The organism is uncultured Thermanaerothrix sp., from assembly GCF_938028735.1.
Taxonomy (GTDB): Bacteria; Chloroflexota; Anaerolineae; order Anaerolineales; family Anaerolineaceae; genus Thermanaerothrix.
This window is the reverse complement of record NZ_CALIMF010000015.1, coordinates 1-57,671: the sequence shown is the minus strand read 5'-3', so window position 1 is coordinate 57,671 and position 57,671 is coordinate 1. Positions and strand designations below refer to the sequence as shown.

Below are 57,671 nucleotides of genomic sequence, written 5' to 3'. Positions count from 1 at the left end.
TTGGGGTCCAGGAGGGGATCCTGAGCGTTTACTGAAATCGGGGCATTTAGAGGATGGTCTAACAGTCCAGCAGCAAACTCCTTACGAGTAGCGGGGTCAAATTCAACTTCAATGACTTCAAAAGGGGGGTAATCTGGGTTAAGCCCCGGGCGCACGTTCACCACCACCCCCTGAAGCATCCCCAGCGCCGGGAAGCGCAAAGTTTGGCCGGGTTGGTAGCGATGTTTAGGCTGATAAATTTCCCCTCCTGCCGCTTGCTCCTGCTTTAGGCGCTCGACTTCCCGCCGAATCCGTTCCCGGATCAATACTTCTGCCAGTTCGGCAGCGGTTTGAGGAGTTTCAGTCTCAAGAAGGTGGTTATATAAAAACTGCAGATCCTCCTCGGTGATGGTTAGGTTTGTCCAGTAATTGGGATCCAAGGATAATCCTAATGAGGCCATATTTCCATCCGTTCCTTATGGATTGACACATTGGATTGCACTAAAAAGCACAAAAATTATACATCAAAAGGAAAGAAATCGCCCTTTGTGGTTCGAGAGCGAACCCAACAAGCATCCTGTGTCTATCAAAACCCCACCCTTATGTAACCTCAGCCTTATTTTAGATATGGTTCGGCTTAACCGGGGCGCGCTATAAAACACAGCCCCCATTTTCCTGCGTCCATCGCGCTACGGCGCAAAACCTCCTGGCCTATGGATATTCCTGCTCCAGCCAATCCAGGGGTTCTACCTGGACGCCGTTTACCCACACTTCCCAATGCAGATGCGGACCGGTAACGCGCCCGGTTCCTCCGATCTCGCCGATCAATTGCCCGGCTTCGACGCGATCACCGACATTAACAAGGATCTTGCTCTGATGCCAAAATCCACTATAAACCCCCCACCCGTGATCAATAATGGTAGCATTTCCCCGAACCGTCAACGGACCGGTGTATACGACAACCCCCGCTGCTGGAGCGTAAACATTCAAATTCGCACACACCCCATAATCCACCCCCGTATGGAAATAAGTATAACCGCTGTCATTGTACGAGCGACGGTTACCAAACCAGGATTTGATGCAACTGGGCTCATCTACAGGTTTGCGGAACACCCCCTGCCAGTATTTTACCGGTGTGTTTGCACTTGTTACCGTACGTACAAGTTGATCTTCGGGCTCGGTAATGGATTTATCCAGGGTCTGGGGATCGACAAACAAAGGCGGATCCTGGGGATAATTGCCCGGTTGTAAAAGGATAGGCTGACTAAGCGCAAAAGTTTCTCCATCCTGAGCCACCATAGAGAGTGAGAAATCAATCAATCCCGGCTGCGCCATGGCATGAATACCCTGTAACGCGATGTAGGTGTCGGTACCCAGGGTGTTGAAGTGCAGTGACCAATCTCCAATAGAACCGCTCAGGCTGACTGGCTGATTCACCTTTACCTTGACCACCACCGTCTTTCCCTGTGTGAGCGGTAGCGGATAGAGCTCAAGGCCCCGGACAAATTCGGGCGCCCCCGGAAACGCAGAGACCTCTTCTGTAGCAGATCGATCCACTGCAATCGCCAATGGATCCGAGGGCAAAAGTTGGGTGCTGGTTTCCACTCCATTCTGCAGGAGTAGTTCCCATAAGGTCATCCCCGAAGCCACAGCCAATTCAAGGGGGGATTGCCTAGCCTGAAGGCTTACCAGACGCAGAGACTGAGAGCGAGTTGCATCCTGCTGCACCGGCAGGATCAAAGTGGAGCCCACAAATAATTGCGATGGGCTGGTCAAGCGATTGAGACGAATAAGTTGCTCTTCACTGATTTGATACTGGCGGCTCAAGGTAGCAAGAGAAGCGCCAAGAGGCACCGAGAGCGTGGTCAGCGTCCCACGAACCCCTTCAAAACCGGGGATTTTGAGTGCCATACCCACGCTAATAAGATCTGGGTTGGCAAGCTGATTGACTTGAATGAGATCTTGAGGCGAAACCCCGAAACGACGCGCAATAGAATTGATCGTGTCCTTGGGTTGAACAATGTATACCGGCAAATCCTCACTTTGCGCCTGAACCGCGTCTTTGCTCCCCCAAGGATATAATAGGCTCACCAGAACAAGCACAAGGCTAAAGAAGCGTAATCTCGATATCATCGTCCACTCTGAAGTGCGCAAGATGACTAGGATGAGTTTCTAAAATATACAAAGCCGGTTGCTGGGGCAAATAAATCAACGCCCAAGGATACGCATGGCGCACATCCACTACCCGTTTAGCACGGTTGATCCAAATGACCGCGATGTCAAACTGCATAAAAAGCATGTGAATCGCTGTTTGCAAGCGCCCTTCATCGGGCTCAATAAGCAGGATGCCCTCAAAAGGCGCAAGGCGAGATTGAAACATCAATCCGCGCAATCGTTCCCAATAACTCGTACACAGACGGACACGAACAAGATTTTCAAGCGGTCGGGTAAGATTTTGAATAAGAGCCAGTCGCATAGGGGATAAGCACAACCTTCTGGCACCACCTACACCGATAATTGATTTGAGACATTATTCAGCACATTTTCTATACTGTTTACCAGTTCCTGTGGGTGGAAGGGCTTTGCAATATAGTCATCTACTTTGGCGATGTGCAACCCCAAAACCCGATCTATTGGCTGGGCTTTAGCGGTGATCACAATCACCGGGATATTGCGCGTTTGAGCATGATTTTTTAACTGCTGAAAAACTTCCCAACCATCAACGTCGGGCATCATCAGGTCTAGTAAAATCAAATCCGGGGTTTGTGCGAGGGCAACCTCCAAACCATTACGCCCCCCCTGAGCGCCGATAACCTCATAACCGCGACGGCTCAGGATTAATGTGACTAATTCGATCATCTCCTGGTCGTCCTCAATATATACGATTCGCTTGACTTTTTGATCATCCGTCATAGGTCATCACCCTCACTTTTATAAGTTTACCACACCCTGCAATAAGAGAATCCGAATTGCAAAAGGCAATTATCGAATTGGCCAACGTTGATCCACAAAACGCGCTATAATCATCTTGCCCATTTTGCACCCAAATGACCGAATTATCTTGCCTATTAAATTCCTGCGTAGATAAGGAGGATTATCACATCCATGACCACACGTTATGATATCGCAATTATTGGCGGCGGAATCGTAGGCATGGCCACAGCCATGGCCCTTACCCAGCACAGCCGCGCTTCGTTGATCGTTCTCGAAGCCGAAGATCGTTTAGCCGCACATCAGACCGGCAACAACAGTGGAGTTATCCATTCTGGCATTTACTATAAACCCGGCTCGCTGAAAGCGCGTAATTGCATTCAGGGACGAGAGGCATTGTACCGATTCTGTGAGCAGCACGCTATTCCCCACGAGCGTTGTGGGAAGATCATTGTGGCCACCCTTCCTGATGAACTTCCCCGTCTGGAGGCACTTTATCAGCGTGGCTTGGAAAATGGTCTTACCGAAATTCGCAAACTCGGTCCTGAAGAGATTAAAGAGTACGAGCCCTACACTACGGGGCTAGCCGCAATTTACGTTCCTTACACGGGTATCGTAGATTATGTTCGAGTCACCCAAAAATACGCCGAACTAGCCCAAGCCCAGGGGGCAGTCGTTCAAACCCGTGCTCGTCTAACCGGATTTCAACAAAGGGAAAAGGCTTTAATCCTAGAAACTACGGCAGGTGCTTATGAAACCCGCTATCTCATTAATTGCGCCGGGCTTCATTCCGACCGCGTGGCCCGGATGTGTGGCTTGAGGCCTGACCTACACATTATTCCCTTCCGGGGCGAGTATTATGATATCGTACCGGAACGCCAATACCTAGTTAAGAACCTGATTTACCCCGTCCCTGACCCGCGCTTTCCTTTTCTAGGAGTCCACTTCACGCGCCGCGTCACTGGTGGCGTTGAAGCTGGCCCCAATGCCGTGCTCGCTTTCAAACGCGAAGGTTACCGTATGACAGACATCTCACTGCGCGATATCGGTGAATACTTAATTTTTCCTGGTTTTTGGCGTATGGGCTTGAAATACTGGAAAACCGGCCTGGGCGAATTCTACCGTTCCCTTTCCAAGCGCGCATTTGTGCGCGCCCTTCAGCGTCTCCTCCCCGACCTGCGCGAAGAAGACGTTGAACGTGGTGGGGCCGGTGTGCGTGCACAAGCGTTGAGCCGCAACGGAGCGCTCTTAGATGATTTTGCCATTTTAGAAACCCCAAATATGATCCATGTCCTCAACGCTCCATCACCCGCGGCTACCGCCTCAATCAGTATCGGTCAAACCATTGCCGAGATGGCATTGAAATCCTTTGAAATACCTGTACGCGAGGCAGTCTAATCACCGAGAAAGATAGTCGCTCAGATACTGGCGGAAGACGGGTTCAAGATCGTTTGGAGAATGCGCCACTAGGACATCCAGTAGGTCATGGGAGTTGGCAATTTTTCCGTCATAACGTTGCACATAATCCCCCAGCGCAGTTAGAAACGCTTTATCCCCCATCGTCCGGCGCACATCTTCAAAAAATTGCGCTCCGCGTAAGTAGACAGCGTTCCGATAGGACTGGTAACCCGCATAATCATAAATACTTTTATCTATCCACCCTGCTGGCTGGTAATAGTTGACCCGATAGAACCACCACCATGAAACCAGTTCAGGGTAGTACGTCTCATAGAAAAGACGCTCACTGTAAGTACATAGAGCCTCATCCAGCCACGGGTGCATGGCCTGATCATTCGCTACCCGCACATACCACCATTGATGGGCTGTTTCGTGTGCAGCAATCATCGTCAAGTATCCTTGAGGCGTTCCATCATATAGGTTGTAGAAACCTTTGCTAAGAAAATAAAGTCCATCGTATTCCATCCCATCCAAGAAATCGGCTTCCACCAGACTGAGTTGGGCACGTGAGTAAGGCAAAAACCAACGGGAATATAAATCCAGGGCCCGGGTGGTGGCATCTAAAGCCGCCTGACCCGCCTGCTCACTTTCAGCGAAGACAAACCCCCGCACCTGCACTCCATTGATCGTTTGCTCTTGCAGGCGATAATCAGGGCTTAGAGAAAGTACAAAATTACGGGCACGCGGATAGTCAAAATGGAAACTGCCATCTAGGGCACGCTCGGCCGGGGCACTGGCAGCAACCTGCCATTCACGGTTGGTCCCCTCAAGACGCAAGGTGACCTCGAAATCGGCCAGTGGGTAAACCAAATGCTCACCGAAGTACCCTGGTGGATGGACCAGCCATTTTCCATCTCGAAAAGGGGGAATAAAAGGATACCAATCCACCAGATTCACCTGCCGGCGGGTAAAACCAAAAATCTGGGGCTTGGTCGTGTCGGAAGGCGGAGGAATTTCCGGTAGGTCTAGCCGGAAAGTGATTGTGAACTCGCTCGTGCTCCCCGCTGTCACTGGTGCCATCCCCTGCAATCGCCACATGTTCGCTGTCTCTGGAATTAGAGTTACCAGCTGATCGTTCTGGAACACCTCGAGCAGTGTAAACACATTTGGATAACGAGCCGGTTCAATGATCAAGGGGAGATCGGTTTGGGTTTTTCCGGTATCGTTGAACCAATTGATCGTGGCCCTCACCTCGGCAGTATGGGTTTCAGGATTTAATTGCAGCCTCAGACGGTATCGGGTCAATCCACTTTCGTTTGTGTTGAGAGTTGTGGAAGTTGGTGCAGAGGTTTCCGTCACCTCAGCCGTTGGCGTTGGGATCGGCGTTGAGAGTGGCAACGTCGGGACAACAACATCCTGATCCGTTGGTGATGGCAGGGAAGGCCATGTATCCTTGACAGGCCGGCAGGCCACCAGGCCAAGCCCCAGGCCTATTCCTAGTACACACCTAAGAATTGCTCGCCCAAATTGCTTTTTTATCATGCCTTACCTCCCGCGCCAGAAGCGGAAAAACCCATAACCTTGACGAAGCAGCCAGAGATGCTTAAAATCACACCCTGCAGCCAGTTCAACTGGCGTCAATCATACCTCAAAAAGAGCGAAGGTAACCTCGATTTGACGAGGTGAGAGGCGCTCGAAGGATGGAAAAAATGGAAAAAGTTGTACTAAAAGCCACCCGCCGGAATGTGACCGGAAAAAAGGTGGGCGCTTTACGCCGCGCAGGCCAGCTGCCCGCAATTTTGTATGGGCATCATTTTGCCCCTACCCCCATTGCTCTTGATCTTCACGAAGCCACCAAAGTACTTGCTGGGCTCAAACCCTCATCCCTAGTGACGATCGAATTGGATGGCGCCCAACACGCTGCCCTGATCCGCGAAAAGCAACGTGATTTCATCAAGGGCACGTTGTTACATGTGGATTTTCAGGTCGTCTCCATGACCGAGAAAATCCGCGCTGAGATTTCGCTCGAATTTGTGGGCGAAGCCCCTGCTGTGCGCGACTTCAACGGTGTACTGATCACCAATCTAGAGGAAGTGGAGGTCTCTAGCTTGCCTCAAGACCTGCCCGAAAAAATCGTAGTGGATATTTCCGGCCTAGCCCATATTGGCGATGCCATTTACGTCCGCGATCTAACCTTCCCCCCCAATGTGGAATGCTTGGAAGATCCGAACGAGGTAGTGGCTGTGATCACGGGCGGCGCTGAGGAAGAAGTAACCGAAGGAGAAGAAGTGAGTTTAGCAGAGCCCGAAGTGATAGAACGCGGCAAGAAAGCCGAGGAACCCGAAGAGGAATAATCTCCTCATCAGCCTTAGCATTGTGCGAAAACTGGATGCCTAATGAGATGGCATCCAGTTTCACTTTATGTAGCCAATATGTACTATCGTCCTTACACCACAAGCTTCAGGGCCTGTAACAACAAATAGACAATATATGCTGAAACACCCCAAACACGCTCTCCCTGATAGGGGGTGTAGAAAAGCACCTCGCGGCGAGTACCATCCCCCGCAGGCAAGATCTCTCGCTGCAGGTGAGCTGGCTGTGCCAACCACGCCAGTGGAATGGTAAAAACTCGCTCAACCTCTTCCTTGGACAATCGTAGGGATACCGGCCAGTCCATCTTACCCACCACTGGGTAGATGAGATAATGCGTCACCGACACCAGCGCCGGTAGCCGCCCTAATAGCATGATCCGCGCCGCCTCAACCCCAATCTCCTCCCAGGTCTCCCGCAAAGCAGCACTTTCCACCGAAGGATCCTCCGCTTCAATTGCCCCGCCCGGAAAAGCCACTTGCCCTCTGTGATTCTGGACATGGGAACTGCGGCGGGTGAAAAGCAAATGCCATTCCCCGGCCTCCCAAACCAGCGGCACCAAAACTGCCGCTGGACGTAAGGTAGCTTTGCAGACAGAAGCGAGAGGATCTGAGACCGACCAAACAGCCTGAAATTCGGCGAGTCGTTGCCGGATAATCTCAATTGTGAGATGTTTCGCCGGATCGGCGGGATCACAAGGTAATCTCTCCGTCATTGTCCTCTAATGCCATTTCCGTTTCCGCAAGGTCTTCTCCAGGCAACGCCTCCATCGCCGCCTGAACCGCGCGGGCAAAAATCAGAAAGCCAGTGTGAGCCACCATGCGGTCTACGGGCCGTAAACGTTCTGGCTCCGGTTTATAGTAGCGTAACAATACCTCGCACACCTCAATCAAAGCAAACGCCTGCGCCCTTAACGCCGCCACCAATCGCGTCACTTGGTTAGTGGTCGGCAAAATACTGCCAAAGAATCCCCCCGGTTTAAGCGCTTGGCGGGCCTGCGCCACATAATCTTGCGGATTAGGCACATCCAGAAATACAGCATCCACCTCGCGTTCATCGAATCCGGCGGCGATATCCCGCAGTTTGAGAGTTACCCGCTCAGCCAGCCCTAGGCGTTGCAAATTCTTCAAAGCCAGGTTTTGCACATCCGAACGCACGTCATAACTGGTCACACGTCCGTGAGACCCCACGGCAAAGGCAAACGCACAGGTTAGAGAACCCGATCCGGTACCAGCCTCAAGCACATGCTGTCCCTCGCCAATGCTCATATTTACCAGAATCAAGCCAATATCTTTCGGATACAGAATCTGAGTTGTTCGCGGTAATTCGCGGATGAGATCAGCCAAGGAGGGTTGCAGTATCAAAAAAGTCTCCCCCATGTGACTGGCAATGCGAGTTCCCCACGGTTTTCCAATAATGTCGTCGTGCTTGATGATCCCGCGATGGCTATGGAATTCTCCACCCCGTTCCAAGCGCAAGATAAAAGTTTTACGCCGCGAACTGACTAAATAAACCAGATCACCATCTTGCACAGAGGTTGAACGCAGATTCCAACTCACGCCTACTTTTCTCCTCGAGGGGGTTCCACCTGAGCCAGCCAATAAGCAAGACCGAGAAATAGACCGCTGCCCATCAACGCACCACCCAGGTTAATTGGCCCAATTCGCGCCGCTGTCCAGTCCAGTAAACTAGCGATCCAGTGACCACCCCAAAAACCCAGATTGGCCGCTGTCAAGTAAGTCACCAGTTTCACCCAGCCACCGCCCCGCCACAGGTGAAAAAGTGCCCCCAGCAATGTGGCCGTGCAAAGGCCCAGCAAGATGCTTGGAATGGTCATAGCCGAATCCTCACCCATTTGATGCCGAAACAATGGTACCCCCACCCACAACCACATCCCCTTGGTAAAAAACTGCGCGTTGACCAGGAGTAATATCCCGAACCGGTTGGTCGAACTCAACCCGCACTTGCTGGGGAGTCTCCACAATGACCGTTGCGGAAAGCGGAGTCGCGGTGTAACGGATTTTCACCTCGGCACGGAAGCGCTCTGCCGGAGGTTCACCCAGCACCCAATTTACCGGCGCTGCGTGGAGTGTTGTCTTCCCCAGTTCCTCCAAGGGGCCTACAATCAAGAGATTTTGCCGAAAATCCTTATCAACCACGTATAAAGGTCGCGAAGATGCCACCCCCAACCCCTTCCGTTGCCCGATCGTGTAAAACGCCAACCCCTGGTGCTCGCCCAAGACCTCGCCCCGCCGATTGACAATCTGCCCAGGGCGCATAGCCTCAGGCGCATGCCGTACCAGAAAATCCCGGTAATCCTCACCGGCCAGAAAACACAGATCTTGGCTCTCCGACCGCTCCGCCACTGGCAATCCAAACTTACGTGCCAATTCACGCACTTGGGGCTTAGTATAGTTACCAATGGGTAGCAGAGTATGACGCAAGTCCTGCTGGCCCAGCACACTTAGCACGTAGGATTGGTCTTTGGCGGCATCCAAGGCGCGCAAGAGCAAAAAACGCCCTTGCTCATCACGGGCGATTCGGGCGTAATGCCCGGTCGCCAGCCACTCCGCTCCTAATGAGAGAGCTTGCTGCAACAGCAAGCCCCACCGAATCTGGCGGTTGCAAACCAGACAGGGATTGGGAGTCATTCCAGCAAGATAGCCCTGGATAAAAGCCTCCACCACCCATTCACGAAATTTCTCTTTTACATCAATGACGTAAAAAGGGATCCCTAGTTTCGCCGCCACGCGCCGGGCCAGCATCATCGCATCTGGGGTACAGCAACGGTTAAGATCCTCCTTACCCGCTTCGCTCCACAAGCGAAGCATCATACCAGTTACATCATATCCTTCTTTGGCTAGCAATGCAGCGGCAACCGAGGAGTCAACCCCCCCGCTCATCGCCACTACAACCTTGCGTGTCCGCTCTGGCTCCATGCTGGTCAGCGTACCCTACTGGCGACCCGGCACTTCTCTACCACAGCCGGTAGTATGCTCAAAAACCGCTCAACATGAGCCTGGGTGGTACCCCGTCCCATAGTGACCCGTAACCCCCCCATCGCCCACTGAGGAGTGAAACCAATGGCCTGCAGAACCTCAGAAGGTTCCGGGTTACCTGTTTTGCAGGCCGATCCCGAGGAGCACGCAAAGCCCGCATGGTCCAGGTACATCAGCAACGTATTGGCCTCAACATGCTCAAAAGCAAATGAAGCATGGTTGGGCAGGCGTTCTAAAGGATGCCCGGTAAGGCGTGCACGCGGAATGGCATCCAACACCCCCTCAATCAACCGATCCCGTAGCGCTCTAAGGCGCTGTGTTTCTTGGTCAAGCGTTTCTAGATTCATTTCAAGAGCTTCGGCCATACCAACAATCAACGGGACATTTTCCGTTCCGGCACGCAAACCGCGCTCCTGAGCCCCTCCGGTTTGGACAGGGAGAATGGGAGTTCCCTGACGTACATAAAGCGCCCCAACCCCCTTGGGGCCATAGAACTTGTGGGCACCGATCGAGAGCGCCGAAACTCCTAGGGTCGCCAGGTCCAATCGTAAATGCGCCACCGATTGAACGGCATCCGTGTGAAGGGGTACCCCCTTCTCCTCACATATGGCTGCGATCTCAGCAATTGGATTGAGGGTGCCAATCTCGTTGTTAGCGTGAATAATTGAAACCAGAGCCGTGCTTGAGTCAATCAAGTCGTGCAAGTCATCTGGATCCACACGACCATAAGAATCCACCGGTATATAATCCACGATGAAACCAAACACATCCTGCAACTGGCGAGCGGTTGTGGAAACCGCGTGATGCTCAACAGGCGTAATTAGAATGCGATAAGCACCCCGGCGTTGATGCTCCGCCAGAGCAATCCCGCGCAAGGCCAAGTTATCGCTCTCTGTGCCCCCCGAAGTAAAAAAGATCTCGCGCGGTTGTGCACCCAATGCCCGCGCAACACGCTCACGTGCTTCCTCCAGAGCAGCTTCGGCCTGCTGACCCTCAAAATGCACTGACGATGGATTGCCGAACGCACTTTCAAAGAAAGGTAGCATGACCTTGATCACTCGCTCGGCTACCGGGGTGGTGGCAGCATAATCCAGATAGACACGTTCCTCCCAGGCCATATCTCACTCCAGATAACGGTAAAAACGGCTTTTCACTTTCGACAATTTCTGATTATAGCACGAGATATCTTTACTCCCCGGTATTCGCAAAAGGCATTTGACAAATAATTTACCTTCAAGATAAACTTTCTAAAGGAGGTTACTATGCACTTTGTCCTGCTTCACTACGCAGCGCCCCCCATCATCGGCGGAGTTGAAGCGGTAATAGCGCGTCAGGCCAAATATTTGCTCAAGGCGGGGCATCAGGTCACCATCCTGGCTGGGCGGGGCGGGACCTGGGATGATCGTATCCCGGTGCATGTTCTCCCCCTCCTTGATTCTCGCCATCCGCAAATTCTCGAGGCCAAAGGCGAGCTTGACCAGGGGCACGTACCGCCAAACATGGATGCCCTGGTAGCCACCCTGGAGAGATTGTTGGAACCCTATCTGCTTCAGGCTGATGTGCTCATCGCTCACAACGTAGCCACGCAGCATAAAAACTTACCCCTTACGGTAGCCCTTTATCATCTCACCCACCGCGGCATCCCCCGGCGGGTCATCCTATGGCATCACGACCTGGCCTGGACGGCCGAGCGTTACCAAAAGGAATTGCATCCAGGCTGGCCGTGGGATCTTCTACGCCAAGCCTGGCCCAATACTATTCAAGTCGTTGTATCCGAGGCTCGGTGTCTTGAGTGGAGTCAGTTAAGTGGATTGCCTTGCGAGAAAATTCACGTTATCCCTGCTGGAATTGAACAAGCCGAATTTTTAGGCCTTTCTGAAGTTACTCGGGATCTCTTTGAGCGCCTCAACCTTGCCACTGCAATGCCCATCCTGCTTTGCCCGGTACGCATTACCCGGCGCAAAAATCTGGAGCAAGCTCTCCAGATCATGGCGGAACTGCATGCGCTCCTCCCTGAAGCCAAACTCATCATCACAGGACCACCGGGCGCCCATAATCCTGATAACCTGAACTACTATCAAACCCTCCTCTCCCTACGTGCCCAATTAAAGATTGAGAACTCCGTTCACCTCCTGGCAGAGTTTCATCCAGAAGGCGTAAGTGATATCGTGATTGCAGACCTTTACCGCCTTGCGGATGCTCTTTTGCTTACCAGCCGCGAAGAGGGATTTGGGATTCCACTTTTAGAGGCTGGTCTCAGTCGCCTGCCCATTTTCTGCACCGGAATTCCGCCTTTACGCGCAATCGCCCAGGAAGACGCTTATTATTTCACTCCAGAGACACCACCCACCGCCATTGCCCACGCTATCAAGGAACGCCTCGAAGGAGATCCTCTCTATCGAGTACGTAGTCGTGTGCGCCTCAATTTTTCATGGGAAGTCGTCTACCAGCGCCAGATTGCCCCCTTGCTGGAGGGCCTATGATTACTGAAAAACGTTTCATCCCCTTTCGACGGGTCGCCGTCCCCGTCCTTGGGCAGGCTTTACCTTACCACGCGTTAAGACTGGCCCACGCACTCAATGCCGAGCTTGCCATCTACCAGATTACCTCTCCTTCGTCCGGAGAGAGAGTTCACCCCCACTCTAAAGGTCACAAAATCTCTGCCGCTTTGCGCGAGTCACTTGGTCTTACCAATCGCGTCCAAGTCCTTTCCGAATCGACTGGATGGGTAGACTTACGCCAGCGCCTGGAAAATGATCTGCCCGATTTACTCGTCCTGGAAATCCCTTATCATTTTCAGGGACTGTTCACTCTCCCTGAGGTCCTTTCCTCTGCGCCTTGTAATTTGGCACTAGTTCGTGGCCCATGGCCGGAATACAAAGGCAACATCCTGCTCCCCCTACGCGGTGGCCCCCATGCTGAACTTGGCCTACGCATGGCTTTGGGTTTGCACGATTATCGCATCACAGCACTGCATCTAGTCGGGCCAGAGCGCAGTCAGATTGAAGGTCCATTCCGTGGGCTGGCGCGTATCCTCCCCAGTTTCCGAGAACTTACCTATAAAACCGCTGCTGCCGATCAACCCGCTCACGCGATCCTGGAAGAAGCCCAACGGGCCGATCTGCTAATTATCGGGGCAGCTGCGCGACCGACCCCCGAGACCAGCGGTTTAGGCCTTACCGCCGAAACTCTGCTCAATCAAGCCTCATGTGCGGTTATCGTCGTTAAGAGCGCCCAACCCCTGCCCACAACTTGGAGTGGACCCGAAAGCGAGCGGATCGGTTACAAAGCCATCTCGGTTTTGGTAGATAAATGGTTTGCCGAAAACACCTTTCATGCGGATGAGTTTGCAGACTTAAACGAACTGGTGACTCTAAAAGAGAAACAAAATCTGACCATTAGCCTGGCTCTTCCGGCACTCAATGAAGAAGAGACCGTTGGGCAAGTCATATCCTGTGTCAAATCTGCTTTGATGGATCAGGTCCCCCTGTTGGACGAAATTATTCTGATGGATTCCAATTCCACCGACCGGACGCGAGAAATTGCCGCCGACCTTGGCATTCCCGTGTACATTCACCAGCAAGTTCTGCCTCAATATGGGGCCCGCAAGGGGAAAGGAGAGGCCCTATGGAAAAGCCTATACGTCACCAAAGGAGATATTATCCTCTGGATAGATACGGATATTGTTAACATCCATCCACGGTTCGTCTACGGCATATTGGGCCCCCTACTCCACTTCCCTCAGATCCAGTTTGTCAAAGGTTTCTATCGTCGCCCTATCCGTGAGGGTGAGAAAATCCAAGCCACTGGCGGAGGACGTGTCACCGAATTGACCGCTCGCCCATTAATTAACATGTTCTACCCCGAACTCTCCGGGGTAATCCAACCGCTTTCCGGCGAATACGGAGGCCGTCGCCGGGCCCTCGAGCGTTTGCCCTTCTTCTCTGGTTATGGTGTAGAAACTGGACTGCTCATTGACGTTTTTGAACATTTCGGACTTTCTGCAATCGCCCAGGTAGACCTTCAGGAACGTATTCATCACAATCAACCCCTCGAGGCGTTGAGTCGAATGTCCTTTCTAATTCTCCAGGCTTTTATTCGCAAACTTGAGCAACGCTACCACCTCCCCATTCTGGAAGAGGTCAATAAGTCCATGAAGTTTATCCGCTACGAAGAAGGCCGCTATTCACTCGTAGTTCAGGAAGTGGTGGAGCAAGAGCGCCCACCTATGATCGAAATCCCCGAATATTTAGAAAATCACCCAGATGGTCACCCCTAAACCCTCTTGTCATCCAACCCAATGCGAAATCTGGGCTGTCCGCCATGGCCAAACCGACTGGAATCTGGAAGGCCGCTATCAGGGACAGACAGATGTGCCCCTCAACACCACCGGGATAGAACAGGCCAAGCACGTTGCTGCTTCTCTAGACGGGCATCACTTTGCCGCCATTTACAGCAGCGACTTGAAGCGCGCCCACGACACGGCACTCATCCTTGCTGCCCGTGTTCACTGTCCCGTTATTGTGGATCCGCGCTTGCGCGAGATCCATCAAGGCGAATGGGAGGGAATGCAGTTCTCCGAAGTGGTTGCTCGCTTTCCCCATCACATATCTCAACGTCAAGAGCAGCCTTTACAGGTCCGACCTCCCGGCGGTGAAAGTGTGCTGGAAGTAGCCCAACGGATGGCCGCTGCCGCCAATGATATTGCCTCCCGGCACCCCGGTCAGCGCGTGCTCCTGGTCTCACATGGTCTGGCAATTGCCACATTAATCGTCCAGGCCTCTCATTTCCCATTTGAGCGTGTCTTTTCCCTAATTCCCGATAACGCTTCAATCACGGTAATTTGCTGGCCCCCCTCGGTCGGATGAACATTAACCCCACCCCCCTTCTTGAGCACCTAAAATTCTTGTATGGAAGCGATACCGCCCATCGCCTCCTGCCCACGTTAGTGGCACGTCTTCAGCGCTTCCATCCGCCGACCATTCCAACCCACCCGCTAGATCACCAAGATGTCATCCTCATTACTTACGGAGATCAGTTTACCGCGGATGGCGAACGCCCCTTAAGGACCTTGCGCCGGTTTTGTCGGCATCACTTGAAAAGCGCCTTGTCGGGGCTGCACATCCTGCCCTTCTTTCCGTACTCCTCAGACGATGGATTCTCGGTCATCGACTTCTATCAAGTCAATCCTGCTCTCGGCACATGGGATGACATCCAAACGCTGGCCTCTGAATTTATCTTGATGGTAGATCTGGTGCTCAATCACACCTCGGTGCAAAACCCATGGTTTCAGGGTTTTCTGAAAGGGGACCCGAATTTTAGCGATTTCTACCTCACTGCCTCCCCTGAGACTGATCTCTCCGCTGTAGTGCGCCCTCGCGCCTTGCCTCTATTAACCCCTTTTGAAACCCCTCAGGGAACCCTGTGGGTCTGGACCACTTTCAGTGCCGACCAGGTGGATCTCAACTACAAAAACCCTCAAGTCCTACTCCAGATGGTAGACGTCTTACTCACTTACCTCGAGCACGGCGCCCGAATCATCCGTCTGGATGCAGTGGCTTATGTCTGGAAAGAGATTGGCACACCCTGCATTCACCTACCTCAAACACATGGTTTGGTGCGTCTCTTCCGAACAATCGTGAAACAGATCGCACCCTGGGCGCTCTTGATCACTGAGACCAACGTTCCACACACCGAGAACCTTTCCTACTTTGGAGACGGATATAACGAGGCGCATCTGGTCTATAACTTCGCCCTCCCACCGTTAATGCTCCATACTCTCTATAGCGGAAATGCGGAAAAGATGACCCAATGGGCCGCTACAGCGCTCAAACTACCTTCCTCAGAGGTGACGTTTTTCAACTTTCTTGCCTCCCATGACGGAATCGGCATCAATCCCGTACGCGGGATGTTGAGCGAAACCGAAATTGAGACCCTAATCACCCGAGTTCAAGAGCGGGGTGGATTGATTTCTTATAAAAGCAATCCAGATGGTACCTTGAGCCCCTATGAGCTCAATATCACCTACTTTGATGCCCTCGCAGATCCCAACTCAGAGGAGCTCTCTCTCCGGCGCTTTTTGTTAGCCCACGCTATTTTAATGGCTTTGCAGGGAATCCCCGGAATCTACGTTCACAGTTTGCTTGGCTCGTCGAATTGGAACGAGGGGGTACGTTTGTTAGGGTACAACCGAGCCATCAATCGCCAGAAGTTTTCATTAAGAACGATTGAGGAAAGACTAAGTCATCCCAAGTCTCGTGAAGCACGTGTGCTTGAGGGCATGTTAGCCCTGATACAAGCCCGGCAGAAAAGCCCTGCCTTCAACCCTTATGGCTTTCAAAGGGTGCTTTCGCTTTCACCTGCGGTTTTCTGCCTAATCCGCCAAACTCCAGAGGCTTCCTCAATCGTGCTATGTGTGCATAACGTAAGCGCCGAATTGCAAAACCTTAAAGTTCCCCTTGCTTCATTCCAACTTTTCGGGACGAAGGGATTAGAATTGTTATCCGGTCAGGTTATCGACTTGAAGGATCCTCTGGAAGTGAGCCTCCCCCCATACGGACTTTTGTGGTTGGAGATTCTATAGTGAGGCCTATTGTATGCAATCCGGTCTGTACGCTCCTCCCCAAAATTCGATTTGCTCCCTACTAAAAAACCGGATCGATTTGATTAATGTTCCCTTCACCGAGCGCGGTTCACGCTTGCTGGTCTTACGCAATAATAACTCGCTGACGATTCGGCTCGCCGAACGATGGCTCAAAATTGACCCCCGCCTCTCTGGATATCGTTATCGCCCGCCACTGATCGAAAACCTGACCTTTTGCGATGAGGCTGGACACCCACTGGATTTTGATCAGGTCACAACGTATCCTCATCTGATCGAAATCGGCACATCCAAGGGTGTTTTTGCACTCACGTTCGCTGACTCTGAAACGCTTCTCATCCTCCTCCCCACAGCCCGCTGCGGACTGCGGTTTATCGTTCACGTCAATCAGGGGCATACGGATCGGCGTGGAGGGATTCTCCATATGGTGGGGGATATTCGACGCAACGTGGCTTACACCAGCGACCGTCCCATGCTTAAGAATCAAATCACCCTTCAGCAACCCAATGAAATTAATGTTGAGATCTTATTCGACCACGGTGATCCCAACGCCCTGCTACTTAACATCACACCCCGTCTGGGCTTCAATCGTTACATTCCTGACCTCCAACAAGCCCTTACCGCGGCCTTGCAACGATGGGAAGAGTGGTTCCAAGCCGTGCCCCGGGTGGAGGGTATTTACCAACTGCAATATTACTACGCCTGGTGGATTATGCGCGCCGGGTTAATATCCACACGCTTCTACACCACCCGTGAAGCCATGGTGCCCTCCAAGCCTTTCTACGTTGGCGTCTGGCAATGGGATGCCTTCTTTCATGCGCTCGCCTACCGCCACGTGAACCCTCGTCTAGCGCAGGACCAATTCCGTGTGCTACTCGACCACCAACGCGAGGATGGCATGCTTCCTGACGCTGTCCATGACGAAGGCACCATCACCCACTTGGATTTTCCAGTAAAGGCAGATGTGACCAAGCCCCCTATTTTGGGTTGGGCGGCTTGGAAGCTTTACCTGAGCACTAGGGACCAACAGTTTTTGAAAGAAATTTATGATGCGATTGTGCATTGGAACACATGGTGGTTCAGCAAGAACGATATCGATGAAGATGGCCTGTGCGAATATCAACATCCCTACTCCTCCGGCTTGGATGACAGTCCCTTGTGGGATGAGGGGATGCCGGTTACTTCTCCCGACTTGAATACGTATCTCTTCCTACAATTAGAAGCCCTCGCAAGAATGGCCAAGGTGCTCAACTTGAGCGAAGATGTTCAACGCTGGCAAACTCAAGCCCAGGCATTGCTCTCACGTATGATCGCAAAGCTATGGGATGCCAAAGCCGGTGTGTTCTGGCCCTGGCATCACGAAAAACCCATTAAGATCCTGACACCATTTAGTTTGTTTCCCTTACTAACCGGGCAATTGCCTGCCCCTATTCACTCCGCTTTGGTTCAACACCTGATCAATCCAGCGGAGTTCTGGCCTGCTTTCCCAGTACCTACTGTTGCCCTCAATGACCCGCACTACAACCCAACCCAGATGTGGCGCGGGCCAACGTGGGTCAACGTTAACTACCTCCTCATCGAAGGGTTGATGCGCACTGGCTATCCCGAACTTGGACAAACCCTACGCCGACGCACCCTAGAAATGATCAATCGCAACCAAGACATTGTGGAGTACTACCACCCCGAAACTGGCGAAGCCTGTGAAAAGGCCGCCCACGTGTTTGGCTGGTCGGCGGCCCTGTTTATCGACTTGGTACTGCAGGAGCAAAAGGAATCGCCGCGTACGCAGGGATCAACGATTACGTCCCCTCCATTAACGTGAGATCGAAACCTTCATCACCTTGCCCTCCTTGCTCATGGTAACCCGGGCAAAATAGGGATGGGCCTTTCCGCCTTCAATCTGGTTCCTGTGGAAAACCAATACCAACGGCTCGTTACTGTTGCCTAAAGCGGACTTTCCAGATACTGGATTGGCCTCTCTTTCACCCGCCGTAGATCGGGCAACATTAAGCCGCCATTCCGCCTGCGCCAATCCAGGCAAGAAGGGTTCCAAAATCTTTTTGGCTTCAGCTACCAGATGACCACTCATCGTTTCGGGGAGAGCCTTGCCATTCGGCTGATCAGCGATGGTTTTCACCCTAGGTCGCTGGAAGGATCGAAACAGACGCTTGGAGGGTTTGAGCAGGTCCAGCCCATACGTCAATGGATCCCCATAGAGCGTGAATGAGATGAGAGTCTTCTGGTCTTCACCGTCCAGAAAACCCTGACGGCGGTTCATTTCTCGCACCAGGGCGATTTTAGCTAGCAAGAGCGCCTCACCCGCTGAATAACCCGCACGCAATCCATTCCAAAAGTAGTAACCGAGCAAATCAGCACCAACCAATGGGCTTTGAACCGCCCCATAGGAGATGCTGGTTGAACCAACAAACGCCAACGTACCAATATCTAAAAAACGCAGAGCAATTGAATCCTGATCGCTCTTACCCAGGATATGACCACCATAACAAGCCTCGCTAAATACAATCCGGGGGGCTTTACCATTCTTAACGAGGTCACCTGGGGTCAAGGCCACTGGATAATCCGGTCCCGGGGTGGGATCATGGGGGTCCTTTTGACCATACCATTCAGCCCCGTCTATCAGCCCGTGCAAATTGTAATAGTTCAATGCCGTGCGGGTAAGCACCTTGGGATTCAGTCGCTCTCGCTTATAAGGCGGTGAAATCCAGAATATTTTCCGTCGGCCCACTGGCCGGAAAGTAGCCAGGGCAGCTCGACGCCATACAGCTGCCGAGTATCCCAAGCCGCGATGCTCCGGGAAGCCCCACGAACGCCAAAAAGCTAACCAACGCTCCCACCACGAAGGATTTCTGCGGCGTTCGCGATGGTATCTTTGCATAGATCGCAGGCTTTGCAAAATCGGCCCTGGATCGCGATCGCGCCCTCCAGGCAAACGCCCTACCGCCCATTCGGGGACAAAGTAATTGCTGTCGCGGGTAGCATAAGGATTATCTGAAAGCACCTCAGTGTCTATATCGTCAGTTGGGTTGGGCAACCGATGGAAAGGAACAATCTCATCCCCTCCTATGATTAGTAACGCGCCAATGCGGCCACCCCGTTTGGCTAGAACCTCATCCAAATCCACTAACGCCAGTTTGAGCGACCATGCATCGGTTTTTTCAAGGGGTTTCATTCCTAAACGTGCCATAGAATCCGCATCATCCGGCAGGAAGATCATTGCACCCCAGCCAAACTCATTGGCTACCACTTCCACCAACTCCTGCATTTGAGCCACGATGGTAGTAGCGGCTTGCTCACCGTAATGCTGTTCTAACCCCACACGAGAAGAGAAAACTACGTAAATTGGAAATCGCCCATCTACATGGGCAATACCACCGCGATTAATCCGTTTGGCAATGGCATCAAGTTCATTTTCAATTTCAAGAACCCAAGGGCTCTTTGCTCGGGGTAAATGAGAGACAGAACTACTCTCATTAGCATTTTTAGGTTCTTCTCCACTCTGCTCCTCGTTCACCGTTCGCTCACTATCCTTATATTCCGGAGAGTTTGTGGCAAAAGATCTAAGATTTTCAACCGCAACATCTCCAACAGAAATCTCTTGCACCGAGGGTTCAGACAATTGGTTCCAACCTAAGTGAGCAGCTACCTCAGCCGGAACCGGAAAATCAAAGGTTAGGGTCAAAGAATCAGGCCAGAGACGCCAAAAAGGATGCCCAGGACCTAACCATCGCAGGATGACCTGGCCAGCGACGTCCATAGTCACACACCGATGCAACAGGCTTGTACCTTCAGCTTCATCCCCCAATGCCAGTTTGCCCTCTGCCAGCGCCAGCGTTAGCCCCAGACAGTCCGGCCAGCGCTGACGATAGAGATTGCTAAATCGAACAACGCTAACCCAATCTTGCAAGCGATGTAGAATTCGAATGTGGGTTAGGTAGACCAACAATTGATCTTGAGCCAGGGTAAGGGCGCGATAAATCTGGTTTTCTGCCTGCTCAAGGTGCCCCTGCTCCAAAGCTTGGCGCGCCTGACGTAGCCTTTCAGCCCATTCAGGCATGGACTCAAGCGGCTCAAAATCTGGATTCAGGACAAACAATGCTGTTTTTGCTGCCTGAGGATCCATATGCGCATTTCCGCGCTCGGCAATATCAAGCACCAGCCGATAGCCCTCATAAAACTCTGGATCCACCTGCAAAACGCGCTCCAAAATAACCTGCCCCTGCTCGATAAGTCCATCTAGCACGAAACTCTTGGCTAGCCAATAGCTCATTGTCAAATCGCCTGGATAAATATTCAACCAGGCCATGGCCACTTGACGGGCAAAACGCAGGCTTCGTGCCTCAATTGCCACCCGAATAATGCTCAGCCATTGTTTACGCTCCCAGAGTCGCGAGATCGAGGGTAGCATAGAGGATTGGTTATCCATGGAATCATGCCTCCTGGGGTTGATGCACTAAATTCAAAGCCACCAGAGCCCCCAACTGACGCTTGATGGCCAGATTGTCCGGAGCTAACTGGGCTGCTCGGCGCAGCATGGACTCAGCAGCCAAATAATCTTTGCCATCCCGAAGTGCTAAGCCATACTCGTAATATACCCGCGGATCCCGTGGGGCAATACGCAAGGCCTGCTGATAGATCTCAAATGCTTTGGGAGATTCGCGCCGTAGTTGATACACTTTTGCCATGGCCAGATAGCCCTCAAGATTCTGTGGATTCAGCCGCAAGGCTTCACCAAAGTGATAAAGGGCTTTATCCAATTGCCCCTTTTGGGAACATATCTGCCCCATCAACATGTGCAGATTTTCCTGATCGGGCATATTTTGCAGCCCCTTAAGCGCCATCGCTTCCGCCTGTGTGATATCGCCTAATGACCAAAACGCTTGTGCTGCCAGCCCAAGCATTGCAGAATTCTCCGGATCTTGGGTCAAAACCTTTTGGATAATGGGTAACGCCTGCGCATAACCGTCCAGTTGACTGATCAGATGAGCCTTTTCACCCAGTAGTGCCACATTCTCGTCCCGGGACTCAATGACCCGATCCAAGTAGGCCAAAGCCTTGCGCTTATCCTCCCTCCGTTCTAGATAAGCCACTCGCAACAAGACAGACTCGGGATCATCTTCCCCTTTCTCTATAAGCGTTTGCGTCCAGGTGTTGGCGTACTCCCAAGAGCCCGTTTCTATTGCCGCCCGAGCAGCCACTTTTAGCAACGTGGATCGGTCAGAAAATTTATCTAGATAGCTCTTAGCAATCTCCACCACCTTTTGAGCCTCTCCAAGAACCCACAGGGTCTGAAGATACTGAAGAACAACTTCTGGATTTTCAGGCGCTAATAGAAGAGCCTGTTCCAGGTGTCCCCGGGCCAATACTCCTTGATTGAGATCCACATACAACCGGGCTAGATTCAGATGGGCTGCTAGATGGTTGGGGCACTCCTGCAACAGGCGCTCCAGAAAGTCAACAGCCCGGGAGGGATTTTCGGTTTCCATGGCAAGGCTGGCCGCCTCTTCTAGCCACCTCCATTCAGAGGGCCACAGATTCAATGCGCGATCCATGGCCTCCAGGGCTACTTCCAGGTTACTCGCTGCACGGGCACAACGCGCCAGCGCCACAAACAAAGGTGGGAAATCGCTTAGTTCCTCAAGAGCCTTGAGCGCCCACATCATCCCTTTCTCAGGCGCCCGCGTTCCTAGAAAAGTGGCTGCGTAGAATTGCATCCAGACATCTTGCATGAACTGCTCTGCCACCTTTTCTGCGCCGGGCCAGTTTTGTAGATGAACCAATGCCACGAGCAAAGCGGCTGCGCGCTCACTGTTCAGCGGTAGGCCAACCAACGCGCGTACATTGGAATAAGTGGGGGCAAAGACACCATATCCCCAAACACGCAACTGTTCAACGAGGGCTTCCTGGCTACAATCTTTCAGTTTTGCCAAGGCTTCCTCAAAGCGCTTCAAGACATCTGGAATCTCAGGAGGCCGGTGATCCTGAATCCCCAGTACATCTGCCCAAGTACAGGCCATTTGGGTTACCACCCATGCACGTGCCAGCCGCCAGTGTGCTATCGGCATACCAGAAAACCGCTCGGCATTGCTTTGCAACAATTGAAGCCCGCGTTCCCAATCTAAAACCGCCAGCGCCGCTTCGCCCAACCACCCCCATTCCATGCCTACCTCATGCTCCTCAAAGACGCCCAAGAGTGCAGCCTGAATAACGGGTCCCAGACGCTCATAAAGAGCACGCGCTTCACGCCACCGCCCCAGTGTCGCCAAGTAACGGACTTTGAGAGCGATGGCACGGGGAAAGTCAGCGCGCCACGCCAGGCTCTGCTCAATCCTTTGATAAACGCCTTCAAGATCGCCTTCTTCCAACGCGAGCTCGCCGGCAAGAAGCATCATTAGTGCACGCCAGTTTCGCTCTGCATCCCCTAACTGTATTGCTTCAAAGGTAGCCGGTTCAACCTCTATAAGAGCGCGCACCTCTGTAAAACGTAATGTTGCCTGCGCCGCCAAAACTGCCCATCCACGATAGGCCAGCGCCTGGGGGCACAGAGTTGCCGCACGTACAAAATGCACATAAGCAGTTTCGATGTCACCTAACCGAAGTTTGAGACGAGCATACAGGAAATGAACAGCACCCCTCGAGAAGTCAATTCCGCCCTTCTGAAGCAAATCATGAGTCCAATCCTTGATATCAGAGTCCTCAAAGAGCGGATCATCTAGCCTTTGCTGCAAGATGGCTTCTAGGACAGCCACTGCTTCCGACGCTCGCCCCTCTCGGGTTAACCAATACGCCTGAACGACGCGAGCAGGTAGCCAATCAGGGGCCATTTCGAGTGTCTCCAGGAGAGCAGCCCGCGCTGTTTCCAGCTCGCCCGCCAAAAAGGACAAAAGTGCAACTTGCAAACTCCGCTCCTTATTCCAGAACTCTGCCTCCCCTTTCAATCGGCACAACGAGTGGGCAGCCAGCAGATAGTTGTTGCGCGCATATAGGCGTTGGCTGAGCATTGACACAACCGTTGCATCCAGATGAGGCTGAGAGGAAAGTGTCGTTAGAATTTCAAGCGCGCGTTCTTCCTCTCCCCCCTCGGCTAGGGCATCTGCCAGTCTTAACCAGTAAGTTCCACATTGTGGAACCAACGCTGTGGCTTGCTCTAATCCTTTTATCTTCTCTTCTATCCACTGCTCTTGATTTGCAAATTGTACAAACCATTCCACAACTTCTAAATCATCTGCAAAGTGATCCAGAAGCCGATTGGCAGTTTCTTGAGCCGCGGCTTTGAGATTGAGAGAGGCATAAACCTCTGCTAACGCCATGTGCAATCTTGGCCACTCGGGACAAAGGGCAATGGCCTCTTCCAGCGCCGCCAAAGCAACCTCGGGCTGATGTTGCTTCAAGGCACTCATCCCAATCCCACCCAGAAGGACGGCTTGCTTGCAATACTCCAGGGACTTTCGATCACTCTCCAGCGTCTGGAAGATACTTAACGCCACCTCGCTCTGCCCCCGAGCCAGTAATACACATCCCATAAGTAATTGGGCATTCTGATTATCAGGCTGCTGAACCAGAAGGCGGCGTAACAAGGCCTGTGCCTGTTCCAACTCCTCTGGTAGAGCATGTGCTCCCAGATTCAGGAGATCTTCATCTTTATTCCACAAGGTTTTGAGATAGAACCATGCCCATTCGGGCCTCACATCCCCGTGATCCAAAAGGGAACGCATCGTCTCTCGCACCTGATGGGCTTCTGCCCCCAACCGTTGCTGCAAGCAGGCCTTCAGGAAAATCAAGTGGGGATCGTCAGGCCAATGCGCACCAGCCCGCATCAAAACAGCCTGGCTTTCTTCATGATAGCCTAACCCTAGCAAGGTCTGGATCAGCAAGAGATTAGCTTCGTAAGAGTTCGGAGTCAAATCACTCGCACGGCGTAAGTAAGGCAGCGCTTCAGAGAGATTCCCTCGCTCCAGGAGAATTTTTCCTAACGCCAGATGAATTTCTGCCGAAGTCGGCAAGACAAGGCTGGCACTGCGAAGGGTGTCGATCGCCTTTGTGACCTCGCCATGACGCTGGTAGTACTCGGCTAGTTTTACCCAGGGGTAGGCCTCAGTAGGACACAAAAGGGTAGCTTGGGTTAAAGCCTGAACGGCTTCCTCCATCTCCCCATTTTCTAATAAGATGACCCCAAGGTAAGCGTAAGCCATGCCGTTTTCAGGCGAGTCGTTTAAGACCCTCTGGCACTCCTCAAAGGCCTCCTGAAACCGCCCCACCTGGATGGCACAGTAAATTAGCGACATTCGATCATTGATTTTATCCTCCAAGGTCTCATCTCCAGTGAGATGTCGCCATTCTTCTAATGCTTTCTCCCAGGCCTCCAAACGCTCATAGGCACGGGCCAGTTTTCGCCTTATGGGAATTGATTGTGGAAAGTGGATAACCCCTTGTAATCCATAAATTAGCGCCTGTTGATAAAAACCCGCCTCATCGCAGAGATCACACATCTGGAGAAAGAGGTCTTCGGAGGGAGAGAGATACTCCAAAACTCGCTGCCCTACTTCAATGCCCAATTCACTCAGCCCTAAACGCTGCAATGCCCTTAACAAGGGCTTGGGATCTACTTTACCCAGCCAAGCCATCACCCTCTGAAGGTGCGCCGCATCTTGATCCTCCAACCAGGAGCGCAATCTCTCAACCAGAATCTGGCGCTGCGCATCTGGAATTGTTTCGCTTTTTCTGGCCCACTTAAGAACTTCCAGTAGAATCGGCGGGGTATTAATATCCCATTCTCCTAACTCCTGTCCGGAAAGGGCCAGCGCATCTCCTAATCCCCATACAGAGAATTGCTCCAAGATCAACCCAGGAAACTTCGTCGAAGCCTCTTGACCTAAAGATCCAGAAGGATATAGCGCCATCTGTTGTATCGCCACACCGGCTTTCCAGTAATCCAGCAAAGCCTGTAATTGTTCTAATCGCTCCAGGCTTCTCGCGGGCATACCGCTCAGTCGAAACAACAACGCTGTCGCATGCAACCAGAACGCACGTTCTTTCAGGTCGCTCCACGTGGTCAGGTTAGAAATATCCTGGTCACACCATGCCTCCAGAGCCCTTCGGGAAAGAACCAACACATGACTTGCTGTGAGACCGGCCAATTCTTTCCGTCCTTCCTGAAGGAGGTACCAAGGCCACTGCACTTGCTGCGACAGAGATTGCCTGAGGATCACCGGGCGCAGATACTCCCACTGTTCCTGATCGCTTAAGGGTTGACTAAGCAAAACGTGGAGCACATGATGATAGCTCAGCGGCTCTGGTAGTGCCGCTAAGAATTCCAACAAGGCATGAGGATCATCTAAGTATCCCCATAGACAAACTAGGGGAGCATTCCACCGTTCAGGATCGGTCTCAAATTGCTCATGAGGCAAGATATTTTCCCAAGAGGTTTCCTGAGCGCGTCGCCATAATTCCAGCGCTACCAACCCTGCTTCTCGCAAATTGCTTGGAGCATGTCCCTTTTCCACCCATCCCAGGAGTGTCACCCCCTCACGCACAATGGATTCATCACCGGCCAAGCGTTGCAGGGCTGAGATCCCCGTAGCATGAACCGTGGGCTGGATTAAGGAGATAGCCAAACTCCCGGCCATCCACAACTCACAAGCATCACGTTTGACTCCACTCAGTGTTCCTAGCACACTGACTTCCTGAAGTGACTCCCAAACAATGGGATCATGGCGTAATGCCCGCAACACCAGGCCCTGTTCAGGCTCGTTCAAGGACGCACGGATCCATTCCAAAAGCAACTTCATAACGGCCTCAACTCGTGAGAAAGAGATTAGGATGAATGGGGTTAGACGATCCGCACCACTAGGAAATAAGAAGCCAGAATCAGGAGCATCCCCACCAACATCAGAAAGACGCCGATCCCCGCCGTAGTGTGTACCAGTTGATTGAGAGATTCGATCAAAGTCGCCGCATTACCAACCAGGCCAGCAATTTCTTCACTAATCCCCTTCTGGACCATTTTGGCAGTTTGAGCAGCCAGACGTTGTACATCGCTTCCCAAAACTCGTGAGATCAGTATGATCAGCCCGCTTAGAAAACAAACCACCCCCAGCAGGAGCAAAAGTCCAGCCATGGTAAAGAAAAAATCATTTTTAGTCATCTCAAAAGGCATCATTCCCATCCTCCTGACTTTAGCAAGCCTGACGAATGGGAATGATGCAAGAAGCATGCCAATCTATGGTTCGTTAACCCTGGATCACATCCGCCGGCAAGTCTCCCCAATCAACGACGCGCCCATTACAGAACAACATTGCCCGTTCAATGGCATGGTTTAATTCCCGAATATTGCCCGGCCAATCGTACTTCATCAAGGCTTCCATAGCAGCAGGTGTTACATCCTGCACGTTCATCCCCAATTTGGCATTGTGGTGTCGAATGAAGAACCCCACCAGTTCAGGAATATCCTCTTTGCGATCCCGTAAGGGAGGCAAGTGCAAATCTACCACCTTTAAGCGGTAATAAAGATCCTGGCGAAACTGCTGCGAGCGGATCATTTCCTGCAGATTGCGATTGGAGGCCGCAATAATTTGCACATCTACCTTGATCATGGTAGTTCCGCCTACACGGCGAATGGCCTGCTCCTCAAGCGCCCGCAGCAATTTGGCCTGCATATCCAACGACATGGAAGATATCTCGTCCAAAAACAAGATGCCCCCATCCGCTACTTCAATAAGGCCATGCTTGCGTTTCTCTGCACCCGTGAACGCTCCCGCCTCATGCCCAAAAAGTTCCGACTCAATCATGGTCGGCTGGATAGCCGCACAGTTGACCGCAATATAGGGTTTAGACGCCCGAGGGCCATTCTGGTGAATGTAGCGCGCTAAAACATCCTTACCCGTGCCGGTTTCGCCTGTGATTAACACCGAAACTTGCGCCTGTGCTGCCCGGCGCGCTTGGAGAATGACCTTCTGCATGGCGGGGCTCTTGCCGATGATAAAATTCACCTCGCGCGTCTGTGCCTCGCGCCAGTGAGCCAGTTCGCGTCGCATAAAGACGATTTCACTAGCGCGTTTCACCGAGTTAGCCAATTGCGACAGCTGAAATGGCTTGGTCACAAAATCACTGGCCCCGTTGCGCATCGCCTCCACGGCCATTTCAATATCTCCATAGGCCGTAATGACGATCATCGGGGGCCGGAAGGACAAACGACTGCTCTCCAAAAGCAGATCTGGGCCATAACCATCGGGTAATTGGACATCCACAATAAAAATGTCACCCTCGCCGCGTTCCAAGCAAGCGCGGGCCTCAGCCAACGTGCTAAAGCCAATTGTCTCATACCCCAGCGTACTCAAATGCTCTATAATGTTTAGGCGGGCATTATCTTCATCCTCAACAACAACCACTGTGATTGCCACTGTGATTACCCCTCGTCTTCTGGAATGGCCGGCAGAAAGACGTGAAACACGGTTCCACCGGGAAAAGAATTGACCTTAATCGTACCATGATGAGCCGTAACAATGCGCTTGGTGATGGGCAATCCCAGGCCAGTACCATGGGGTTTGGTGGTCACGAAAGGCTGAAAAATCCGCTCTCGAATCTCCTCTGGAATTCCCGGCCCATTATCCGAGACAGTGATTTCCACCTGGGGGCGCAATGTCTCCGAATAATTGCGCTTAACGCGTACAGAGAGTACCCCACCTTCCTGGCTCATCGCGTCCATTGCATTGCTGATCAGGTTCATAAATACCTGCTCCAACGCGCGCCAGTCCCCCAGAACCGGAGGTACATTTTCATCTATCTGCACAATGGGGGTAATCTTCAGGCGGGCCATACGTGGTCGCCACCGTTCCACTAAGCGACTTACTACTTCGCCGATATTCACCGGCTCCTGTTTAGGATCATAGGGTTTGGAAAGACTTTTCAACGCCTCCATCTGATGCGCTAAGCGGTTGCAATCGGCTTCCATACGGGCTATTAGATCCCGGTGGGGACTATCCTCACCCAACCGCGCCGCTAGCAACTCCAAACCGGTCGAAATACCATTCAAAGGGTTAAGAACCTCATGGGCAAAAACCCCCATAAACTCTCCCAGGAACGCCCGTTGTTCCAACTGACGTGTTTGAGCGCGAATCTGTTCATTTTCACTAATGTCATTAATCAGGACCACCACCGCTTGAACTTCACCTTCCCGTTCAACTGGCAAGATCTTTAAGTCCGCTGGAAACGACTGCCCATTGCGCCGATGCAGGGTCACACCTGGTAAAGAGGGAAAACTCTTTCCTTGGCTGGCGCTAATCAGTGCTGGCATAACGCGATCTGGACTGATCAGGATATTCTCCACCGTATGGCCCACCACCTCATTTCGGGTATATCCCAGCATCATCTCAGCCGTTGAATTGAGATCCTCAACCAAGAGCGCCGAATCCAGGATCAAAATGCCTTCGTGGCTGTTTTCAACAATGGCCGTTCGAATCTGGTTTTGTCGTTCATAAACAACCTTTTCCATGTGCATTGACTCATTGCGCAGGTAATGCTGAATAAGCAAGTCAATGTAACTGGCCACCAACGTTGTCACTTCCAACAGAAACGGCGGGGGAGATTTTTCCCAATCAGCCACGATCAGCAACCCCACTATTGCTGGCTCAAAACCAAGGGGGGCACTCACTACGTAACTGAGGTTGTGCATACGGGCTACGCGGTGGACCTCGGTATTAATCCGCTTACCTGGCACCCAAATGGTGCTGGCCGTCAGGCGGATTAAATCGGTGTTGGGAAGGGACTCTGGAAATAACGCCTCATTGCCAACCCACGCCATGCGCCGAAGCGCAGGGAACCGACTCTCAGCCTGATAAACCCCCACATAGGCCACCTTAAACAAACGAGCAAGTGAGTTCAAAATCTCCCAAACAGCCTGCTCCAGGGTGGGCTGGCGAAAGAGACGTGGTAGGCTCCCAAGGGTTTCCAGCGCTTGCAACCACCAGCGCTGCATGGAGGCAGAGGGATCTTCCCCCGGCGTGATGCGTAAAGCCGCCCAGGGTTCAGGGAGTCCCAGAGGCACCCACCGCCCAACCACACTGATCACGTTCCCACTCTTAGGATGAAGCACCAGATCCAGATCGCTGCTTTCAGCAAAATCCATGATGTTTTCCCCACCCAAAATGTCCTCTGGGGCCCGTTTCAGCAGTTCACTCAGATAATAACCGCTCAACTCACAAAAGCGAGGGGTAGCATACAAGATACGATTTTGGCGGGTATCAAACAGGAGAACTGGCTCATTACACAGATCCAGCAGCAAGACCAGGCCACGAAAGAGATTGCTCTTGGTATTGCGCCCAATAGGATAAAACGTCATTTACGCCTCAATCGAGGAACTTATGGAGTAGAAGGGGAACAAGAGGGGGAGTGCCGTAAGTGAGCCGGCAGGATTCCTTCCATGGTGCGATATTTGGCAACCGTCCGCCGCGCCACCTTGAAGCCCTGCTGGCGCAAGCGCTCGGCAATTTCAGCATCACTTAGCGGGTAGGACTCGCCAGCAATAAGCTCACGTAGGGCGCTCCGCACATTGCCATTTCGATCGAAAAAGGAAGCCAGCGGCACAATACGCTTATTCGGAAGTTGCACATTTTTCTGCGCCACCGCCCTGGAAATGGTGGATTCATGCAGATTTAACTCACGTGCAATTTGATGGCGAGTGATGGGCCGCAAATAACGCTCACCCTTAAGGATGTAATCACGTTGCAATTCCACCACACGCCGCATTAGACGTAACAGGGTGTGGTTGCGCTGCTGAAGACACTTGATAAAGAGCGCGGCCCGATCTAGATCGCTACGCAATTCTTCCCGCGCCTCCCCCTCCGCCAGTTTAAGCCCCTGTCGAAAAGTTGGATTGACGCGCAAAACGCCCCGCAAGGGCAGGATAATCTCCACCATCAGCGGTCCATTAGGGTCCTCATTGAGATGAGAGATGACGACATCAGGGTAGGTCAAAGCACGCCGTGCATCAGCAGCAGGGGTCCGCACATCCCCCCAATGTCCCCGCGCCGGGTAAGGATTCAGATTATTACTGATGAACTGAGCTGCTTCCTTGACCGCACGCAATGGCATGCCTAACCGCCGCGCCAGCTCTGCGTAACGACGCTTGCCTAAGTCATCCAATCCCTCCCGGATCAAGAGTTCCACTACATCGGGCACATCGTCAGATTCCTTAAGAACCTCCAGTTGGACCAGCATGGCTTCCTGAGGAGTATAGGAGCCCACCCCCAATGGATCCACGCGTTGAATAGCCTGGCGAATGCGTTCTACCCGCGAGACAGGTACGTGGAAATAACTCGCCACCTCGGCCACCTCAGTCCTCAGTAGCCCATCCTCATCCAGGTGCATAGCCAAATGCGCTGCAATAAGTTGGTCGTCATGCTCTAACTCAAACGCCACCTGGCGCAGGACATAAGTAGACAATTCAAGTGGTTCGGAGAAGAATCGCTCTTCCAAGAGCTCCTCCTCGGTTTCCTCATTCCATTCGCCCGAGGAGGTGGGGAAGAAGTCCTCCCGTGGGGAAATGAAAACCACCACCTCATCCTGAGCACTACCCCGCGGTTTGCTGCAGATGGGACAAACGCTCTCACTGGCCTCCAGTAAGCGATGGCACATTGGGCATCGGCGTTCCTCAACCAGTTCAAGGGCGGGATTGGTCAATTCAGCCTGAATCTGCTGCCACAACTCCCCCACCGATTGATGCAACAGAGACATGGTCTGAGTCAGATGCGCAGTGATAACTGTGCGTGTAGAAGTCTGCTGAATTTGCAACATGGGCGCCTTTTCAACCTACCTTTGATAGTATATGCGCAAATGACTCGCGTTGCAAGTTTCATGCCTGATTGTTTGTTAGAAGGCGCCACCCCTTCAGCCTGCTTCCTGGTGCCTTGATCTCAGGAGAGCCGCCCCATTTCTATAATAAGCCCCTGCATTAGCGCCCAACGCCTAGGGAGTAAGACCTCCCTCTACCACATTGATCGGGCTTATCTGCTACACTCACAGCCATGACGGGGATCGGTTTCATGATTTAGAAACCGCGGGTCAGCGCTTTTCGATGCCTTTTCTCATCCTCCAGCGAGGCAAGAACTCAGCCAGTTTCTAGTTCTCAGGAAATAAATTCAGCCCTTTAACTACAACAACCATGGACTTTGCCAACCAATTACAAGCCCCCGGTACCTCAGGGCAGCCGGGGGCCGGAGCACGCTTCTGTTTCACAAAACACCGGGCACTCAGTAAATGTCATTCACTGTGTTGTAAACATTGAACTTACCAGTCGGGGTGACTAGGTTAGGAATGCGAGCTTTCTCCTGCAAAGTGCGATCGTCGTAGATGACGATCTCGCCGGTTTGGCCTGGTTTATCCGCAGTACCCCATACACTCACCCAAATTTCGGTGCCCTGGCGATTGTATTCAAAGTGTGTAGCCCGCCCGTAGTCGGCCACTTCCCAGCATTTATACGGCCGAGTAGGATCGGATTTAGCCACCACGCAGATGGTACGCGCCAATTGTGGCTCGGAGTTCAGGGTCATATCCACCCAAATCCATGGGCTGGTGGGGTGTGTTTTGATGAACAGGCTGCCAGCACCAGGTAACGCAATCTCGCGAACCGCTTTCCAGGCATACTGTGGGTGCCCGACCGGGTCGGTGCCGATGGTAGTGATCGCCGCATCCCCCAGATGGGCCGTGCTCCAGACTGGGCCGAACTGCGGATCCACCCAGTTGGCTCCTCGCCCTGGATGGGGGACCGCTGGCGTATCTATCAGAGCCACCAACTTGCCTTCCAAACTGTCTACAACAGCTACCTTGTTCGATTGATTGGCTGCCACCAGGAAGTAGCGCTTCGTGGCATCCCAGCCACCATCATGCAGATAGCGGGCGGCTTCAATCATCTTAATAGTTGGGTTATGCGGATCACTGTAGTCCACTAACCAAATTTGACCAATCTCCTTGACGTTGACGATCCACTCTGGCTTAAGGTGCGAGGCAACAATGGCGGCCACACGGGGCTCGGGATGGTACTCTTCCGTGTCAACCGTGTATCCTCGCGTGCTCACGATTTTGAAAGGCTCCAGCGTCTGCCCATCCAATATAACAAAATGAGGAGGCCAATAACAACCGACGATGGCATAACGATCCCTGAAATCTCCCAATTCACCTTTATATTTACTGACCTCTACCGACCGAGCATCATAACAGGTTTGTACCTCGGCGACCTTTTGAGGCACTTCAGGCCAAAGATCCACCATCGAAAGACGACCATCACGGCCAATAACGTAAACATATCGGCCTGTTGCTGACATCCGCGAAATATGAACCGCATACCCAGTATCGAGTTTTGCCACTACTTCATAAGTATTTCCATCAATCACAGCTACCTGTCCGGCATCTCGCAACGTCACCACAAAGTAATTCTGCCAATCGCGTGTTGTTTGGGGCTGAGTAGGTCGCTGATCGGGAGGCACTAGAACCTTCCAGGTCTGCTTCATCTGCTCAAGCGACATTTCTGGCGGCGCGGGCGGTTCCATTTGCAAGAACTTGGCCATAATCTCCGTCTGTTCTTGGGTGAAGAAACCCTGCTTACCCCAATCTGGCATTCCACGGGGCGTCCCGTTGAAAATAATGGAGGCTAAAGCAAGGGTTCCTTTGGGTTGCGTTTGATCAGGTGTGAGGGCCGGCCCAGTTGCGCCCTTTCGCAAGGTCCCGTGACAACCAGCGCAGCGCTCAAAATAAACCTGCTTGGCCCAGGCAAACTCCTCCTCACTTAAGAGGGTTGAGGAGCCGGCCGCCGAAACGGCTTGCGTCGGTGCAGAGAGTTCTTGCTCTGCAACCTTCTCCGGTGGATGATAGAGATATTGAACCATAGCCTCGATTTCTGCCGTGCTTAGGAGCTTGTCCAGATTTGCGGGCATCAGCCCTTTCTGACAAGGTACTCCATTACAATCTGGGGCTAGGAAAGCGTCCGGATCCACAATGGACTCGTGCAAATAATCAAGCACGGTCTTGGCCTTACCGCTATATTCACCCGACTCCAGCCGCTTTTTAGCCACCTCAGCGATGTTCGTCAGATCCGGCCCAATGGTACCTTGTGCGCCTGGCACCCTAGGAATCACATGGCAAGCGCCACACCCCCCTTTTTTGAATCCCTCCATCGCCAATCCCAGAGTATCTTCCCCAGCAGTCAGCGTGGGCTCTGCTAACACAGGGGTGAGCGCCGGCGTTGGTTGAGGCCGACCCGCACAGGCCGTCAATCCTAGCATTCCAATCCCCAACAAAACCCAGAGAATCCAGCGTGGCTTCATTATGCCTCCTTGTGGAAATGAGCTTCCAGGCGGTCAAGGATAAACCCATAACCTAAAAGTTAGAATAAAGCATTTTGCCCAATGCATGATTGCGCTAGCGCAAACAGCACCAAGTTGATAGGTCTTAACACTTGCATCGTTCAAGGTTGACTTGACACATTCACCCATCCTAAGATACTATCAACACTACAACCTGTGCCATGCGCTAATTGGGGCGCCGAGGAGCGAGATAAACCTATGGCTGTCGTTCACATTATAGGTGGTGGATTGGCCGGAAGCGAAGCGGCTTGGCAGGCTGCAGAACTAGGAGCAGAGGTTATTCTTTATGAAATGCGCCCTCTGGTCAGTACCGGAGCTCATCGCACAGATAAGTTGGCAGAGCTAATCTGCTCCAACTCCTTAGGATCTCGCCTCCTGGATCGCGCTTCAGGACTGCTCAAAGAGGAATTGCGCCTGTTGCGTTCCCTACTGCTGGCGTGTGCCGAGGCTACAGCGGTGCCGGCGGGGGGCGCTCTGGCCGTTGACCGAGATGCATTTGCCGAGTTGGTCACCCAGATTATCAGTCAGCATCCACGCATCCGAATTGTGCGCCAAGAGGTAACCCGCCTCCCCGAGGGCGTGGTCGTAGTTGCATCCGGCCCGCTGACCTCGCCCGCTCTGGCAGAGGAGATTCAACGCTTGACCGGCGAAGACTATCTTTTCTTTTACGATGCCATTTCCCCAATCGTTACAGCCGATTCCATCAACATGAAAATTGCCTTCAAAGGCTCGCGTTACGGGCGCGGGGCGCAAGAAGAAGGGGATTACATCAACTGCCCGATGACTAAAGCCGAATACAAAGCCTTTGTGGACGCGCTGGTACACGCAGAACGCATCCCCCTGCGCGATTTCGAGAGAGCCATTGAACGTGGGGTCAAAGCCGGCGCTGATAAATACTTTGAGGGCTGCCTGCCCATTGAGGTGTTGGTCACACGTGGCGAGAAGGCTTTGGCATTTGGGCCATTGCGCCCAGTTGGTTTAACAGACCCACGCACGGGGAAACAACCCTATGCTGTAGTCCAGTTACGCCAGGACAACTTGCACGGTACGCTCTACAGCCTGGTAGGATTTCAAACGAACCTAACCTACCCCGAGCAAAAGCGGGTTTTTCGCATGATTCCTGGCCTAGAACAAGCGGAGTTTGTTCGCTATGGACAGATGCACCGTAATACTTACATCGCCTCTCCGCGTCTCTTGCTCCCCACTCTTCAATTGCGCCAGCATCAAACGATCCTGTTTGCCGGCCAGATTACCGGCGTGGAAGGTTACATGGGAAACATTGGCACCGGCCTGCTGGCTGGCTGGAACGCAGTGCGCCTCTTGAGGGGAAACGAGCCGGTTGTCCCTCCGCCCACCACCATGCTGGGGGCACTATGCCGCTATATCACCGAGGCTCGCCTTGAAGATTTCCAGCCCATGAAAGCCAATTTTGGTTTATTGCCCGACCTGGATCATCCCCCACGGGGCAAACAAGAAAGACACCAGACTCTGGCCATGCGTGCCTTGGAGAATATGAGCACCTGGTTGCGTCAATACCCCGAACGCGCTCAGGTCATACTCCCCTCGCTGTATTGAGGTGATTACCATGCCCCCCCGGATTTATCGCTTACGTCTCCTCCTGACACTCCTCCTGGTAGCGGGTGCATTGATCATTGGGCGTTGGATTTTAAGCGCCAGCCAACCCGCCGTTGTTTTCAATGCCCAGCGCGCCTACCGTGATGTGCAAGACCAGGTAGCGCTGGGAGCGCGTACCCCTGGCAGCCTGGCTCACGCTGCCCTTCAGGATTACATTGTGAAGACCCTGCGCGCAAACGCTTGGACAGTCGAGGTGCAATCGGGCACTTACAACGGGCAACCCATCACTAATCTAATCGGCAAACGGGGCACGCAAGGCACATGGATCATCCTAGCTGCCCACTACGATTCTCGCCTGCTTGCTGACCAGGATCCCGACCCCGTTAATCGCACCCAGCCGGTACCTGGCGCTAATGACGGAGCTTCCGGGGTGGCCGTACTGCTCGAACTGGCGCGTACGTTACCTACCAACCTTAACAAAAGCATCTGGCTGGTGTTCTTTGACGCCGAAGACCAGGGAGGCCTTCCCGGCTGGGAATGGATTATGGGTTCGCGCTACTTCGTTTCACAACTTGGGGGACGACCGGACGCTGTGGTTGTGGTGGATATGATCGGCGATGCCCATCTTAACTTGCTCAAAGAACGCCATTCTGACCCCCAATTGATACGTGAAATCTGGGCTGTTGCCCACTCCCTGGGCTATCAGGAGCACTTTTTAGACTTAGATGGTCAGGCCATTTTAGATGATCATGTGCCTTTTCTAGAGCAGGGAATCCCCGCTGTGGATTTGATTGATTTTGACTACCCCTATTGGCACACTACCCAAGACCTTCCCGACAAAGTTTCACCCTACAGTCTGGAAGTTATTGGCCGCACGTTGTATCATTGGATTACCCAACGCTGATGGCGTATGAGGCAATTGGCAAAAGCCGCATCCTCGCTTAAACTTGATCTCATGAAAGACCTTCCGGTATCCTGGGGACTTATTCAAACCGAGTGGATTGAGCGCACAGTTCGGGTGGTCGGTCAGAGTGCATCCACACGCGAGAATCTCCACCACCAAGTTCGCGAATTTGTGCATGCCTCCACTCAAATCCTGAAGGGAGAAGCGGTCGATCTTCTGGATCCCATCTTGGCCCAGTGGGCGTCCTCACTGACTCAGACTGACCTCGAAAGCACTGCCAGTGACCTGATGCGTTTCATGAGCGTATTAGTCACTTCATCCCTTGAGGCGCTCATGATCCATCTGACCCCCCTTGAAGCGTTGGCGATGTTTAGAGCGCTTCTCCCCTGTTTCAATTATGCTTACGAGCGTTTGGCTCAACATGAGATTGAAGCCAAAATCACTTATATCTCAAATCGCCTGAATGAGGTACAGCAGCGGCTGGAACGCCTTGATAAAAGCAAGTCCGATTTCATCGCTATTGCAGCCCATGAGTTGAAAACGCCCTTGACACTGATAGAAGGTTACACCGCCATGCTCCGCGAGGGGCTACATCAACAAGATGCTAACACTGCCGAATTCTCCCTCCTGCTGGATGGAATAGAGAACGGCGCCAGGCGCTTGCGAGGCCTCATTGAAGACATGATTGATGTGTCCCTTATTGACAACCAACTCCTTTCGCTTAACTTCCAGCCCATCTGGTTAAATCATCTTTTCGCCATTCTCGAACGCGAACTTCAGCCCGCTATCGAGGAGAGACGACAAATCCTTCAAATTCACGATTTTCCGGGGAGCCATGAAGTACTGATGGGAGATCCCGAACGACTACTACAGGCCTTTCGCAATCTGCTGAACAACGCCATCAAATTTACCCCGGACGGCGGAAAAATCGAGGTTAGTGGTCGCGAACTGCCCGGCTTTGTCGAAGTCACCATCACCGACACTGGCATTGGCATTGACCCGCATGATCAGAGCATCATTTTTGAGAAGTTTTCACGTGTGGGCAATGTGGCTCTGCATTCCAGTGGCAAAACAAAGTTCAAAGGAGGCGGCCCTGGCTTAGGGCTGCCGATCGCCAAAGGCATCATCGAAGCCCACGGTGGCACAATTTGGGTAGAATCAGAAGGACACGATGAGATACGCTGTCCGGGTTCTACCTTTCATATTTTGATCCCCAAGCGTCATCCTTCGCTGGAGAGCCGTGTGGCCGATATCTTTGCTTCTTTCACCCAACCCCAATCCCCTTCTGAGTAGTTTAGCTATGAGCGCCTCTTTTATCCAGCCCGCTAACCGTATTGCCTCCTTCAAACCTTACTTCTTCGCCAGTCTAAACCAGAAAATTGCCGAACTAAAGGCCCGCAAGGTGGACGTGATTCGCATTGACATGGGTTCCCCTGACCTGCCGCCTGCCGACTTTATCATTGAAGCACTGGTAGAAAATGCTCGCCGACCTGATACCCATGGCTACACACCCAATGGAGGCTTTCCCGCCTTCCGAGAAGCTGTTGCTACCTACTACCGCCGACGCTTCAATGTCGAATTGGATCCCATGCGCGAGACCCTAGCATTGATCGGCTCCAAGGAAGGCCTCTTCAACCTAGCACAGGTCTTGCTGAACCCAGGTGATTTGGTTCTAGTACCGGATCCGGCCTATCCTGTATATGAAGCGGCCAGTTTAATCGCTGGAGCAACAATTATCAAACTGCCTCTCAGGCGCGAGAACAACTTCCTACCCGCGCTAGATGAGATCGCCCCTGAAATTCTCGACCGGGCCAAAATCTTATGGCTAAACTACCCTAATAATCCTACAGGTGCGATCGCCTCTTATGAATATCTTGAACACGTGGTTGCTTTGGCACAACAGCACCGCTTTGTGATCGCCTTTGATGCGCCTTATACCGATATTTGTTTTGGCGGATACAAGGCACCTAGCATCCTGCAGATTCCAGGCGCCAAAGAAGTAGCCATTGAGTTTAACTCGCTTTCTAAGACCTACAACATGGCTGGCTGGCGCGTAGGTATGGCAGTGGGCAACCCTCACATCATCCAATATCTACATGTCTACAAAAGTCAGGTGGACTCCTCACACTTTCAGCCCATTTTGCTGGCTGGGATAGCCGCGCTCACGGGTGATCAATCCTGGATTGAAACGCGCAACCAGATTTACGAACAGCGCCGTGACCTGGTTGTTGAGGCTCTGCGAACGGCTGGTTTTGGCGTTGAACCTCCCGCTGCCGCCATTTACGTTTGGGCGCATCTTCCTCCTGGCTTCAGCGATAGCACCGAATTCTGCACACGTCTGCTCGAAGACACTGGTGTCAGCATTACCCCTGGGGTTGTCTATGGGCGGTATGGTGAAGGTTACGTGCGCATCTCGCTAGGAGCGCCTACAGAGCGCTTAGAAGAGGCAATGCAACGCCTGCTTTCATGGATTCAAAGGGCCTAGTATAATGGAAATATGAGCCCTAAAATTCCGGAACCCACAGGTTTTCCACGCGAGCGCGCCTTCCTGGTAGGAGTCGAAATCCGCAGCGAGCCCACTCCGCTTCCCTTGGAGGACTCGCTAGCTGAATTGCGCTTGTTGGCTCAAACTGCCGACCTGGAGGTGGTTGGAGAAACCTATCAGCGCCTTGATCGCCCGCATCCTGACACGTTGATCGGTAAAGGCAAGGTCGAGGAAATAAAGATTTTATTGGAAGAAACTGCTGCAGATATAGTGATCTTCGATACCGAGCTTTCACCCCGCCACCAGCGTGAGCTGGAGGAACAATTTGGCAATCAGGTGCGGGTGCTGGATCGTACAGCGCTGATCCTGGACATCTTTGCCCGTCACGCCCACACCCGTGAGGGCATCTTACAGGTTGAATTGGCCTTTTATGAGTACCGTCTGCCCCGCTTGACTCGCGCTTGGACCAATCTAGCCCAGCAAACCGGTGGCGGCGGAGGTCGTACCGGAAGCCAGGGTGGGGTGGGGCTACGTGGGCCTGGTGAAACTCAGCTGGAAGTGGATCGCCGCGAAATCCGCCGCCGCATCGCCTTTCTCAAGCGCGAACTAGAAAAAGTGCGCGCACATCGCCAGCGCTACCGTCAACAACGGCGCAAATCCCAGGTGCCGGTTATCTCCCTAGTAGGTTACACCAACGCTGGGAAATCTACCTTGCTGAATCGATTGGCTCATGCGCAGGTTTTCGTGGCAGACCAATTATTCGCCACCCTTGATCCTACCACGCGGCGCGTAGAGCTTCCCGGTGGACATATCGTTCTCTTCACCGACACTGTCGGTTTCATCCAGAAGCTGCCTACCCAGCTTATCGCCGCCTTTCGAGCCACACTAGAAGAAATCACCGAATCAGATCTCCTAGTTCACGTGCTTGACGTCACCCATCCCAATGCCATAGAGCAGTGGAGAGTAGTTCGACAAACACTCGAAGACATTGGCGCAGGGGACATCCCAATGATCACGGCACTGAACAAGATTGATCGTCTGCCCAACCCCTCTGCGATTCAAGCACTTTCGAGTACCTTCTTGCACTCAGTGCCCATCTCTGCGCTTACCGGGGAAGGCCTGCCCGAATTGCTGCAGGCAATTGAGACCACGCTGTTCGAAGATTACGCTCCGATGACAGTGCACATCCCCTATACCGAAGGGCATATGATTTCGCTCTTCCACGAGCACGGCAAGGTTGAGCGCGTCACCCACCATGACGGTTATGTAACCATTCGGGGTCTATTACCGGGCCGTTTGATTGCTCGCTTTCAGCCTTTCACCCGTCGCATTAAAACTGTGACCGAACCGGATGACGTTCATGAACACATTGATCTCTCGGGTTCTTGATCGCCTTTCCGAATTCTTGGCAGCCCGCAAAGGGCTTCTCCCACTCGTTGGCCTGGGATTGATCATCCTTAACCTGCTTGTCCGGTTTCTCACCGATGGGTGGGTGGCTCAGACCCACCTCCTGCTACACCTAGGGCTAATTATTGCGATTTTAGGTTTTATGCTAGCGCGGGCGCTGTAACAACAAAAAGCGCGGCCCAATTGAAGGTCGCGCTCTTGTCCACCAGCCAATTACACGCTTATTTTTTGGCTTCTTTCTCAAGGCTGATAACTTCTCGGCCCTGATAATAGCCACAATTGGGGCAAACTGTATGAGGTAGGCGTAATTCCCCGCAATTACTACATTGCACCAGATTCGTAGCTTTCAGAGCGTCATGCGCACGCCGCCGATCCCGTCGTCCTTTAGAAAGTTTTCGCTTCGGTAAAGGCACCATAGTTAATCTCCTAATCTTTTACTTGCTCCCGATCATTAATGACCGCCGAATTATAATGAAGACAAGGCAGAAACGTCAAGACTTCGGAAAAAGCTGGACTTCCCCTTGCATTTCGCCCCAAAACCCCTATAATTAGAACTGAGAGCGCTCCTAAAGATCCTTATTTTTTCCTCAAAAGCCGCCCCTAAAACGGCTTTTTATGCCCAATATATTGAGAGCGCTCCCAAAATCTAACCAGAGTCTCTAATAAGGATGTTTTCCCATGAGCGACCAGACGCAAGTTTCCCTCCTTACTTCCCTCAACACTGAATCCCAACCTCTTCAATTTCCACCAGATTTCCTATGGGGCGCCGCGACCTCGGCTTACCAGATCGAAGGTGCCTGGAACGAGGATGGTAAAGGGCTTTCCATTTGGGATACCTTTGCTCATCAACCTGGCAACATATGGCAAAACCAGAATGGTGATATCGCGTGTGATCATTATCATCGCTGGCAGGAAGACATTAATGTGATGAAAGCCATGGGCTTGAAAGCCTACCGCTTCTCTATAGCCTGGAGCCGAATCTTTCCAGAGGGAACCGGTAGAGTAAATTTCAAAGGTCTAGATTTTTACCAGCGCCTCATAGACGGACTTCTCCGAGCAGGCATTGAGCCCTTTGTCACCCTTTACCACTGGGACCTTCCGCAGGCCCTTCAGGATCGTGGGGGATGGCCTAACCGGGAAACGAGTGAGGCTTTTGTAAATTACGCAGACCAGGTAAGCCGCGTCTTGGGGGATCGCGTCAAATTCTGGATAACCCTCAACGAGCCTTTCATCGTGGCGTGGCTGGGGCACCTGATCGGCGAACATGCCCCTGGCCACAAGAATCAGGATGAAATGCTACGCACTGCACATCATCTCTTGCTTGCGCATGGTTGGAGCGCACCGGTGATTCGGCGTAATTCTCCTCAGGCAAACGTGGGAATCACCCTAGATCTAGTCCCTATGACCCCTGCCTCTCCTCGCTTTGCGGACCGTTATGCTGCCTGGTTGCTGGACGGCTATCGCAATCGCTGGATGCTTGATCCTCTGGTTGCCCGCGGTTACCCCCTTGACGTGATCCAGTTTTTCAATTACTCCATGGACTTTGTCAAACCTGGTGATTTTGAGGCTATCGCCATTCCCATTGACTTTATCGGACTGAACTATTACAGCCGACAAATCGTAGAAGCCCGCAATGCTGAGGGAGCGGATTTCACGCCTATTCCCGTCCCACCGGCCCCTGAAGCCGAAGTGACTGAAATGGGCTGGGAGGTATATCCTCAAGGCCTGTTCGACTGGCTAACGCGTCTCACCTATGAGTATCGTTTTCCAGAAATTTATATTACAGAAAACGGCGCCGCCTATCCAGATACCCTGATAGAAGACGCCATTGAGGATACTCGGCGGATTAATTACTTACGTGCACATTTTACCCAAGCCTGGCGCGCAATTCAAGTAGGTGTGCCTTTGAAAGGCTATTTTGTCTGGTCGCTCATGGATAATTTTGAGTGGGCTCATGGCTACACGAAGCGATTTGGCCTCGTCTACGTAGATTTTGACACCCAAATGCGTATCATGAAACGTAGTGCTCACTGGTATCATCAGGTTATCGCCTCTGGAAGGGTGAATTAGATTCCGCCTTGCTCTTCCTTGGAAAGGAAGCCCCCACTTCTAACGCGGGGGCTTCCTTACTAGCAGACCCTAAACACCCACTTTCTACTTCACCTCAACTACAATGCTCCCATCCTTAATCCCCTGGATGGTGGCTTCAGCCTTGGCTTTGACATCAGGTGGTACCAATTTGTCGTTATAAACCATCTCAAGACCACCGTTCTTAAACGAGAGATAGAAAACCTTTCCACCTGGTACACCCGCCTTATTGCTTTCGATCATATCCCGCAGAATCACCTCCCATCGGTAGATTAAGTTAGCGGCTACTGTGTCAGGCGCTAACGAATCCTGATACCAGGCAGAAGCAAGCCACAGGATGCCATGTTGCTTAGCCACGCTAATCGCCCCCGTAACCGACTGTGAGGTGCCGGTCAATATATCTGCACCCGCCCGGACATGCGTTTCCGCTGCCGCCGACATCAACGACACGTCTGAGAAAGAACCCGTATAACTGATATTGACCTGAATGGTAGGATCCACCGACTTCACCCCGGCTTCGAAACCCAGGTTATATAAGCGAGCATCTCCGGCTTCGATGGGGCCAGTGACACCAACAATCTTTGTTTTGGTCAACAAACCGGCAATCACCCCATTAACATATCCCCCCTCCTGGGCTTGGGGTTGATAAGCAAAAACGTTGTTAATGCCCTCATCCTTGTAAGTCTGAGTGGTAGTTCCCCAAGCGAACGAGGTTTGTGGGAATTCAGGGGCTATTTGTTGCAGAGAAGTGCCATATTGGGCACCGTGGGCAATAATCAGGTTATAGCCCTGGCTGGCATAATCACGAATTGCGGCAGCCGCGTTAGTAACATCCCAGGCATCCTCGGAAATGGCGATTTCAAGTTTTCCGGGTCCCCCCATCTCCTGCTGAACCTTTAGCAATCCCTCGTAAAGCGATTGGCTCCATTCCAAATCTCGGATAGTGCTGGGCAGGATCAACGCTACTTTAAAGGGCTTCTCTTCGGCTTTGGGGGTCTCGGTGGCTTGCGAGCATGCCCCGAGCAACAACGCGACCACAACCAACCACAAGATAAGCCATTTTGCCGTTTTCATAAATTTCTCCTCCATTATGTGAATTAGGTAAATCAGTGTGTTATCCAACACAGTCTGCGCTTGTCTTACCCCCCTTATGATTTTACACCCAATCCTCTTGACCACCGTACCCAATCTGGGCTTTCAAAAACAATCAGGATTATCATTTGAGACACCGGTACCTGCCTTATGCTTGGCTGGATTCATGTGTTCAATAAACGCCCAATTCACAAGTTTCATTAATTCAATAAACGCCCCCGGCTCAACATAAGCAATGGAGTTGGCTTCGACAGCCAGGCTCAATTTGAGCATTCCTTTGGCATTACTTGTATGCGCGAGCGAGCGCGGATGTTCGGAGGAATTGTCAACGTTCACAGTGAAAGGGGCAAAGGAACTACCATCGAAGCGATTCTCCCTGTTTAGAGGGAACAGTTGCCATCTCCCAACGCACATCATATTCACAATAAGGATCTCCATTATACATACAACGCGTCTTTTGAATGTAGGGAATCCCCCCTGCAGCCTCAATGACTCCTTCCATCCAACCTACATGGTTGTACGTACACCGTTCACGCGGCTGTTTCTTCCCCATATCCACTTCCATGCGCACGTGATTCTCAGCCAAATCAAAAATACGCACAACCACCCCATCGCCCCAATTATGGCGCAAGCATAAGTCCATACGACGAATGATGTAGCCGGGATCACCGGGCTTGAAATACTTTGCCAGCGCAGCCCCCGGCTGAATATCATATTTAGCCCGGTAACGGGTCATCTCGCGCAGAATATCGTCCTTGCCTCCCGCCAGAATCTCTTTGATGGCTGCCGTGAGTGCCCCTAACACTTCAGGTGGGTATTCACCTTCAGGCTCAATCTTCCCACGCAAAATCTGCTGAATGTCAGCCGGCAGGCGGCGAATAACTTGATCCAGAGCCACCTGTCCGTACTTCTCACGCACAAAATCCAGCCGTCCAATTAAAGCGCTCCCTCGGCTGACCTTGCCGCTCACCTGTTGGGTGATAATTCTAGCAATTTGTTGTTGCAAAAGAGTCGTCTGTTCACTCATCCGCTGGATAGATGAAGTAACCGCTGCAACCTGATCGCGAATCTGCTCTGAAGCCTGCGCCACGGAATTGAGTACCCTTAAGTTTTGCTCACTGGTGGCGGCATAGACTCGAACAGTAGATGTCACCTCCGAAGCGCTGGCAGCAAGCTCCTCAGTAGCGGCCGTATTCTCTTCTACAACCGCTGAGACCGTTTCCATCGCCGCTGTCAAGCCGCGTGTGGCATCGTTGATTTCATCGGTGGCTTGAGAAATATCCTGGATTCTACTTTCAATCTGATCAATCCCCTTTAAGATGGCTTCCAGGGCCTCATCCGCGTGAAGACTTTGTTGCACTCCTGCATCAATTTCCGTCCCTTGCTCCTGGATGGCGACACCCATTTCAGATGCAGATTTTTGAATGCTATGGATCAACCCTGCAATTTCTTTGGTTGCCTGGACCGATTTTTCAGCCAGTTTGCGGACTTCATCAGCCACTACTGCGAATCCCTTGCCCTGCTCACCAGCGCGGGCGGCCTCAATGGCCGCATTTAGAGCCAGGAGATTCGTCTGCGCAGCCAGTTCCTGAGTGGTCTCAAGGATTATCCCAATTTGTCGTGTATTTTGCCCCATCCATTCGGCCTTCTCTCGCACACGCTGGGTGCTCTCCACAATCCGCTGCATACGCTCAATGCTTTCACGAATGATCCGCGAGCCATGCTGGGCTGAAGTTGAAACCTCGCTGGTAACTCGGGTTGCCAAATGCGCACGCTCCGCAACAAGTCGAATCTTCTCGGTAATCTGTTGCATCCTCCGCGACGACTCGGCCACTGCTAGGGCTTGTTCCTGAGCCCCTTTGCTTACACCATCAATAGCCAACGCCATCTGTTCAATTGCCTGCAAGGTGGATTGTAAACGCTCGATCTGCTCATTGGTATCCCGAACTACATGATGCAGATTCTCGCTAATTTCACGCGTTGCCTGATTGGTCCGATCAGCCGCAAAAGCAATGCTGCCATACTCCCGGCTGATCTGATCAATATTCTGGGTCATCTTGCTGATGGTTTCGCGCAGGGATCTCACCATCCGTACCAAGGCTTGCCCAATAGCATCGTTCTCGGAACGTGCACCGACATCTAATGCCAGGTTGCCCCCCGCAATTTTCTCTGCGATTGTATTAATCTGCAGTAGATATTCCCGTATCTGGCGCTGGGCGTGAAGTAAATCCCGAATCTCATCCCATCCCTCGATTGAACGATCCTGTCCAAGATCCCCTTGCGCCAGTTGGAGCGCAGATTGTGCCACGTCATGAATGGGCATCACAATGCGCCTTAAAGCCAGCAATAACAATAAGTAGGCAGGCGCTACCAGCACGACTGCCAGCCCTAATCCAACAAAGGTTACCCCTTGCTTTCCTAGGATGAAACCCGCTGTGGCTGCAAGCGAGGTCATGCCCACCACAATTGCATTAAGACGAAGCGCTATTCCCCTCCGGAAGACAAGGTACACAATCCCCAACGTCAGCAATGCCACCAGCAGAATGAGTCCTGCAAAAGTCAGCCCGCCCATTGTCTCCATTGCTCCCTCAATTTTGCCCAAACGCCACCATGATCTTGCTTCTAAGGCCTCGAAATTGGCTAATCCCTTTTTCGGCCAATAGCAGTTTACAAATCGGGCCTCTGCAAAACTATAAACAACGGATAAAAAACCAATAAAACCCCGATTAATCCCCAATCAAACGAAATAAAAGCGCCCTGCATCAGGGCGCTCTTGCGATCAGATGTATAGATACAGGCAGCCTATCCACTTACATAACTTAGCCATTTACATAACTTAGCCATTCAGCAGAACGCGGGTGTTCTCCCCCAACTACCTGGCGGAACGCTCTGGCCAAAGCGCGGGTCACTGGCCCAGCCTTCCCATCGCCAATAACCCGAAAATCAATCTCCGTGACCGGTACTACTTCCGCCGCCGTTCCACACACAAACATTTCATCCGCAATATAAAGGTGATCCCGGCTGATCTGAGTCTCCACCACCGAGTAACCGAGATCCCTGGCTAACACGATTAGCGAATCGCGCGTGATTCCTTCCAATACGGCCCAGGTTCCAGGAGTATAAATGACTCCTTTGCGAACAATGAAAAGGTTTTCCCCCGTGCATTCCGCTACATAGCCCTGGGGATCCAACATAACCGCTTCATCGAAACCTAACCGTACCGATTCGGTTTTGGCCAAAACACTATTGGCATAGTTTCCTGTAACTTTGGCCTTGGTCATCATCACATTGGGGTGATGACGGGTGTATGACGAAACATTCATCCGCACCCCCTTTTCCTCGGAATCCTCCCCAAGGTAAGCCCCCCATGCCCAGGCCGCAATGCCAACCCGTGCTACTCCGCTATCCAAGTTCAAATCACGTTTATCACTCTCGTGAAAGATCAGAGGGCGAATATAGCACGCCTCAAAGCCGTTTGCCCGCACCACTTCCTTACACGCCTCCCCCAGTTGCTCGGCAGTAAAAGGTAGGGTGCGAAATCCCAGTATTTTGGCCGAATTAACCAGCCGCTCCATATGCTCTTTCAACCGGAAGATGGCCGGACCGCGTGGGGTGCTGTAACAACGAATACCTTCAAATACCCCCAAGCCGTAGTGCAACGCTGTATTGAGAAAGTGGACCGTGGCCTTCTCGTATTCCACGAGTTGACCATCCAACCAGATATAACGTGACTCGGCCATAATGATTCCTCCACATTGGAATTAGATTTAGTCTAACCGCTCGATGATCGCCTGGGTCATCGCGGTTGTGCTCAAGTATCCACCCAAATCCCGTGTACGAGCCCCTTCAGCAATTGCCCGATCCACCGCCCTCTCAATCGCCTTGGCTTCCTGCTCCAGCCCCAGTGAATACTGCAATAGCATGGCCGCACTCAATATCGTACCAATAGGGTTAGCAATCCCCTGACCGGCGATATCCGGCGCTGAGCCATGGATAGGCTCATATAGCCCCCCCTCCCGACCATTTAGCGATGCCGAAGGAAGCATACCCATTGAACCCGCCAACACCGCTGCCTCGTCGGTGAGAATATCCCCAAACATATTTTCGGTAACGATGACGTCAAAAGACCGGGGAGAAGTTACCAAACGCATCGCAGCAGTATCCACCAGAACATGCTCCAAGGTGACATCAGGATAACGCTGAGCCACTCGATTGGTTACCTCCCGCCACAGACGTGATGATTCCAGCACGTTGGCCTTATCCACCGAGCTCACTTTTTTCCGGCGCTGACGTGCGAGACGAAACGCTAGATCCACGATACGCTCAATCTCAGATTCGCAATATTCCAGGGTGTCCACTGCATGGTACTGACCATCGCTCCATTCACGCTTCTTGGGTTGGCCAAAGTACAAACCACCGGTCAGTTCACGTACCACGATTAAGTCAACACCTTCCAACCGGTCTGGCTTTAGTGGCGATGCTTCAATCAGGGCAGGATGGACCCGCACTGGACGCAAGTTTGCAAAAACTCCTAACCCTTTACGCAATCCCAGCAGTCCCTGTTCTGGACGCACTGACGCCCGCGGGTCATCCCACTTTGGCCCCCCAACTGCACCCAACAACACAGCATCCGCAGCGCGACAGGCGTCGAGTGTTGTCTCAGGCAAGGGACTTCCGGTCTGGTCAATGGCGCATCCACCGACTAGGTGTTCAGAGAACTCAAAGGTATGCCCGAAACGTTGTCCAACTGCCTCCAAAACCTGTACCGCCGCACTAACGACTTCCGGCCCAATGCCATCTCCTGGCAAGAGAACGATGTTAGCTCTCATGCGTTTGTCTCCTGCTTAACTCCCAGAGTCCATATTCCACGGAATCCGCCAGCGCCAGCCAGGAAGCCTCAATGATATTGGTAGACGCCCCGACCGTGCTCCACTGGCTCACCCCGTTACTAGTATCAATTAGCACTCGCGTGGTTGCCATCGTGCCATGATTACCATCGAGAATTCGCACTTTGTAATCTTTTAGATGAAAGTGATCAATTTCGGGATAAAATGGGCGCAAGGCTTTTCGCAACGCCCGATCCAATGCATTCACTGGCCCGTTACCATCCGCAGCGGTATGGATAACCTCACCATTTACACGCACTTTGACGGTTGCCTCAGCAATCATCCCTCGTCCTTGGCGATGCTCAACACTGGCCGTAAAATCAATTAACTCAAAGGGTGGCTGATAATCCGGTTGGCGCCGGCGCAACATCATCACCACCGAAGCCTCAGCCGCCTCAAAGGAAAAACCTTGCGCTTCCATGGATTTCAGATCTTTCAGGGCCGAGGTTACATCAAACGTGCTATCAAGATCCAGGCCATACTCTTCGGCCTTGCTGAGTAGATTGCCACGTCCCGAGAGTTCCGAAACGACTACCCGGCTGCGATTGCCTACCAGTTCAGGATCAACATGCTGATAAGAGCGCGAAGTACGTCGCATCGCAGCCACATGGATGCCACCTTTGTGGGCAAAAGCTGCCCGTCCAACATAGGGAAGGTGCTCATCAGGAGCCAGATTGGCAACCTCGGCCACATAATGTGAGAGATCAGTCAATTTGACAAGATGCCCCTCCGGCAAAGCCTTCAGACCCATTTTCAATTCCAAATCGGGAATAATAGAGCACAGATTGGCATTTCCACACCGTTCTCCATATCCATTGATCGTCCCCTGGACTTGAATACACCCCTCGCGCACTGCCACCAAGGAATTTGCCACTGCACACTCACCATCATTATGGGCATGAATGCCTAACTGGGCTGTGGGAAAACGCATCCGCACAGCACGCACAATTTCCCCCACTTCCCAAGGCAGAGTACCGCCGTTCGTATCACACAGGACCAACGTTTCTGCGCCCCCTCGCAAAGCTGCCTCTAGGGTCGCAAGGGCATATTCAGCATCTTCTTTATACCCATCAAAAAAGTGCTCGGCATCATAAATAATCTTACGTCCATTCTGCACCAAATAGGCCACGCTCTCCTCGATCATCCGTAGATTGTTCTGAGGCGTGGTACGAATGACCTCATGAACATGCAGCAGTGAGGATTTACCTACTACAGTACAATAGAGGGTTTGGGCTTCGAGCAAAGCACGAATGTTCTCGTCCTCATCGGCACGCTTTTCAGCCGCACAGGTCATCCCAAAAGCCGTAATCTTAGCATAGCGCCACTCCATATTCGCAGCACGGCGAAAGAACTCGGCATCTTTAGGGTTAGAGCCGGGCCAGCCTCCTTCAATAAACGCCACGCCCAGATCATCTAAACGCCGCGCAATATTCAACTTATCATCAATAGAGAACGAGATGTCGGTACGCTGTGAACCGTCTCTCAAGGTGGTGTCATAGATCTGGATCATGGCCGCTACTCCTTACCCAGTAAGATATTTGGCCTCAAAGGCCGTAATTTCGGTTTCCAAACTGAGCAAATAACCCAATTCATCAACACCGCGCAACAAGCAATCCTTTGAAAAAGGATCTATGGGGAACTGCACCGCTTGGTCCAGCCAACGCAGGGTTTGAGTTTCAAGATCAATGGTTAATGTCTGAGCAGGATCCTGTGTAAAAGTGCGTATAAGTGCGCGGTGCACTTCTGGTGTCACAACCACCGGCAACAGACCGTTTTTGAGCGCGTTATTGCGAAAAATATCTGCAAATGACGTGGAGATCACAGCTCGAAACCCCCACCCCAGCAAGGCCCACGCCGCATGCTCGCGAGAGGAGCCACAACCAAAGTTATCCCCCACCAGCAACACTTGGGCTCCCTCGCTTTCAGGGCGATTCAAGACAAATGCGGGATCAGGTTGTCCATCCGCAAGATAGCGCCAATCTGCAAAGAGGCTGGCTCCCAGACCGTTTTTATCTGTGGTCTTCAAGAAACGCGCCGGGATGATTTGGTCCGTGTCAATGTTATCAACCGGCAAAACCACAACCCGCGAGGTCAAACATTGGAAGGCTTCCATGGTTTCTTTACCTCCTAGAGCAACGTACGGGGATCCGTAATCACACCATTAATGGCTGTTGCTGCTGCCGTGAGCGGGCTGGCAAGGAACGTGCGACCACCACGTCCCTGGCGTCCCTCAAAATTACGATTGCTGGTGCTCACAGCATATTGCCCTGGCTGAAGCGCATCCCCGTTCATCGCAATGCACATCGAGCAACCCGGCTCACGCCACTCCGCACCCGCCTCTTTGAAAATACGATCCAGACCTTCTGCCTCAGCCGCTCGCTTGACTTGCTGGGAACCCGGTACAACCAGCACCCGCACATTAGGAGCCACCTTGCGGCCTCTGAGCAAACTGGCTGCCTGGCGTAAATCTGTCAGCCGCCCGTTGGTGCATGAACCGATAAAGACCACATCCACCGGATGCCCTACCAGGGGCTCACCAGGGCGCAACCCCATATACGCCAAGGCCTTTTCCAGGGCCGCCCGTTGCGCAGGATCAGTGACAGTGGTCGGATCCGGAATGCGCGCCGTTATGGGCATTCCCATGCCCGGATTCGTACCATAGGTGATCATCGGTTCTAGATCACTTATGTCCAGAGTGACCACCTTATCGTAGACGGCTCCCTCGTCGCTCGGCAAGGTGCGCCAGTAGGCCACTGCCTTTTCCCAAGCCTCACCCTTAGGTGCAAAAGGCCGCCCAAAAAGATACTCAAAGGTCACATCATCTGGGGCTACCATGCCTGCCCGTGCCCCAGCTTCAATGGACATGTTACACAACGTCATGCGTTCTTCCATGGAAAGCGCACGAACTGCCGGGCCGGCATACTCCAAAACGTGACCAGTGCCCCCGCCCGTGCCAATCTGAGCAATTAAGGCCAGGATCATATCTTTTGCGGTCACTCCTTTACTCGGGTAGCCCTCCATATTCACAAGAAAGGTTTTGGGGCGGCGCTGCAACAGACATTGTGTGGCTAAAACGTGCTCAACCTCGCTAGTGCCAATTCCAAAAGCCAGAGCCCCAAAAGCCCCGTGCGTAGATGTATGGCTGTCCCCACAGACAATGGTTAACCCGGGTTGGGTCAACCCCAATTCCGGACCAACAACATGCACAATACCTTGATAAGGGCTATCCAATCCCATCAACTGAATGCCAAACTCACGACAATTATCTTCTAATTGACGGATCTGCCGTCGGCTCAGTTCGTCAGCAAACGCCAAGCGCCCTTCAGGACGCCCATCCGGCGGTGGGAGGGTCGGCACACCGTGATCTACCGTTGCAAACGTGCGTTCTGGTCGCCGAACCCGTAGCCCTTTCTCGCGCAAGGCACTGAACGCCTGGGGAGAGGTTACCTCATGCACAAGATGGAGATCCACATACAATACCGCAGGCGACGCGGGGGGCTCCACTACGACATGCCGTTCCCAGATTTTTTCAAACAACGTCTTCGGTGTCATCATTGGTTACCACACTCGATGCGAAAGATTGTTCAAAAGCCGTACCATTCATATCCGCCATAGTGTTGAGCGGATGAGGAGGGTTGAGATAAGCACTCATATCCCATCGCCCCGGAATGGTGCGAGGCATATTGAACCAATGACTGTATCCGGCTGGACCAGGATTCTCAGAACTCAAACGTCGCGGATTCATGTTATACCTCCTTTGGCAAAGATTTTGAAATCTAACCAACCGTTTCGGCCGATGGTTTTTCCACCGGGCCATACTGCCCGCTAGCAACCAACAATTTGTTTAATGCCGATAGGTACGCCTTGGCACTGGCCACCACAATATCTGTATCTGCCCCATACCCACCGAACGTACGCGGGTAGTCAGTTGCCGTATCCCCATCACTGGGTAGAAGTCCCTGACCGGCTTCAATTCGAACCGTCACCTCACCCAGCGCATCAATCCCTTCGGTGACCGCGTGAATAACGAACTCTTGCAGAACATTAGGTGCCCCGACAATTGCATCAATGGCTTTATAAGTTGCATCTACAGGCCCGGTGCCAATAGCTGCTTGCACCCGCAAGTGCCCCTCAGGGTCACGTAAACGCACCGTAGCGGTTGGCATCCCCATCGTGCCACAGGTCACCTGCAGACCATCCAGAGCAAACAACTCCCGAGGCTGGTAGAGCTCATCAGAAACCAATGCCTCCAGATCAGCATCGGTGATGACCTTCTTACGATCCGCCAGATGCTTAAACCGTGCAAAAACTTGATCCAGCTCTTCGTCGTTCAACCGATAACCCAGGGAAGCTAGGCGCGCACGCAATGCGTGACGACCGGAATGCTTGCCCAAAACCAGACGCGTTTGGGGAACGCCCACGGTTTCAGGGCGAATGATCTCATAGGTCATGCTGTGCTTAAGCATGCCATCTTGGTGAATTCCTGCCTCGTGAGCAAAGGCATTGGCGCCCACAATTGCCTTATTAGGCTGAACCGGAATGCCCGTGTAATTGCTGACCAGTTTGCTCACCCGATAAATTTGGGTCGTATCAATTCCGGTGCGCAGGTTATAGAACTGTCGCCGGGTGTATAAAGCCATCACAACCTCTTCTAGGGCTGTATTCCCAGCTCGTTCACCAATTCCGTTAATGGTTACTTCGGCCTGACGTGCCCCTGCGCGTAAGCCAGCAAGGGTGTTTGCGGTCGCCAATCCCAGATCATTGTGACAATGCACCGAAACAATGCACTTCTCAATCCCTGGCGTATTGCGAATAATACCCGCAATTAGTGCGCCGAACTCTTCCGGTGTGGTGTAGCCCACCGTATCAGGAATATTCAGCGTGGTTGCACCGGCTTGAATGGCTTCTCCTAACACATAGTAAAGAAACTCCGGATCACTCCGCCCAGCATCCTCAGGACTAAACTCCACATCCGGGCATAGCTGACGGGCATAGGCAACCATCTCACGTACCCGTTGCACCACCTCCTCAGGTGTCATGCGCAGTTTATACTTCATGTGAATCTCAGAGGTGGCTAGAAAAACGTGAATGCGTGGCTTAGCAGCATGACGCACCGCTTCCCAAGCCTTATCGATATCATTGACCGAAGCGCGCGCTAAACCACAGATTACCGGTGTCTTTCCGTTGTAATCAGCATTGCCCACTTCTATGGCAATGCGACGCACTGCCTCCAAATCATCGGGAGAAGCAGCCGGGAAACCCGCTTCGATAATATCCACACCCAATGAGGCTAACGCTCGTGCAACCTCGAGCTTCTCGGCACTGGTCATGGTTGCCCCAGGGGACTGTTCTCCATCGCGCAATGTCGTATCGAAGATGCGAACATAATCTTCACTCATTCAACACCTCCATAAAATCCCTATACAGAGGCTGTACTCGCCACCTGCTTTTCGGCGGTTTTCCAGTTCTCGGGTCGCAACGAACGCACCTTAGCCCCTGCGCGCCACATCTCAGATTCCCGCATCTCACGCAATTCAGCTTCCAATTTCTCTTTATAATCCGGAGCACTATTTGCCTTTAGGACGATTCGCGTTTCTTCACCGGATACCACAGACTGGTATAGGCGCTCAAAAACTGGCAAAGTCACCCGGCGGAATTCGTGGCGCCAGTCTAATGCTCCGCGTTGCGCTGTAGTAGAGCAGTTGGCATACATCCAATCCATGCCATGTTCCGCCACTAAACGAATCAGGCTTTGAGTGAGTTCCTCAACGGTCTCGTTGAAAGCCTCGGATGGGGAATGTCCGTGCGCACGCAAAACCTGATATTGCGCTTCCATGATCCCCGCCAGAGCGCCCATCAAAACCCCTCGCTCCCCAGTCAGATCACTATACACCTCGTGCTCAAAGGTGGTTTCAAAAAGATAACCCGAGCCAATCGCAATTCCCAGCGCCAACGTGCGCTCACGGGCTCGCCCAGTATGATCTTGCGCAACCGCGAACGAGGCATTGATACCACTTCCGGCCAGAAAGTTGGCTCGCACACTGGTGCCTGAACCCTTGGGGGCTACCATGATCACATCCACGTAGGATGGAGGTACCACCCCTGTTTGGTCCTTATACACAATGGAAAACCCATGCGAGAAATAGAGGGCGTTACCGGGCTTCAGGCAGGGCTCAATTCTGGGCCACATTTGCTTCTGCGCTGCATCTGAAACCAGATACTGCACAATAGTGCCACGTTCCGCTGCCTCCTCCAAGGAGAAAAGGGTTTCACCTGGCACCCAGCCATCCTTCTGAGCCTTCTCCCAAGATCGCCCACCTGGTCTTACCCCCACAATAACCCGAATACCGTTATCACGCATGTTAAGGGACTGCGCCATCCCTTGCACGCCATATCCTAGCACGGCTACCACTTCGTCTTTCAAGACCTCCCGCGCTTTTTCCAAGGGAAACTCCTCACGCGTTACTACTTCTTCCAGAACCCCCGCAAAATCCATCTTGGCCATATGAGCACCTCCTGAAACAATGAAGTTGGGTTATTCAGCATAGGTTGGTGAAGCGTGGTATCCGTTCCCATTGGCATACAAGGGCATGTTCCCCCGCGCCATGCTGACCACGCCGGTACGCACCATTTCAATAATTCCGATCGGGCGGAGCACCTCTAGAAATCCCTCGATCTTTTCCTCATCTCCAGTGATTTCTACAATCATGGAGTCCGTAGCCACATCCACCACATGAGCCCGAAACACTTCGACAATTTGCATGACGTGTCCACGGTTTTCTGGCGTGGCTCTCACTTTAATCAATGCCAGGTCCCGAGTCACCTTGGGTACGGAGGTGAGATCTGAAACCTGAATAACGTTAATGAGTTTGTAGAGGTACGCCGTCAATCGTTCTGCATTGACGTTATCACTATCCACCACAATTGTCATACGGGAAATTCCCGGCTGCTCGGTGTGACCTACTGTGAGAGACTCGATATTGAAGTTGCGCCGCCGAAACAGAGAAGCCACCCGATTCAACACCCCTGGTTTGTCTTCCACCAATGCCACAATAATGTGTTGCATCACACCCTCCCAATCAAATCTCGTCTTCAGCTGTCTCGATCATGCGGTTGACCAGTGGTCGCCGAATCATGGCATGCAAATCAGCGCCAGCGGGTACCATCGGGTACACGTTGTCTTCTTGCTCTACCCTGAAATCAATCACCACTGTACCCTCAATCTCGCGGGCACGCTGCAACGCCGTATTCACTTCATCTCGAGAAGTGACCCGCAATCCCGTCAGACCGTGGGCTTCGGCAAGTTTTACAAAATCAGGGCTACGCATTGGGGTCGCTGCATAACGTCGCTCATAGAACAGCTCCTGCCACTGGCGTACCATGCCCAGATAACCGTTGTTGATAATCGCCACATTCACTTTCACGCCCTCTTGGGCTGCAGTTGAGAGCTCAGCAGCAGTCATCTGGAACCCCCCATCCCCAACAACTGCCCAGACCTCAGCATCTGGACAGGCAATCTTTGCTCCGATAGCCGCTGGTAGCCCAAACCCCATGGTTCCCAGTCCTCCCGAGGTGATAAACCGGTTGGGATGATCTTGTTTGTAATACTGCGCTGCCCACATCTGGTGCTGCCCCACATCAGTCACGATAATGGCGTTTCCTTGAGTAAAGCGCCAAAGCGCATCAATAACATGTGCTGCATAAAGCTTGCCGTTTCCCGGTACAAGGTTGAGGATATCTTCATCAGCCGCCTCGTGGCGCAGGGTCTCGATATGGGCTAGCCAATCGGAGTGCTCAAGCGCAGGAGTTTCTTCCAACAGCAGGCACAGGGCCTCGCGGAGGTCACCAATTACCGAAACATCCACCTTGACATTCTTGTTGAGTTCTGTAGGATCAATGTCTACGTGAATCTTGCGCGCGCCTGTTGCATAGGTCTTAACATTCCCAGTTACTCGGTCATCAAAGCGCATGCCAAAGGCCAGCAGCAAGTCGGCTTCCTGAATAGCCTGGTTGACCCACGCTTGTCCATGCATACCCATCATCCCTAAGTTCAACGGGTGAGTCGCTGGAAAACCCCCAATTCCTAAGAGGGTCATCGCCACTGGGATTTGGGTCTGCTCGGCAAAAGCGCGTAATTCCTCCATTGCACGACTAAGTAGCACCCCCCGTCCGGCCAGAATGAGCGGACGTTTGGCTTCACGAATCAACTGCGCCGCTTGAATGATCCGAGCGCGATCTGGAACGCGATAAGGCTGGTACCCTCGCAGTTGAATAGGCTTAGGATCGTATGTCCACTCCATGCTATTTTGTTGCGCGTCCTTGGCTATATCCACTAGGACCGGCCCCGGGCGACCTGTGCGGGCGATATAGAAGGCTTCTCGCAAAACGGGTCCGATTTCCTCTACACGCGTGACCAGATAATTGTGTTTGGTAATGGGCAATGTGATCCCCGTCACATCTGTCTCTTGAAACGCATCATAGCCGATGAGATGACTAGCCACCTGTCCGGTGATAAAAACGGTAGGGGATGAGTCCATCATTGCGGTTGCAATGCCAGTCACAAGATTGGTAGCACCTGGGCCAGAGGTCGCTAAAGCCACCCCCACTTTACCGCTCGCCCGTGCATATCCGTCCGCCATGTGCGCCGCTCCCTGTTCGTGTCGCACCAACACATGGCGCACCGGATAGTTCAACATCGCATCATAAATTGGAAGATTGGCCCCTCCTGGATACCCAAAGACAACCTCAACCCCCTCGCGCACCAACACCTCCCAAACGATTTGTGCTCCTGTCCGCTTCATAACTGCTCCTCCTTTGACAAGACCTCTTAGAAATGACTAAATTCCAGGGTATTCCAACACTGCACCACGATCTGCCCCACTTACGAAGTAGGCGTAGCGCTTTAACCATTTGCTGGTGGTTCGCGGCTCAAACGGCGGTAAAGCCGCCAACCGCTGCTGGATCTCTTCATCACTTAGGCGCACATTCAGCGTGTGAGCGTCCAGATCTATCTCAATAATGTCGCCAGGACGTAAGGCGGCAATCGGGCCGCGCGCGGCCGCTTCTGGGGCAACATGCCCAATACAAGCGCCTCGTGTTCCCCCAGAGAACCGGCCATCGGTAATCAGGGCTACCTTGTCACCCAAACCCATACCCACAATTGCACTGGTGGGGCTAAGCATTTCTTGCATCCCCGGCCCACCCCGTGGCCCCTCGTAGCGGATCACCACCACTTCCCCAGGCTGAACCTCTCGTGCCAGGATACCGCGCAGAGCGTCCTCCTGGGATTCATAAATTCGCGCCGGGCCACTAAAACGACGCATCCCAGGCAAAACACCCGCCGTCTTAACCACCGAGCCGCGCGGGGCAAGATTGCCAAAGAGAATGGCCAGGCCACCAGTCTGAGAATGCGCGTTCTCACAACGCCGAATTACTTCTTCGTCCTTGATCCCCGCCCCATTTAAGGATTCCCCTAGCGTGGTCCCGGTGACCGTCAGACGATCTAAATGGAGTAAACCGGTACCCCGATGCACTTCTTTTAGGATCGCCGGCACCCCCCCAGCACGATGGACGTCCTCCATATG

The 57,671-nt window shown here is 52.6% G+C and carries 46 protein-coding genes (1 of these 46 running past the window's edge); 14 read left to right on the top strand and 32 right to left on the bottom strand.

The window, feature by feature from the left end; translation table 11 throughout:
• The 4 genes from Q0721_RS09420 to Q0721_RS09405 form a co-directional block, all read right to left on the bottom strand.
• Nucleotides 1–440: the beginning of a hypothetical protein gene (locus Q0721_RS09420; RefSeq protein ID WP_299028798.1), read on the bottom strand. It extends 1,150 nt beyond the left edge of the window; the window shows 440 of its 1,590 coding nt (coding positions 1–440); its start codon is at nucleotides 438–440; the stop codon falls past the left edge of the window.
• A 250-nt stretch (nucleotides 441–690) separates the two neighbouring features.
• Nucleotides 691–2,112: a peptidoglycan DD-metalloendopeptidase family protein gene (locus Q0721_RS09415; RefSeq protein ID WP_299028796.1), complete on the bottom strand. Its 1,422-nt coding sequence runs from the start codon at nucleotides 2,110–2,112 to the stop codon at nucleotides 691–693.
• Complete coding sequence (locus Q0721_RS09410) at nucleotides 2,087–2,455, bottom strand: DUF192 domain-containing protein (protein ID WP_299028793.1); 369 nt, start codon at nucleotides 2,453–2,455, stop codon at nucleotides 2,087–2,089. The genes Q0721_RS09415 and Q0721_RS09410 overlap by 26 nt, the downstream gene beginning before the upstream one ends.
• A 29-nt stretch (nucleotides 2,456–2,484) precedes the next feature.
• On the bottom strand, nucleotides 2,485–2,892 hold the full coding sequence (locus tag Q0721_RS09405) for a response regulator (protein ID WP_299028791.1): 408 nt from the start codon (nucleotides 2,890–2,892) through the stop codon (nucleotides 2,485–2,487).
• Between the two features lie 192 nt (nucleotides 2,893–3,084).
• Here Q0721_RS09405 and lhgO point away from each other — a divergent pair, with 192 nt between their 5' ends.
• Nucleotides 3,085–4,308, top strand: coding sequence for an L-2-hydroxyglutarate oxidase (gene lhgO, locus Q0721_RS09400; protein WP_299028789.1), 1,224 nt, complete (start codon nucleotides 3,085–3,087; stop codon nucleotides 4,306–4,308).
• On the opposite strand, the gene Q0721_RS09395 is transcribed toward lhgO, so the two are convergent.
• Entirely contained in the window at nucleotides 4,309–5,850 is a 1,542-nt protein-coding gene (locus Q0721_RS09395; protein ID WP_299028786.1) for a M1 family metallopeptidase, read from the bottom strand. It lies immediately after the preceding gene.
• A gap of 167 nt (nucleotides 5,851–6,017) precedes the next feature.
• On the opposite strand from Q0721_RS09395, the gene Q0721_RS09390 reads away from it, so the two are divergent.
• A complete protein-coding gene (locus Q0721_RS09390; RefSeq protein ID WP_299028783.1) occupies nucleotides 6,018–6,662 on the top strand; it encodes a 50S ribosomal protein L25 in 645 nt (214 codons plus the stop codon).
• A gap of 92 nt (nucleotides 6,663–6,754) precedes the next feature.
• On the opposite strand, the gene Q0721_RS09385 is transcribed toward Q0721_RS09390, so the two are convergent.
• The 5 genes from Q0721_RS09385 to Q0721_RS09365 are packed head-to-tail and all read right to left on the bottom strand — an operon-like array spanning nucleotide 6,755 to nucleotide 10,795.
• On the bottom strand, nucleotides 6,755–7,393 hold the full coding sequence (locus tag Q0721_RS09385) for a CoA pyrophosphatase (protein WP_299028780.1): 639 nt from the start codon (nucleotides 7,391–7,393) through the stop codon (nucleotides 6,755–6,757).
• On the bottom strand, nucleotides 7,371–8,237 hold the full coding sequence (locus Q0721_RS09380; RefSeq protein ID WP_299028778.1) for a tRNA (adenine-N1)-methyltransferase: 867 nt from the start codon (nucleotides 8,235–8,237) through the stop codon (nucleotides 7,371–7,373). Before Q0721_RS09380 ends, Q0721_RS09385 begins: the two co-directional genes overlap by 23 nt.
• Nucleotides 8,238–8,239: 2 nt before the next feature.
• The gene (locus tag Q0721_RS09375; RefSeq protein ID WP_299028775.1) at nucleotides 8,240–8,515 is read right to left on the bottom strand and encodes a hypothetical protein; all 276 of its coding nucleotides are present in this window, start codon (nucleotides 8,513–8,515) and stop codon (nucleotides 8,240–8,242) included.
• Nucleotides 8,516–8,525: 10 nt separating this feature from the next.
• Nucleotides 8,526–9,617, bottom strand: a complete 1,092-nt coding sequence (mnmA, locus tag Q0721_RS09370) for a tRNA 2-thiouridine(34) synthase MnmA (protein WP_299028772.1) — start codon at nucleotides 9,615–9,617, stop codon at nucleotides 8,526–8,528.
• Nucleotides 9,618–9,622: 5 nt separating this feature from the next.
• Nucleotides 9,623–10,795 carry a cysteine desulfurase family protein gene (locus tag Q0721_RS09365; RefSeq protein WP_299028769.1) on the bottom strand — a complete coding sequence of 391 codons (1,173 nt, stop codon included), beginning with the start codon at nucleotides 10,793–10,795 and terminating at the stop codon, nucleotides 9,623–9,625.
• 144 nt (nucleotides 10,796–10,939) lie between these two features.
• On the opposite strand from Q0721_RS09365, the gene Q0721_RS09360 reads away from it, so the two are divergent.
• Genes Q0721_RS09360 through Q0721_RS09340 form a run of 5 tightly spaced genes read left to right on the top strand, consistent with a single transcriptional unit; the run spans nucleotide 10,940 to nucleotide 18,100 of the window.
• Nucleotides 10,940–12,160, top strand: a complete 1,221-nt coding sequence (locus Q0721_RS09360; protein ID WP_299028766.1) for a glycosyltransferase — start codon at nucleotides 10,940–10,942, stop codon at nucleotides 12,158–12,160.
• Nucleotides 12,157–13,956 carry a glucosyl-3-phosphoglycerate synthase gene (locus Q0721_RS09355; RefSeq protein ID WP_299028763.1) on the top strand — a complete coding sequence of 600 codons (1,800 nt, stop codon included), beginning with the start codon at nucleotides 12,157–12,159 and terminating at the stop codon, nucleotides 13,954–13,956. Before Q0721_RS09360 ends, Q0721_RS09355 begins: the two co-directional genes overlap by 4 nt.
• Nucleotides 13,943–14,545 (top strand): alpha-ribazole phosphatase, encoded by a 603-nt coding sequence (gene cobC / locus Q0721_RS09350; RefSeq protein ID WP_299028760.1) that lies wholly within the window; start codon nucleotides 13,943–13,945, stop codon nucleotides 14,543–14,545. The genes Q0721_RS09355 and cobC overlap by 14 nt, the downstream gene beginning before the upstream one ends.
• Nucleotides 14,542–16,260: a sugar phosphorylase gene (locus Q0721_RS09345; protein ID WP_299028757.1), complete on the top strand. Its 1,719-nt coding sequence runs from the start codon at nucleotides 14,542–14,544 to the stop codon at nucleotides 16,258–16,260. The genes cobC and Q0721_RS09345 overlap by 4 nt, the downstream gene beginning before the upstream one ends.
• Nucleotides 16,261–16,273: 13 nt before the next feature.
• A complete protein-coding gene (locus Q0721_RS09340) occupies nucleotides 16,274–18,100 on the top strand; it encodes a trehalase family glycosidase (RefSeq protein WP_299028755.1) in 1,827 nt (608 codons plus the stop codon).
• Here Q0721_RS09340 and Q0721_RS09335 read toward each other — a convergent pair.
• The 7 genes from Q0721_RS09335 to Q0721_RS09305 all read right to left on the bottom strand — a co-directional run bounded on the left by Q0721_RS09335 (nucleotide 18,092) and on the right by Q0721_RS09305 (nucleotide 33,611).
• Complete coding sequence (locus Q0721_RS09335; protein WP_299028752.1) at nucleotides 18,092–20,722, bottom strand: C25 family cysteine peptidase; 2,631 nt, start codon at nucleotides 20,720–20,722, stop codon at nucleotides 18,092–18,094. The two genes, Q0721_RS09340 and Q0721_RS09335, sit on opposite strands and share 9 nt — an antisense overlap.
• 4 nt (nucleotides 20,723–20,726) lie before the next feature.
• Entirely contained in the window at nucleotides 20,727–26,084 is a 5,358-nt protein-coding gene (locus Q0721_RS09330) for a tetratricopeptide repeat protein (protein ID WP_299028749.1), read from the bottom strand.
• Nucleotides 26,085–26,125: 41 nt separating this feature from the next.
• On the bottom strand, nucleotides 26,126–26,455 hold the full coding sequence (locus Q0721_RS09325; protein ID WP_299028746.1) for a hypothetical protein: 330 nt from the start codon (nucleotides 26,453–26,455) through the stop codon (nucleotides 26,126–26,128).
• A gap of 70 nt (nucleotides 26,456–26,525) precedes the next feature.
• Entirely contained in the window at nucleotides 26,526–27,695 is a 1,170-nt protein-coding gene (locus Q0721_RS09320; protein WP_299028743.1) for a sigma-54 dependent transcriptional regulator, read from the bottom strand.
• Between the two features lie 5 nt (nucleotides 27,696–27,700).
• Entirely contained in the window at nucleotides 27,701–29,632 is a 1,932-nt protein-coding gene (locus Q0721_RS09315; protein WP_299028741.1) for an ATP-binding protein, read from the bottom strand.
• A gap of 20 nt (nucleotides 29,633–29,652) precedes the next feature.
• Complete coding sequence (locus tag Q0721_RS09310; protein WP_299028734.1) at nucleotides 29,653–31,086, bottom strand: hypothetical protein; 1,434 nt, start codon at nucleotides 31,084–31,086, stop codon at nucleotides 29,653–29,655.
• Between the two features lie 455 nt (nucleotides 31,087–31,541).
• On the bottom strand, nucleotides 31,542–33,611 hold the full coding sequence (locus Q0721_RS09305; RefSeq protein WP_299028732.1) for a cytochrome D1 domain-containing protein: 2,070 nt from the start codon (nucleotides 33,609–33,611) through the stop codon (nucleotides 31,542–31,544).
• Nucleotides 33,612–33,848: 237 nt separating this feature from the next.
• On the opposite strand from Q0721_RS09305, the gene trmFO reads away from it, so the two are divergent.
• Genes trmFO through Q0721_RS09275 form a run of 6 tightly spaced genes read left to right on the top strand, consistent with a single transcriptional unit; the run spans nucleotide 33,849 to nucleotide 40,184 of the window.
• Nucleotides 33,849–35,225, top strand: a complete 1,377-nt coding sequence (trmFO, locus tag Q0721_RS09300; RefSeq protein WP_299028729.1) for a methylenetetrahydrofolate--tRNA-(uracil(54)-C(5))-methyltransferase (FADH(2)-oxidizing) TrmFO — start codon at nucleotides 33,849–33,851, stop codon at nucleotides 35,223–35,225.
• Nucleotides 35,226–35,235: 10 nt separating this feature from the next.
• The gene (locus tag Q0721_RS09295; RefSeq protein ID WP_299028726.1) at nucleotides 35,236–36,129 is read left to right on the top strand and encodes a M28 family peptidase; all 894 of its coding nucleotides are present in this window, start codon (nucleotides 35,236–35,238) and stop codon (nucleotides 36,127–36,129) included.
• Nucleotides 36,130–36,135: 6 nt separating this feature from the next.
• The gene (locus Q0721_RS09290) at nucleotides 36,136–37,422 is read left to right on the top strand and encodes a HAMP domain-containing sensor histidine kinase (RefSeq protein ID WP_299028723.1); all 1,287 of its coding nucleotides are present in this window, start codon (nucleotides 36,136–36,138) and stop codon (nucleotides 37,420–37,422) included.
• 7 nt (nucleotides 37,423–37,429) lie between these two features.
• Nucleotides 37,430–38,614 (top strand): aminotransferase class I/II-fold pyridoxal phosphate-dependent enzyme, encoded by a 1,185-nt coding sequence (locus tag Q0721_RS09285; protein ID WP_299028720.1) that lies wholly within the window; start codon nucleotides 37,430–37,432, stop codon nucleotides 38,612–38,614.
• A gap of 12 nt (nucleotides 38,615–38,626) precedes the next feature.
• Nucleotides 38,627–40,003 carry a GTPase HflX gene (gene hflX, locus Q0721_RS09280; RefSeq protein ID WP_299028717.1) on the top strand — a complete coding sequence of 459 codons (1,377 nt, stop codon included), beginning with the start codon at nucleotides 38,627–38,629 and terminating at the stop codon, nucleotides 40,001–40,003.
• On the top strand, nucleotides 39,975–40,184 hold the full coding sequence (locus Q0721_RS09275; RefSeq protein WP_299028714.1) for a hypothetical protein: 210 nt from the start codon (nucleotides 39,975–39,977) through the stop codon (nucleotides 40,182–40,184). Before hflX ends, Q0721_RS09275 begins: the two co-directional genes overlap by 29 nt.
• 58 nt (nucleotides 40,185–40,242) lie before the next feature.
• On the opposite strand, the gene rpmF is transcribed toward Q0721_RS09275, so the two are convergent.
• Nucleotides 40,243–40,434 carry a 50S ribosomal protein L32 gene (gene rpmF / locus Q0721_RS09270; protein ID WP_366519209.1) on the bottom strand — a complete coding sequence of 64 codons (192 nt, stop codon included), beginning with the start codon at nucleotides 40,432–40,434 and terminating at the stop codon, nucleotides 40,243–40,245.
• A 265-nt stretch (nucleotides 40,435–40,699) separates the two neighbouring features.
• Between rpmF and Q0721_RS09265 the strand changes: the two genes are divergently transcribed.
• Nucleotides 40,700–42,091, top strand: a complete 1,392-nt coding sequence (locus tag Q0721_RS09265) for a GH1 family beta-glucosidase (RefSeq protein WP_299028708.1) — start codon at nucleotides 40,700–40,702, stop codon at nucleotides 42,089–42,091.
• 84 nt (nucleotides 42,092–42,175) lie between these two features.
• Here the strand turns inward: Q0721_RS09265 and Q0721_RS09260 are convergent, their stop codons facing one another.
• The 14 genes from Q0721_RS09260 to Q0721_RS09195 all read right to left on the bottom strand — a co-directional run.
• Nucleotides 42,176–43,183, bottom strand: a complete 1,008-nt coding sequence (locus Q0721_RS09260; protein WP_299028705.1) for a BMP family protein — start codon at nucleotides 43,181–43,183, stop codon at nucleotides 42,176–42,178.
• A 123-nt stretch (nucleotides 43,184–43,306) separates the two neighbouring features.
• Nucleotides 43,307–43,465, bottom strand: a complete 159-nt coding sequence (locus Q0721_RS09255; RefSeq protein WP_299028702.1) for a hypothetical protein — start codon at nucleotides 43,463–43,465, stop codon at nucleotides 43,307–43,309.
• A gap of 91 nt (nucleotides 43,466–43,556) precedes the next feature.
• A complete protein-coding gene (locus Q0721_RS09250; RefSeq protein ID WP_299028699.1) occupies nucleotides 43,557–45,782 on the bottom strand; it encodes a methyl-accepting chemotaxis protein in 2,226 nt (741 codons plus the stop codon).
• Nucleotides 45,783–46,020: 238 nt separating this feature from the next.
• A complete protein-coding gene (locus tag Q0721_RS09245; RefSeq protein ID WP_299028696.1) occupies nucleotides 46,021–46,941 on the bottom strand; it encodes a branched-chain amino acid transaminase in 921 nt (306 codons plus the stop codon).
• A gap of 27 nt (nucleotides 46,942–46,968) precedes the next feature.
• Nucleotides 46,969–48,030 carry a 3-isopropylmalate dehydrogenase gene (leuB, locus tag Q0721_RS09240; RefSeq protein WP_299028693.1) on the bottom strand — a complete coding sequence of 354 codons (1,062 nt, stop codon included), beginning with the start codon at nucleotides 48,028–48,030 and terminating at the stop codon, nucleotides 46,969–46,971.
• Nucleotides 48,020–49,597, bottom strand: coding sequence for a citramalate synthase (gene cimA / locus Q0721_RS09235; protein ID WP_299028690.1), 1,578 nt, complete (start codon nucleotides 49,595–49,597; stop codon nucleotides 48,020–48,022). Before cimA ends, leuB begins: the two co-directional genes overlap by 11 nt.
• Nucleotides 49,598–49,609: 12 nt before the next feature.
• A complete protein-coding gene (gene leuD, locus Q0721_RS09230) occupies nucleotides 49,610–50,200 on the bottom strand; it encodes a 3-isopropylmalate dehydratase small subunit (RefSeq protein ID WP_299028687.1) in 591 nt (196 codons plus the stop codon).
• A 14-nt stretch (nucleotides 50,201–50,214) separates the two neighbouring features.
• Nucleotides 50,215–51,642, bottom strand: coding sequence for a 3-isopropylmalate dehydratase large subunit (gene leuC, locus Q0721_RS09225; RefSeq protein WP_299028684.1), 1,428 nt, complete (start codon nucleotides 51,640–51,642; stop codon nucleotides 50,215–50,217).
• A complete protein-coding gene (locus tag Q0721_RS09220; protein ID WP_299028681.1) occupies nucleotides 51,617–51,832 on the bottom strand; it encodes a hypothetical protein in 216 nt (71 codons plus the stop codon). The genes leuC and Q0721_RS09220 overlap by 26 nt, the downstream gene beginning before the upstream one ends.
• 31 nt (nucleotides 51,833–51,863) lie before the next feature.
• Entirely contained in the window at nucleotides 51,864–53,486 is a 1,623-nt protein-coding gene (locus Q0721_RS09215) for a 2-isopropylmalate synthase (protein ID WP_299028678.1), read from the bottom strand.
• A 20-nt stretch (nucleotides 53,487–53,506) separates the two neighbouring features.
• Entirely contained in the window at nucleotides 53,507–54,592 is a 1,086-nt protein-coding gene (gene ilvC / locus Q0721_RS09210; protein ID WP_299028675.1) for a ketol-acid reductoisomerase, read from the bottom strand.
• Nucleotides 54,593–54,622: 30 nt separating this feature from the next.
• Nucleotides 54,623–55,153 (bottom strand): acetolactate synthase small subunit, encoded by a 531-nt coding sequence (gene ilvN, locus Q0721_RS09205; RefSeq protein WP_299028672.1) that lies wholly within the window; start codon nucleotides 55,151–55,153, stop codon nucleotides 54,623–54,625.
• Nucleotides 55,154–55,166: 13 nt separating this feature from the next.
• Nucleotides 55,167–56,888: a biosynthetic-type acetolactate synthase large subunit gene (gene ilvB / locus Q0721_RS09200; RefSeq protein WP_299028670.1), complete on the bottom strand. Its 1,722-nt coding sequence runs from the start codon at nucleotides 56,886–56,888 to the stop codon at nucleotides 55,167–55,169.
• Nucleotides 56,889–56,924: 36 nt separating this feature from the next.
• Nucleotides 56,925–57,671 (bottom strand): dihydroxy-acid dehydratase (locus Q0721_RS09195; RefSeq protein ID WP_299028667.1); only part of this gene is annotated, 747 nt, incomplete at its 5' end.

Coding starts and splice junctions, on each gene's coding strand:
- Q0721_RS09345 (WP_299028757.1), top strand. CDS start 14,542: ATGAACATTAACCCCACCCCCCTTCTTGAGCACCTAAAATTCTTGTAT.
- trmFO (WP_299028729.1), top strand. CDS start 33,849: ATGGCTGTCGTTCACATTATAGGTGGTGGATTGGCCGGAAGCGAAGCG.
- cobC (WP_299028760.1), top strand. CDS start 13,943: ATGGTCACCCCTAAACCCTCTTGTCATCCAACCCAATGCGAAATCTGG.
- Q0721_RS09310 (WP_299028734.1), bottom strand. CDS start 31,086: ATGTTGCAAATTCAGCAGACTTCTACACGCACAGTTATCACTGCGCAT.
- Q0721_RS09265 (WP_299028708.1), top strand. CDS start 40,700: ATGAGCGACCAGACGCAAGTTTCCCTCCTTACTTCCCTCAACACTGAA.
- Q0721_RS09415 (WP_299028796.1), bottom strand. CDS start 2,112: ATGATATCGAGATTACGCTTCTTTAGCCTTGTGCTTGTTCTGGTGAGC.
- Q0721_RS09305 (WP_299028732.1), bottom strand. CDS start 33,611: ATGAAGCCACGCTGGATTCTCTGGGTTTTGTTGGGGATTGGAATGCTA.
- Q0721_RS09325 (WP_299028746.1), bottom strand. CDS start 26,455: ATGATGCCTTTTGAGATGACTAAAAATGATTTTTTCTTTACCATGGCT.
- Q0721_RS09405 (WP_299028791.1), bottom strand. CDS start 2,892: ATGACGGATGATCAAAAAGTCAAGCGAATCGTATATATTGAGGACGAC.
- Q0721_RS09245 (WP_299028696.1), bottom strand. CDS start 46,941: ATGGCCGAGTCACGTTATATCTGGTTGGATGGTCAACTCGTGGAATAC.
- Q0721_RS09315 (WP_299028741.1), bottom strand. CDS start 29,632: ATGACGTTTTATCCTATTGGGCGCAATACCAAGAGCAATCTCTTTCGT.
- Q0721_RS09385 (WP_299028780.1), bottom strand. CDS start 7,393: ATGACGGAGAGATTACCTTGTGATCCCGCCGATCCGGCGAAACATCTC.
- ilvB (WP_299028670.1), bottom strand. CDS start 56,888: ATGAAGCGGACAGGAGCACAAATCGTTTGGGAGGTGTTGGTGCGCGAG.
- Q0721_RS09365 (WP_299028769.1), bottom strand. CDS start 10,795: ATGGCCTGGGAGGAACGTGTCTATCTGGATTATGCTGCCACCACCCCG.
- Q0721_RS09340 (WP_299028755.1), top strand. CDS start 16,274: ATGCAATCCGGTCTGTACGCTCCTCCCCAAAATTCGATTTGCTCCCTA.
- Q0721_RS09395 (WP_299028786.1), bottom strand. CDS start 5,850: ATGATAAAAAAGCAATTTGGGCGAGCAATTCTTAGGTGTGTACTAGGA.
- Q0721_RS09260 (WP_299028705.1), bottom strand. CDS start 43,183: ATGAAAACGGCAAAATGGCTTATCTTGTGGTTGGTTGTGGTCGCGTTG.
- leuB (WP_299028693.1), bottom strand. CDS start 48,030: ATGAGAGCTAACATCGTTCTCTTGCCAGGAGATGGCATTGGGCCGGAA.
- Q0721_RS09250 (WP_299028699.1), bottom strand. CDS start 45,782: ATGGAGACAATGGGCGGGCTGACTTTTGCAGGACTCATTCTGCTGGTG.
- Q0721_RS09220 (WP_299028681.1), bottom strand. CDS start 51,832: ATGAATCCGCGACGTTTGAGTTCTGAGAATCCTGGTCCAGCCGGATAC.
- Q0721_RS09330 (WP_299028749.1), bottom strand. CDS start 26,084: ATGAAGTTGCTTTTGGAATGGATCCGTGCGTCCTTGAACGAGCCTGAA.
- Q0721_RS09355 (WP_299028763.1), top strand. CDS start 12,157: ATGATTACTGAAAAACGTTTCATCCCCTTTCGACGGGTCGCCGTCCCC.
- ilvC (WP_299028675.1), bottom strand. CDS start 54,592: ATGGCCAAGATGGATTTTGCGGGGGTTCTGGAAGAAGTAGTAACGCGT.
- lhgO (WP_299028789.1), top strand. CDS start 3,085: ATGACCACACGTTATGATATCGCAATTATTGGCGGCGGAATCGTAGGC.
- ilvN (WP_299028672.1), bottom strand. CDS start 55,153: ATGCAACACATTATTGTGGCATTGGTGGAAGACAAACCAGGGGTGTTG.
- Q0721_RS09375 (WP_299028775.1), bottom strand. CDS start 8,515: ATGACCATTCCAAGCATCTTGCTGGGCCTTTGCACGGCCACATTGCTG.
- Q0721_RS09335 (WP_299028752.1), bottom strand. CDS start 20,722: ATGGATAACCAATCCTCTATGCTACCCTCGATCTCGCGACTCTGGGAG.
- Q0721_RS09410 (WP_299028793.1), bottom strand. CDS start 2,455: ATGCGACTGGCTCTTATTCAAAATCTTACCCGACCGCTTGAAAATCTT.
- cimA (WP_299028690.1), bottom strand. CDS start 49,597: ATGATCCAGATCTATGACACCACCTTGAGAGACGGTTCACAGCGTACC.
- leuC (WP_299028684.1), bottom strand. CDS start 51,642: ATGATGACACCGAAGACGTTGTTTGAAAAAATCTGGGAACGGCATGTC.
- hflX (WP_299028717.1), top strand. CDS start 38,627: ATGAGCCCTAAAATTCCGGAACCCACAGGTTTTCCACGCGAGCGCGCC.
- Q0721_RS09360 (WP_299028766.1), top strand. CDS start 10,940: ATGCACTTTGTCCTGCTTCACTACGCAGCGCCCCCCATCATCGGCGGA.
- mnmA (WP_299028772.1), bottom strand. CDS start 9,617: ATGGAGCCAGAGCGGACACGCAAGGTTGTAGTGGCGATGAGCGGGGGG.
- Q0721_RS09390 (WP_299028783.1), top strand. CDS start 6,018: ATGGAAAAAGTTGTACTAAAAGCCACCCGCCGGAATGTGACCGGAAAA.
- Q0721_RS09215 (WP_299028678.1), bottom strand. CDS start 53,486: ATGAGTGAAGATTATGTTCGCATCTTCGATACGACATTGCGCGATGGA.
- leuD (WP_299028687.1), bottom strand. CDS start 50,200: ATGGAAGCCTTCCAATGTTTGACCTCGCGGGTTGTGGTTTTGCCGGTT.
- Q0721_RS09285 (WP_299028720.1), top strand. CDS start 37,430: ATGAGCGCCTCTTTTATCCAGCCCGCTAACCGTATTGCCTCCTTCAAA.
- Q0721_RS09275 (WP_299028714.1), top strand. CDS start 39,975: ATGAACACATTGATCTCTCGGGTTCTTGATCGCCTTTCCGAATTCTTG.
- Q0721_RS09295 (WP_299028726.1), top strand. CDS start 35,236: ATGCCCCCCCGGATTTATCGCTTACGTCTCCTCCTGACACTCCTCCTG.
- Q0721_RS09290 (WP_299028723.1), top strand. CDS start 36,136: ATGAGGCAATTGGCAAAAGCCGCATCCTCGCTTAAACTTGATCTCATG.